Source organism: Saprospira grandis str. Lewin (assembly GCF_000250635.1).
In the GTDB taxonomy this organism is placed as follows: Bacteria; Bacteroidota; Bacteroidia; order Chitinophagales; family Saprospiraceae; genus Saprospira; species Saprospira grandis.
In genome coordinates, this window is record NC_016940.1 from 173,014 (window position 1) to 230,684 (window position 57,671).

The 57,671-nt window shown below is 43.7% G+C and carries 46 protein-coding genes and 1 pseudogene (2 of these 47 only partly in view); 14 read left to right on the forward strand and 33 right to left on the reverse strand.

All coding sequences use genetic code 11. The annotated features are described in order from the left end of the window. The 3 genes from SGRA_RS00775 to SGRA_RS00785 all read left to right on the forward strand — a co-directional run. A protein-coding gene (locus tag SGRA_RS00775) for a PKD domain-containing protein (RefSeq protein ID WP_148268233.1) crosses the window boundary here: on the forward strand, window positions 1–2,689 show its end. The gene continues 2,924 nt to the left of window position 1, outside the view; 2,689 of the gene's 5,613 nt are visible here — the last part of the coding sequence; the start codon falls outside the window, past its left edge; its stop codon occupies window positions 2,687–2,689. 611 nt (window positions 2,690–3,300) lie between these two features. Continuing rightward, window positions 3,301–3,600 carry an IS66 family insertion sequence element accessory protein TnpA gene (gene tnpA / locus SGRA_RS00780; protein ID WP_014373175.1) on the forward strand — a complete coding sequence of 100 codons (300 nt, stop codon included), beginning with the start codon at window positions 3,301–3,303 and terminating at the stop codon, window positions 3,598–3,600. A gap of 220 nt (window positions 3,601–3,820) precedes the next feature. After that, the gene (locus tag SGRA_RS00785) at window positions 3,821–4,408 is read left to right on the forward strand and encodes an integrase core domain-containing protein (protein WP_081477644.1); all 588 of its coding nucleotides are present in this window, start codon (window positions 3,821–3,823) and stop codon (window positions 4,406–4,408) included. 228 nt (window positions 4,409–4,636) lie between these two features. On the opposite strand, the gene SGRA_RS00790 is transcribed toward SGRA_RS00785, so the two are convergent. The 4 genes from SGRA_RS00790 to SGRA_RS00805 form a co-directional block, all read right to left on the reverse strand. Beyond that, the gene (locus tag SGRA_RS00790) at window positions 4,637–5,257 is read right to left on the reverse strand and encodes a hypothetical protein (protein ID WP_014373177.1); all 621 of its coding nucleotides are present in this window, start codon (window positions 5,255–5,257) and stop codon (window positions 4,637–4,639) included. Between the two features lie 70 nt (window positions 5,258–5,327). Next, window positions 5,328–5,762: a hypothetical protein gene (locus tag SGRA_RS00795; RefSeq protein WP_014373178.1), complete on the reverse strand. Its 435-nt coding sequence runs from the start codon at window positions 5,760–5,762 to the stop codon at window positions 5,328–5,330. A 168-nt stretch (window positions 5,763–5,930) separates the two neighbouring features. Further along, window positions 5,931–6,809: a hypothetical protein gene (locus tag SGRA_RS00800; protein ID WP_245538607.1), complete on the reverse strand. Its 879-nt coding sequence runs from the start codon at window positions 6,807–6,809 to the stop codon at window positions 5,931–5,933. A gap of 178 nt (window positions 6,810–6,987) precedes the next feature. Continuing rightward, the gene (locus SGRA_RS00805) at window positions 6,988–7,902 is read right to left on the reverse strand and encodes a hypothetical protein (RefSeq protein ID WP_014373180.1); all 915 of its coding nucleotides are present in this window, start codon (window positions 7,900–7,902) and stop codon (window positions 6,988–6,990) included. Window positions 7,903–8,229: 327 nt separating this feature from the next. Here SGRA_RS00805 and SGRA_RS00815 point away from each other — a divergent pair, with 327 nt between their 5' ends. Both SGRA_RS00815 and SGRA_RS00820 read left to right on the forward strand, forming a co-directional pair. Continuing rightward, entirely contained in the window at window positions 8,230–8,883 is a 654-nt protein-coding gene (locus tag SGRA_RS00815) for a hypothetical protein (protein ID WP_014373182.1), read from the forward strand. Continuing rightward, on the forward strand, window positions 8,877–9,518 hold the full coding sequence (locus tag SGRA_RS00820; protein ID WP_014373183.1) for a hypothetical protein: 642 nt from the start codon (window positions 8,877–8,879) through the stop codon (window positions 9,516–9,518). Before SGRA_RS00815 ends, SGRA_RS00820 begins: the two co-directional genes overlap by 7 nt. Window positions 9,519–9,866: 348 nt before the next feature. On the opposite strand, the gene SGRA_RS00825 is transcribed toward SGRA_RS00820, so the two are convergent. Continuing rightward, complete coding sequence (locus SGRA_RS00825; RefSeq protein ID WP_014373184.1) at window positions 9,867–10,304, reverse strand: hypothetical protein; 438 nt, start codon at window positions 10,302–10,304, stop codon at window positions 9,867–9,869. A gap of 81 nt (window positions 10,305–10,385) precedes the next feature. Continuing rightward, window positions 10,386–10,817: a hypothetical protein gene (locus SGRA_RS00830; RefSeq protein ID WP_014373185.1), complete on the reverse strand. Its 432-nt coding sequence runs from the start codon at window positions 10,815–10,817 to the stop codon at window positions 10,386–10,388. Between the two features lie 257 nt (window positions 10,818–11,074). On the opposite strand from SGRA_RS00830, the gene SGRA_RS00835 reads away from it, so the two are divergent. Then, a complete protein-coding gene (locus SGRA_RS00835; protein ID WP_014373186.1) occupies window positions 11,075–11,776 on the forward strand; it encodes an ATP-binding cassette domain-containing protein in 702 nt (233 codons plus the stop codon). 158 nt (window positions 11,777–11,934) lie between these two features. Here SGRA_RS00835 and SGRA_RS00840 read toward each other — a convergent pair whose 3' ends face one another. The 5 genes from SGRA_RS00840 to SGRA_RS00860 form a co-directional block, all read right to left on the reverse strand. Next, complete coding sequence (locus SGRA_RS00840) at window positions 11,935–13,557, reverse strand: hypothetical protein (protein WP_014373187.1); 1,623 nt, start codon at window positions 13,555–13,557, stop codon at window positions 11,935–11,937. Continuing rightward, the gene (locus SGRA_RS00845; RefSeq protein WP_002660512.1) at window positions 13,550–14,107 is read right to left on the reverse strand and encodes an RNA polymerase sigma factor; all 558 of its coding nucleotides are present in this window, start codon (window positions 14,105–14,107) and stop codon (window positions 13,550–13,552) included. Before SGRA_RS00845 ends, SGRA_RS00840 begins: the two co-directional genes overlap by 8 nt. A 395-nt stretch (window positions 14,108–14,502) precedes the next feature. Next, window positions 14,503–15,759, reverse strand: a complete 1,257-nt coding sequence (locus tag SGRA_RS00850; RefSeq protein ID WP_014373188.1) for a DUF445 domain-containing protein — start codon at window positions 15,757–15,759, stop codon at window positions 14,503–14,505. 97 nt (window positions 15,760–15,856) lie between these two features. Then, window positions 15,857–17,050: a lysylphosphatidylglycerol synthase transmembrane domain-containing protein gene (locus SGRA_RS00855; RefSeq protein WP_014373189.1), complete on the reverse strand. Its 1,194-nt coding sequence runs from the start codon at window positions 17,048–17,050 to the stop codon at window positions 15,857–15,859. 53 nt (window positions 17,051–17,103) lie between these two features. After that, a complete protein-coding gene (locus SGRA_RS00860; protein ID WP_014373190.1) occupies window positions 17,104–17,910 on the reverse strand; it encodes a segregation and condensation protein A in 807 nt (268 codons plus the stop codon). 62 nt (window positions 17,911–17,972) lie between these two features. Between SGRA_RS00860 and SGRA_RS00865 the strand changes: the two genes are divergently transcribed. The 3 genes from SGRA_RS00865 (at window position 17,973) to SGRA_RS00875 (ending at window position 20,094) form a co-directional block, all read left to right on the forward strand. Continuing rightward, window positions 17,973–18,752 (forward strand): undecaprenyl pyrophosphate synthase, encoded by a 780-nt coding sequence (locus tag SGRA_RS00865; protein ID WP_014373191.1) that lies wholly within the window; start codon window positions 17,973–17,975, stop codon window positions 18,750–18,752. 209 nt (window positions 18,753–18,961) lie between these two features. Further along, window positions 18,962–19,477 (forward strand): ribosome maturation factor RimM, encoded by a 516-nt coding sequence (rimM, locus tag SGRA_RS00870; RefSeq protein WP_014373193.1) that lies wholly within the window; start codon window positions 18,962–18,964, stop codon window positions 19,475–19,477. 11 nt (window positions 19,478–19,488) lie between these two features. Further along, window positions 19,489–20,094: a thioredoxin family protein gene (locus tag SGRA_RS00875; protein ID WP_014373194.1), complete on the forward strand. Its 606-nt coding sequence runs from the start codon at window positions 19,489–19,491 to the stop codon at window positions 20,092–20,094. A 78-nt stretch (window positions 20,095–20,172) separates the two neighbouring features. On the opposite strand, the gene SGRA_RS00880 is transcribed toward SGRA_RS00875, so the two are convergent. From SGRA_RS00880 to SGRA_RS00945, 15 genes are all read right to left on the reverse strand, one after another. Further along, entirely contained in the window at window positions 20,173–20,685 is a 513-nt protein-coding gene (locus tag SGRA_RS00880) for a DUF3124 domain-containing protein (protein ID WP_014373195.1), read from the reverse strand. Window positions 20,686–21,342: 657 nt separating this feature from the next. Beyond that, complete coding sequence (locus tag SGRA_RS24230; protein WP_014373196.1) at window positions 21,343–21,471, reverse strand: hypothetical protein; 129 nt, start codon at window positions 21,469–21,471, stop codon at window positions 21,343–21,345. A gap of 50 nt (window positions 21,472–21,521) precedes the next feature. Continuing rightward, window positions 21,522–22,379 carry a hypothetical protein gene (locus tag SGRA_RS00885; RefSeq protein WP_014373197.1) on the reverse strand — a complete coding sequence of 286 codons (858 nt, stop codon included), beginning with the start codon at window positions 22,377–22,379 and terminating at the stop codon, window positions 21,522–21,524. Window positions 22,380–23,008: 629 nt separating this feature from the next. Continuing rightward, window positions 23,009–23,137 (reverse strand): hypothetical protein, encoded by a 129-nt coding sequence (locus SGRA_RS24235; RefSeq protein ID WP_014373196.1) that lies wholly within the window; start codon window positions 23,135–23,137, stop codon window positions 23,009–23,011. Between the two features lie 50 nt (window positions 23,138–23,187). Continuing rightward, the gene (locus SGRA_RS00890) at window positions 23,188–24,036 is read right to left on the reverse strand and encodes a hypothetical protein (RefSeq protein WP_014373199.1); all 849 of its coding nucleotides are present in this window, start codon (window positions 24,034–24,036) and stop codon (window positions 23,188–23,190) included. A 39-nt stretch (window positions 24,037–24,075) separates the two neighbouring features. Beyond that, entirely contained in the window at window positions 24,076–24,534 is a 459-nt protein-coding gene (locus tag SGRA_RS00895; protein ID WP_014373200.1) for a hypothetical protein, read from the reverse strand. A 141-nt stretch (window positions 24,535–24,675) separates the two neighbouring features. Continuing rightward, window positions 24,676–27,516, reverse strand: a complete 2,841-nt coding sequence (locus SGRA_RS00900) for an AAA family ATPase (protein WP_014373201.1) — start codon at window positions 27,514–27,516, stop codon at window positions 24,676–24,678. Window positions 27,517–27,567: 51 nt separating this feature from the next. After that, on the reverse strand, window positions 27,568–28,782 hold the full coding sequence (gene csm5 / locus SGRA_RS00905; RefSeq protein ID WP_014373202.1) for a type III-A CRISPR-associated RAMP protein Csm5: 1,215 nt from the start codon (window positions 28,780–28,782) through the stop codon (window positions 27,568–27,570). Further along, entirely contained in the window at window positions 28,782–29,882 is a 1,101-nt protein-coding gene (gene csm4, locus SGRA_RS00910) for a type III-A CRISPR-associated RAMP protein Csm4 (protein WP_014373203.1), read from the reverse strand. The genes csm5 and csm4 overlap by 1 nt, the downstream gene beginning before the upstream one ends. A 49-nt stretch (window positions 29,883–29,931) precedes the next feature. Further along, window positions 29,932–30,678, reverse strand: a complete 747-nt coding sequence (csm3, locus tag SGRA_RS00915) for a type III-A CRISPR-associated RAMP protein Csm3 (RefSeq protein WP_014373204.1) — start codon at window positions 30,676–30,678, stop codon at window positions 29,932–29,934. Window positions 30,679–30,722: 44 nt separating this feature from the next. Continuing rightward, window positions 30,723–31,193: a type III-A CRISPR-associated protein Csm2 gene (gene csm2 / locus SGRA_RS00920; RefSeq protein WP_014373205.1), complete on the reverse strand. Its 471-nt coding sequence runs from the start codon at window positions 31,191–31,193 to the stop codon at window positions 30,723–30,725. Window positions 31,194–31,206: 13 nt separating this feature from the next. Next, window positions 31,207–33,921, reverse strand: a complete 2,715-nt coding sequence (gene cas10, locus SGRA_RS00925) for a type III-A CRISPR-associated protein Cas10/Csm1 (RefSeq protein ID WP_148268236.1) — start codon at window positions 33,919–33,921, stop codon at window positions 31,207–31,209. A gap of 1,029 nt (window positions 33,922–34,950) precedes the next feature. Further along, window positions 34,951–35,571 carry a CatA-like O-acetyltransferase gene (locus tag SGRA_RS00935; RefSeq protein ID WP_014373209.1) on the reverse strand — a complete coding sequence of 207 codons (621 nt, stop codon included), beginning with the start codon at window positions 35,569–35,571 and terminating at the stop codon, window positions 34,951–34,953. Between the two features lie 54 nt (window positions 35,572–35,625). Continuing rightward, on the reverse strand, window positions 35,626–36,264 hold the full coding sequence (locus SGRA_RS00940; protein ID WP_014373210.1) for an ABC transporter ATP-binding protein: 639 nt from the start codon (window positions 36,262–36,264) through the stop codon (window positions 35,626–35,628). A gap of 1 nt (window position 36,265) precedes the next feature. Beyond that, window positions 36,266–37,639 (reverse strand): TlpA family protein disulfide reductase, encoded by a 1,374-nt coding sequence (locus SGRA_RS00945; protein ID WP_014373211.1) that lies wholly within the window; start codon window positions 37,637–37,639, stop codon window positions 36,266–36,268. A gap of 356 nt (window positions 37,640–37,995) precedes the next feature. Between SGRA_RS00945 and SGRA_RS00955 the strand changes: the two genes are divergently transcribed. Beyond that, on the forward strand, window positions 37,996–38,943 hold the full coding sequence (locus SGRA_RS00955; protein WP_014373213.1) for a magnesium transporter CorA family protein: 948 nt from the start codon (window positions 37,996–37,998) through the stop codon (window positions 38,941–38,943). Window positions 38,944–39,192: 249 nt separating this feature from the next. On the opposite strand, the gene SGRA_RS00960 is transcribed toward SGRA_RS00955, so the two are convergent. Then, window positions 39,193–48,963 carry a T9SS C-terminal target domain-containing protein gene (locus SGRA_RS00960; protein ID WP_014373214.1) on the reverse strand — a complete coding sequence of 3,257 codons (9,771 nt, stop codon included), beginning with the start codon at window positions 48,961–48,963 and terminating at the stop codon, window positions 39,193–39,195. A 130-nt stretch (window positions 48,964–49,093) separates the two neighbouring features. On the opposite strand from SGRA_RS00960, the gene SGRA_RS00965 reads away from it, so the two are divergent. Continuing rightward, window positions 49,094–49,519, forward strand: coding sequence for a hypothetical protein (locus SGRA_RS00965; protein ID WP_014373215.1), 426 nt, complete (start codon window positions 49,094–49,096; stop codon window positions 49,517–49,519). A gap of 262 nt (window positions 49,520–49,781) precedes the next feature. Here SGRA_RS00965 and SGRA_RS00970 read toward each other — a convergent pair whose 3' ends face one another. The 6 genes and pseudogenes from SGRA_RS00970 to SGRA_RS00985 form a co-directional block, all read right to left on the reverse strand. Beyond that, window positions 49,782–50,477: a hypothetical protein gene (locus tag SGRA_RS00970; protein ID WP_041329426.1), complete on the reverse strand. Its 696-nt coding sequence runs from the start codon at window positions 50,475–50,477 to the stop codon at window positions 49,782–49,784. A gap of 510 nt (window positions 50,478–50,987) precedes the next feature. Next, window positions 50,988–51,356 (reverse strand): hypothetical protein, encoded by a 369-nt coding sequence (locus SGRA_RS00975; RefSeq protein ID WP_014373217.1) that lies wholly within the window; start codon window positions 51,354–51,356, stop codon window positions 50,988–50,990. A gap of 3 nt (window positions 51,357–51,359) precedes the next feature. After that, entirely contained in the window at window positions 51,360–51,482 is a 123-nt protein-coding gene (locus tag SGRA_RS24240; RefSeq protein ID WP_281045844.1) for a hypothetical protein, read from the reverse strand. A gap of 87 nt (window positions 51,483–51,569) precedes the next feature. Beyond that, window positions 51,570–51,713, reverse strand: coding sequence for a hypothetical protein (locus SGRA_RS23700; protein WP_014373218.1), 144 nt, complete (start codon window positions 51,711–51,713; stop codon window positions 51,570–51,572). 148 nt (window positions 51,714–51,861) lie between these two features. Beyond that, window positions 51,862–53,058, reverse strand: a pseudogene (locus tag SGRA_RS00980) (IS256 family transposase). A gap of 482 nt (window positions 53,059–53,540) precedes the next feature. Further along, complete coding sequence (locus tag SGRA_RS00985) at window positions 53,541–54,548, reverse strand: long-chain-fatty-acid--protein ligase (RefSeq protein ID WP_014373220.1); 1,008 nt, start codon at window positions 54,546–54,548, stop codon at window positions 53,541–53,543. An 18-nt stretch (window positions 54,549–54,566) separates the two neighbouring features. On the opposite strand from SGRA_RS00985, the gene SGRA_RS00990 reads away from it, so the two are divergent. The 3 genes from SGRA_RS00990 to SGRA_RS01000 all read left to right on the forward strand — a co-directional run. Then, window positions 54,567–55,031: a hypothetical protein gene (locus SGRA_RS00990; protein ID WP_014373221.1), complete on the forward strand. Its 465-nt coding sequence runs from the start codon at window positions 54,567–54,569 to the stop codon at window positions 55,029–55,031. A gap of 9 nt (window positions 55,032–55,040) precedes the next feature. Further along, a complete protein-coding gene (locus SGRA_RS00995) occupies window positions 55,041–55,526 on the forward strand; it encodes a hypothetical protein (protein WP_014373222.1) in 486 nt (161 codons plus the stop codon). Window positions 55,527–55,718: 192 nt separating this feature from the next. After that, window positions 55,719–57,671 carry the 5' portion of a hypothetical protein gene (locus tag SGRA_RS01000; protein ID WP_014373224.1) on the forward strand. 312 nt of this gene lie beyond the right edge of the window, so only the first 1,953 of its 2,265 coding nucleotides appear in the window; it begins with the start codon at window positions 55,719–55,721; its stop codon lies off the right edge, out of view.

A 57,671-nucleotide genomic window follows, 5' to 3' on the forward strand; every position in this document is an offset into this window, starting at 1 on the left:
AACGGGCCTAAGCTATAGTTGGAGCCCCGCCATTGGCTTATCTAACCCCAATAGTGCCAACCCCATCGCCCAACCGCCAAGTTTCCCTTATAGTTATCAGGTACAAATTACGGCCTATAACAGCTGGGATACTTGTAGTCGAACAGAAACGGTGACAGTATCGCAGGGCGCCCCTTTGAGCATTTCGGTGGTGGAGGATACTAGCTTTTGCATTAGTCAGTTTACACTTTCGGCCAATGCCAGTTATAATGTCTCGGATATAGATTGGTCTTTAACGTCCGACTTCAGTTCTATTTTCCTGGCCAATAGTTCGAGTTTTACGCTCAACTACGGCAGCAATCCCTCCAATTTGACCTTTTATGTTCGGGGGCAGGACCAGTTTGGCTGTGCCGTTTATGATACGGCCCAATTGCATTATCAAACGGCCCCCATTCAGGTACAGGCGCAGGCTAGCTATCCAGCTTGTCCCACAGATTCTGTAACAGTGCAGTTTCAGGACTTAACGACAGATACTAGTCAGGCAAGTATAGTCAGTTGGAACTGGCGATTTGGGCCAGGGCAAACGGCTAGCGGACAAAATCCTAGTTTTGTTTATGGTCCGGCCGATAGTACGCATATCTTCCAGCTGGAAGTTACCTTAGAAAATGGCTGTGGGGGAATATTTGTAGATAGTTTGGCCGTTCGGGCCTTGGGTTTGGCCCTGCCCGATAGTTTGGGACTTTGTGGAGATACCTCAGGCTTTGTTTTACAGCCCAATGCCAACCAACAGCTAAATTATCAATGGAGTCCTGCTTTGGGTTTATCGGATCCAAACAGCCCAAGTCCTTATTATACGCCTGCGGGCAATCAGTTGTATACCGTATTGATTAGCGACCCCTCGACGGGCTGCCAGTATACGGACAGCCTCTATATTTTTGCCGACAGTTTGCAATTAAATCTTATTGAGGATCAAGTAATTTGTGGGAATAATGTTTCGCTTTGGGCCTATAGCAATGACAGCAGCAGCCGTTATGATTGGGCCTTAGATCCAAATTTCCAATTGATTTTGGGCCAGTCTAATCCCTTGAACATCAATTTACATCAGGGACGTAGGTTTTATCTTCGGGCGCAAAATAGTCTGGGCTGTAAGGCAATAGACAGTGTCGATTTGGCGGTATTGAACCGTCCGCTAGATTTGCAATGGGCGTTATTGCTAGATAGTTGTGGAGAGAACCTGAGTCTATCTTATTCGGCCCAATCTGCGGATAGCAACTTGCTATCTCCCCTAGTTTGGCAATGGGATTTTGGCAATGGACAATTGAGTAGTTTGGACTCGGGGCAGATCAGTTATGACAGCAGCGGAACCTATCTCTTGCAAGTTCGTCTGCAGGGGCCAGGCAATTGTGCAGCAGAGGATCAAGCGCCTATTCATTTTTTTTTGGCGGGGCAGTCGGCCTTAGACAGCATTTGGGTTTGTTCTGGAGAAGTTGCGGAGCTTTATCCGCTGGCCGATACGGCTTGGAGCTATAGTTGGTCGCCTGCAGCCGCTTTAAGTGATCCTAGTTTGCCCAATCCTAGGACTTTCCTAGCCGGAAACTATCAGTTTTTGGCCCAATCGCCTATTTTATTGGCGGGGCAAACTATAGGAACTTGTGTAGATAGTGGACAGGTCGTTTTGGGCCATCGTCCGCTTCCCGATTTACAGCTTTTGGGAGAAGAGGATTTATGTGCGCCTGCCTTTAGCCTAGTCGCCCGCTCTAATTTGGGCCAGCAGTTTAGCTGGAGCAGCCAGGCTGATTTCTCTCTTATCTTGGGCCAAGATTCTATTTACCAAGATAGCCTTTTTGCCGATAGCCTCTTGCTTTATGCACAAACGCTAACAGAATTTGGCTGCCCGCAAATCGATAGTTTTTGGCTCTACCAAAGAGGAATTAGGGCGCAGCTAGTAGATACCGCCTTGGCTTGCCCCAATGCCCCAGCTCAGTTGGAGGTCCTCGATTTGCAGCAGCAAAGTCTGAGCTATTATTGGTCGCCAGATAGTTTATTATTGGCTGGACAAGGAACGGCTAGGGTCCAAATGTCGCCTAGCCAAGACCAGGAATATCAGGTTTTGCTCACAAATGCCTATGCTTGTACGGATAGCTTATCGGCTTGGGTGCGGGTATCGGGACAACTGCCGAGCATTCAGCTACAAGCTAGTCCAGATACTGTATTTTTGGGCCAAGAAAGCCAGTTGACGGTCTTGGGCCAAGGCGATTATAGCTACCAATGGCAGCCCCAGCCCAGTTTATCGGCTAATGATATTGCTGACCCTTTGGCTCGGCCCGATAGTGCGCAGTTGTATATTGTTTCGGCCCAAGATGCCATGGGTTGCCAGACTACAGACAGCATTTGGGTCTATACCAAAAGCTATATTTGTGGACCGCCCTATGTCTTTTTACCCAATAGTTTTAGCCCGAATGGCGATGGGCATAATGATGTATTTCGCTTGCGCTCCAATGTCGTTCAGGAGTTTGAGCTTTTGGTTTTTGATCGTTGGGGGGAGCAGATTTTCCGCAGCCAATCACAGGATGAGGCCTGGGATGGCCGTTTTCGGAACCAAGAATTGCCCCCAGATGTCTATGGTTATTATTTGCGCTATCGTTGTTTGGGCCAAAGCGAGGAAGATCCCTGGCAGGTCCTCAAAGGCAATTTGTCTTTGATTCGTTAGTTCTTTTTGGATATTCTTTTTTTGGGGCCTGCCGCCTTTGGCGGCCGGGCCCTTGCAGGGCTCGCAGGTCTGCTCGGCCCTGCGGGCTTCGCCCTTGGTCTGCCGCTACGCGGCACCCTTTCAGGCCCCTAGGCCAAGTCGCTTCGCTCCTTTGCGGCGGCTTCGCCGCCTGCTAGCCGTGGCTGCAGGTTAAAACCAGCAGCCATACAACAATCCCATTCTACATCTATAGTGCGGAGAGGATTAAAATCCTCTACCGCTTTGAACAAGGGGTATTTTTTCTTCCGTAGTTTAATTTTGTTTTTTATTCCCCATAAATTTCATAGGAACCCATCCCCTCATTCGAGGGGATTTTCTGTTCCAATAGGCTCCATCAGCAAAGAAGAGCTAAAATGTTTATTTATGGAGGGTTTCAACCCTCCATTGAACACAAAAATGCATTCGTTAATTGGCTGTATGTTTCAACCTACAGGCCCATATAGCAGGCCCCTAGGGCCGCAGGCCTAGCGATGGTAGGCAGTGCGGCAAAGCCGCAGACCAAGTGTAGCCTGCCCAAAAAAGCAACCATTAGTTATAGAAAATAATTATCTTAAAGAACAAAAACTAAAAGGATGCGAAAAAGTAAATTCACGGAAAAGCAGAAGTTATCAATTTTAGCTGAGCACGACAGCGGCCTTAGCGTAGCAGATTTGTGTAGAAAGCACCAAATAAGCCCAGCCACTTTCTATAAATGGAAAAGATCTAAAGAGCAGGAAGTTGACGATAAGGAGCGTTTAATCAAGGAATTAGAGGCCCAAAATGCTCGTTTAAAAAAGATGTATGCAGACTTAAGCATGAATTATGAAATTTTAGAAGAGGGCTATGCAATGGCAAAAAAGTACTTAACCCCAAAAGACAAGAAAGAGTCATAGACGAGCTGTCCAAGAAGTACAGTGTGCGTCGGATTTGTGTCGTTTTGGGGTTTCGTCGTCAAACATATTATAAACGAAAATCAGGTCATCGGCCCGAAGAAGTTGATGATCAAATTGCTAAATTATTGCATGAAGTCACGAAAGAATATTTAGCTTGGGGCTTTTGGAAGGTTTTTCATTACATTAGAAATCAAGGGTGTTACCTTCAACCATTAAGAAGGTGTATAGAATTTGGAAGAGAGAAAAATTAAACTTGAGACAGCGGCCAAAGCGTCAGCGTATTCGCAGAAAATTTGAACCTATCTCTTTGCCCAAGGAGGTAAATAAGGGTTGGTCTATGGATTTTTTAAGCGATTGGGTCATGAGCTCAGATAAGAAATCGGTCCGAATTATCAACATTATGGATGAGACCTCAAGGCGAGCTTTGTGGACAGAAGCCCATCAAAGTATCTCTGCAAAAAAGCTTACTGATGTACTTGATAAAGTACTGGATTACAGAGGAAAACCTGACTATATTCGTTGCGATAATGGGCCAGAATTCATCTCTAAAAAGCTAGCTGCCTGGGCCAAAAAACATGATATTGAATTGAAGTTCATCCAGCCAGGAAAACCTACTCAAAATGCATTTATTGAGCGATTAAATAAAACTTTGAGAACAGAGTGTTTAAATTTATCTTGGTTCCACTCCTTAGAAGAACTAAATGAGGAAATTCAAAACTGGTCTCAGCACTACAATTTTAATCGTCCCCACCAAAGTTTGGGAAATATTAGCCCATATGACTTTGAAAGGACGATGTTAGATGTATAGTATTTTTTGGTTGCACCTTACGGGTAGGCTACACAAGCAAAAACTTGTTTTTTGCGCAGGGCCGAGCGAGCAGCGAGCTGCCGAACGACAACAAGGACTTTAGTCCGCAGTTCGACGACCAACGGGAGTAACCGCCCGCCGAAGGCGGGAGGCCCCTGCTACACATCAATATAGATGGGGCTACTCATGTAAAAGTGAAGTATCTTATCAACATTGACATATAGGTATTTACCACTTCAGTATAAACTTTGAATTTGGCTTATCTCCCTCATTTCTGTAAACAACAGCTATTTCATCTTCATAAAAGATGATATTTTCCAAGCATCTGTCAAAAAAAAGGCAATTTGTTTGCGTTAAATCATACTCAACTAGCGTATCCATTTTTGTCAGTTCAATTACAGTTAAAACATATTCCTCTGGATTCATTCTGTATGTAACTACCCTATTATGAGAACTATCTACAGCCAAGGGATTTAGAAATTTGTAGCTGATTTTAAAATCATCTTGTTTTAGGTAAGCATTAAACGCATTGTCTGTTTCTAGGTAAACAGATCGTATACAAATAAGATCTTCATTTGACCACAATACTTCTATATATCTATCAAGATCTTCATATTTTTCCTGGAAAGGATAACAAAACTCAGCTAGGCTAGTCGTCTTATCATCATAGTGTATCTCGAAACAAAAATTCAAACTGTCTACAGGAGCTGCTTTAATTGTGTACATAGCATTTTGAAATGCTTTTGGTAAGTTGCGAGGAGTACCGCAACCCTCCTTTTTATCTATGCCTTCAGGAGCATTTAAGCAAGATGTTAGCAGTAAAAATAGTAAAAGTAGCCTTGTTCCCATTTTCTAAAAATTTATGTCTTGCCCCTTGTCTTGCGTTTTTTAAATAGAAGCTCGAGCTCAGAGCTGTTCCTTAAGTACTTTCTAAATAAATATTTTGAATAATTCTTTTTCTCAGAGGAGGATAATATACTTTTCTTCTATACTTCTCTCCTCCTACCCTTATGGTAACAGCACAACTATAATCTATACTCACGGAATAATACCCACGATGATCTGTTTGTAAATATAATGTATCAAAGCCCTGACAAGAATCATAATTTTGAGTGCCTCTATCTGACATAAATCGATAACTATAAATGACTACAGCGGTATTAGCCAAGCGCTGATTTGTGTTTTCATCCATAACAATCCCCTCGACTTTTACATTTCTTTGATCCACATTAGAAATAATAGCCAATACTACATAGGCAACAAAAAGCGCCACTGCCAAGCAGGAAAATAGCAGGCTGTATAAGAACCAGCGAATAAATTTGAGGATCTTTTTTTTCTTGGCTGCTGGACTCATAGGGTTTCTTTGCATTTCAATAGGGATAATGCCGCAAGCTAAAAAATTTATTGCAACTATCCGCTTTCTAAGCAAATTGCCAAAGGCAAAACTTTAGTCCATGCTCAAGGCACAAAGGGCATCTAAGCTAGAAAACTCATCATGGAGCAGCTTAGAAGAAGGTTAATTTTAGTTCTGCAATATCTTATTTTTAGAACTACAGGATCTGCCTTTCACTTGACATCCATCTATGTAAAACTTATTCTTAAAAAAAGAAACTTCATCGGCCCATTTATTCACATACATATTATTGTGTGCATATATAACATAATTAAACCTTGAATCAAAATCTAAATCAACCTTAAACTCTCCAAGAAGGTTAAATTTAACTACAAAAGAGTCTTGAGTACTTGCTGCTAATGAATCGATTAAAATATTAAAGACTCCCTCTCTATTCGTCTGATACAGCTTATCATTGATAAACAAATGATTAACCAAAAAAGTGTCTTTTAACTCTAAGTCTAAAATAGTAAAATTTACCTCTCTGCTTTTTTCTCTATCAACTCGCTTTAGGTATGTAATATTCCTTAGCTCATCAATTGATTTAAAAATCAAGCTATCTCCCTTTTCTTTTTCCAGAAAAAAAGGGAGTATAACCAAGCCTCCAATAGGGTACATTTTTTCGATAAAAACCGTATTGGAATCAACCTTCATTAAGGTAAATCCGCCACTATCACTATATATACATTCCGTTGTTTTACAAGCGACTATCAATATCGGCATTAACAATAATAGTAAGCATTTAGTAACCGCATGCTGATATCCTAAAGCGATATTCACTAAAAATAGTGCTGGCAATAAATAATAGCCTAAGAGCTCAATAGCCTCAAAAAGGTCTTTTCCCATAAAAAAATAGGAAATTCCAGCTGCGGCAACTACTGAAAACAATAGAATTATCCCATTTATTGAGAGGACAGTCAATTTGCGCTGCCATAATAATAAAATAGCAACTATTGGAATATAAGCAAAGAGGGCGGCCACTACGCCAAATACCAAAAAGTAGTACAAAACGGCCTGCCATTCTAACTCAAAATTGCTTTCTCGGCAAAAGCATAAGGCATACATTAAACTACTAATACCCCAAGCTAAAAAGCTGATTAGCGAGATCCGCGGCCTACTCAACATAATTGCTATTTCTGAGTTTCAACTTAATTTCCTAAAGTCCCAATCAATAAAAAAGAGAACACTACAAATTCGGCAAGCGCTTCCGAATTTGCTCAATAAATTCTTCATTTTCATGGGCTGCAGAGTCAGCAGATACATCATCTGCAAAGTCTTCATCATCTTTGTCGGTTAGGCCCAATTCTTTAAAGATGAGGCCCGCATGATAAGACTCTTTGCTATCTGCCGAATGAAAGTTGCGCAATAGCTGTTGGGCCACTAACTCTTTGCGATACTCTAGATTTTGATCAATTTCATAGGCCAAATCGAGTTTTGGGTCTTCTTTTGAGCTTTTCCCCTTGGCAAAAATGGCCGCAAAATCTCTTGTGCGATGCATATTAGAGCCCAAAAAGTCTTTGCTTTGGGCGTTCATTTGTAGTTGTAGTTCTTCTTTGCGCAAACGCCGATCGACCAAAATACTATCTTCTGGCAAGCCCAAATCTTCGGCCTCCAAGGGGTCTTCATCCATACTAGGGTCTCGGCCCTCTTCAGGGACTGGGGCCAAGCGGCCTTTGGCCGTGGTTTTTCGACTTTCCTGCTCCTCTTCCAAGGCTTCCGTTAAATGCAAGGGGTCTTCTTCCTGCTCCTCGGCAGCTTCCGCTAATTCTTCGGTCAAATCCTCCTCTGTTTCTAGCTCTTCTTCTTCCTCCAATTCTATTTCTAGGGGTTCCTCCTCTGGCCCTTCAAGCTGTTCTTCTTCTGCCAAGAACTCCTCTTCCTCTTCGGCAACAACTTGCTCGGGCGTTTCGCTCATTTCTTCGCTTTGCTCCTCTTCCTTGGGACTAGGCAAAAGCTGCCGCTCCAATTGAGCCATGGCCCGATTGACAGAAACAAGTTCCTCTTCATCTATCAAGCCTTTTTGACTTTCCTCATTGACCGGACTAAGCTGCTCTTCCTCCTCTTCTTCTTGTTGTATCTTGTTGAATTTTTTCTTATACATCCTCGGCGCTATTTTTTATGTTTGCTCCTTCTAAACTACAGTTTTTAACCCAATTTGCCAACTTTGCCCCTGGCTTTAGCCCCAAGCCCTATAATAAAAGAATAAGCTGGGGCCGCCCCGCCCGGCTGAGGGGCTGGAGCAGGGCCGCCAAAGGCGGCAGACCAAGGAGCGCAGCGACGCAGGGCCGAGCAGACCTGCGAGCTGCGCAATGGCCCGACCCAAGGCCGAAGGCCGCAGGGGCAGCCCCAAAAAATCATCTTAGCGAACTGTTAAAAATTCTTTGCTAAAGGACAAAATAGACCTAACTTAGGGCAAACTACTTAGAACATGCGATCTTTTATACTTTCTTTGGCCCTGCTTCTAACTCTAGGGCAAACCGCCTGGGCCCAATGGCCCGATGAGCGAGACAGCAAGGCGAGTTTTGATAATTCGGCAGCTGGTTTATTGAGTTTGGGCGTGGCGGGACAAACCGCTAGCCTACTGCATCAAGAGGATTATCAAGCGCCAATTGGCGTAGGCGCAAATTTTCGCCTGCAACTGCATAACCGCATCAATACCGAATGGGCCCTGCATTATATGCAAGCCGATTTTGGCGAACAGGCCTTCCGAACAGATATTTTTATCTCGGCCAATGCCCTTTTTTACCCCTTTCCAGGCAATGAAGATTTTGAGGAAAGCTGGCGCCCATTCATCTCTCTGGGCGGCAGTATGAATTATGGCGCCCTAGAGGCCAATGCCAATCCTAGCAATCAGGTAGATCGCTGGAACCCCGCTATAGCCTTGGGTTTGGGGACCCACCTCAACCTAACACCCAAATTTGACCTCAGCTTTTCGACCCAATATATGCTGGAGTTTGGCGAGGAATTGAGCTGGCAAAACAATAATGGCCGCCTCTTGCTCCTCAGCCAGCCTAGCGAAAAAGTAGAGCAGCGCTTCCTCTTTAGCCTTAGCCTTAACTACAAAATTGCAGACCTATGGTAAACCGAATATTTTTTGCGCTGGCCCTGCTCTTTTTGGGGCAAACTACCTTTGCGCAATACGATCAATTGGAGGATTATGAGAAGGATGCGCCCTTTGCATCTACCGAGGGCCTTCTCAAACTGAACCTCGCTTTTGCCTCTGGCTTTATGCCCAATCAAATTATTTATAACCACTATTTGCAAGGCAGTCTGGCCTATTTTCCAGAGAAAAAAGTGGCCCTCCGAGCCGATTTTTCTATGCTTTTGTCTAGCCCCAGCCAAGCCAGTATCCTTAAGCAAAATACGGGCATTTATCTGGGCGGCTTCTGGCATTTTGTCGATAAACCCATCTGGGACCCCTATATTGGCCTGCAAGCGGGCCTGCACATTAGCCAAACCACCTACGAAAAACCCGGTTTTGTCTATGCCCAATATGGCGATTTTCAAGTTTCGCCAGCCATTCAGTTCCAAACTGGTGTCAATTTTTACATCAGCAAATACTTACATTTATCAGCTGGTGCTCAAGCTATTGTGGCCGAACAAAGAGGCGGGAAAGTCCCCGATGATTATTCGCTCACGGAGTTCCGAGCGCATTTGGGCCTGGGTCTTCAATTTGGCCTGATCGATCTGGAAAAGAAGAAAAATAGAGTGTTTTAGTTTTTTCTTTTGGGGCCTCCGCTGCGGCTTTGCCTTGCGGCGGTTACTCCCTTCGGTCGTCGAACTGCGAACTAAAGTTCTTGTTGTCGTTCCGCAGCTCGCTGCTATTTTGGGGCCTCCGCTGCGGCTTCGCCTTGCGGCGCTACGTTTCGCAGCTCGCAGGTCTGCTCGGCCCTGCGGCAGCAAAGCTGCCTGGGTCTGGCCCTTTGGGCCACTGCTGCACATCGCTAGGCCAGAAAAAGCCCGCTAGAATTCTTTTCTAGCGGGCTTTTATTTTGGACCAAAAAAAAGGCTATGCCCTCAGTTTAGGGAATAGCGCTCCTTCTTGGATGATTGCAGTATTTTCATCTAGCGACTAGCCGAAATAGTTTGGCTATCGTTAATTTTTAGGCCTTTGGGCAAATAAAGCACAAACTTAATTTGCTCCTCGCAAACTTCTCCCGCCTTCATTAGGGTAGACAATTCTTTGGCCCAAGCCAACTTGATTTCTTGGCAAGATGCATTATAATTTGCCTTTAGTTTATAGCGGCCCTTTTGGACCAAAAAGCTCAACAACTGCTCGTCAATTTCTGTAACAGAAAGCTCGCCCTCAATAAAAATAGAAGGCCCCTCCGTTTCCCGAACCTCTACAGGAAAATCTCCTAACTCAAGCGCTACCGTAGTGGCCGTTTGTACCGCAAAAGACTGATACAGTTTTTTCTGACTTTGCGCCTTGAGCTGAGCAAAAGAAATAAAGCAAAAAATAACAAATAGTAGTCTATAAATCATAGAATTAGAAATCTGCATTAGTACGTAGGTATTTTTCTTAGTTCAAAAGCGGCTACAAAGGTAAGGCAGCAATTTTAAATACCCAAATCTTATTTAAACTTATTCTGTAGAAAGGTCCTGAATTGTGCTGTTATTGGCAAATTTAACAGCTTCGGGCACATAAAAGATATAAGATAAGGTTTCCATACATTCCTTGCCCTTTACCATCAATACATTATTTGTCTTTTTAGAGGAAACCGTTAGCTCATTGGTCGCCAAATCTATTTCTTTGACCAAATTGTAGCGCCCTTGGTTCACAATAAAATCTAATAGGCGCGGACTAGGGACCGCAATTTCGATTTTGGTTTCAATCATTAGCCGATGCCCCTGCGAGGGCTTAACCTCTACCTTGGCCCCCACTACATTGATATTGATTGTCTGCGCCCCATCCAAAGTCATACTCTGATGAATAATTTTGCTGGCCTGGGCGTGCAATGCCGAGCTAGCGAAAAGACAAAAAACGATCATTAGTTTGTAAAATATTCGCTTCATCAGGGTTAAAATACCTTTTTTAATAACAAGAGAATGCTATATTGGAGATGGATGCCAAAGCGTAAACCCGCCCTTTATTTAAGGTCAAGCTGTTCTGGCTAAAAAACAAAAAATGTGACAGCCAAAACTCAGTCGGCTCTGGTTAAGCTTGACAAAAACCAAGCCTAGCCAATAAAAATAACGCTCAAATAAATAAAATTTTTATTTTATTGGGCATAGCATCCAAAATTATACAAAAAAGACAGGATTTTCAATTTATGTGGAATAAAAAAGACTATGCCATAGAGTTAAGGGGCCTCTTACTAGAACAAAACCAGCAGTTAATCTTAGGGCCTCTAGATTGGCAAATTCCTTTGGGTAGCTTTAATATCTTGTATGGACCGCTGAGCAATGCCAAATCTGTACTTTTGGCTTTTTTGCATGGGCAGTTGCCCGCCACTAAGGGCGAGGGCCGTATTTTAGACTTTGATTTAAGCCATCTAGATGATTTGCAGCGCTCGGCAGTCCGAAGAAGGGTGGCCCTTTTGTCGCTTAAACAGCCGCTTTTGCCTCAGCAAAAAATGCAAGAACAACTCGATTTATTGCTTTTGGCTACGGATTGGAGCAGCAAGAGCCAAAGACAACACCGTATCGACCAATTGCTGCATTTTTTCCAATTGGATGCCCTCCGTTTTAATCCCTTGGGCCAATTGCCGCCTTTCCAGCGCCTGCTCTACCGCTTGGTTCGCGCCCTGCTCAATCATCCACAGGTCCTTTTGTTAGATGAGCCCACCGCCGAGCTCAACGAAATAGATGCCCAGGGGTTCTTTAAGCTCTTGCAGGCCTATGCCAGCAGCCAAGATTGTACGGTTATTTATAGTACTCACCGCCGCCCAGCCAAAACAAAACTCGCATTTGAGCTCTATTACTGTGAGGCGGGCAAAATTGAAAAGCGCTTAGAGTTACCCCCTAACTATTAAAAAAAGAACGACTAGCAAGCAGTTTCGCCAGCTAGTCGTTTTCTTTTGCAGTCTTGGATTTGTAGCAGCAAATCCCCATTTTCATGATTGTTAGGTGGTCATCCTATCGGACATCCAAAAATTAGACGCCAGAAGGGGGGCCAAGGTTGCCTTGGGCACTAAAACTTTTTTCCTAGGCCCAAATAAAGGCCCCAAGCATGGGCATAAGCACGCTGATCTTGTTTGGGGTCTTCCAATAAGGGCCCCAAGCCCAGCCGGCTTTGAAAACCGTACTGCAACTCCCAGTTTCCTTTGAGCTTATGCCGCTGGCCCAAAGCAAATGACAAACCGTACTCCCAATCATTATAGTCTAAAAGAAAATAACCAGAAGACTGTAAACTACGGCTGCTTTTAAATTGCATGAGCTTTCCTGCATAGGCCCCAAGCACTACAAATCCCTGTAGACGGTCCTCCCAAAGGCGATAAAGCGACTGTTCTAGGCCCAGCTCTACTGTCATATAGTTTAGACTGAGCCGCTGCTCGCCAATGCGTCCGCCATAGCTATAATCATAAGTTTTCACCATATTTTTGCTCCACCAAAAGTTAAACTGTAACTGCTGGTTTCGGCTAAATGCATAACGATAGTCTAAGGCCCAGTTAAAACTAGGCTGACTCAAACTATAGGGGTTTTCGGGTTTTTCTGCTGCCAAGAGCAAACTCAAATGCTGATATTCTACTTTCTTTTGCTGAAAATCATTGGTGATGAGTTGCTGCTCTAGGCTGCTCCGCAGCCCCAAGTAATGCTTGCGATAAGGCCGTTTTAATGCTAAAACTGGGGATTTTGGTCCAGTTTCTTCCGCTGCGTTTTCTTCCAAAGCAATGGGCGCTGCCAAAAGAGTGGGCAACAATAGGGGCTTAGCCAATGCTGCTTCTTCAAGCAAAGGAGCAGCAGTTTTAGCCAACTGCTCGATTTCAGGAGCTAGCGACTTTTGCCCAGCCTGCTCCAAAGCAAATGCCTCCTCTTTTTCTACAGTAGCCAAAGTATTCACCTTATTTTTGGGCTGCTCCTCTCCTGCTTTTCCAGCAGGGGTTAAGGGCGAGCTAGGCGGCAATTGTCCAGCTCCAAGCTTTCTTTTTGGTCCATTTTGGCCAGCTTCATTTTCAGCTTGAGGTTTTGCCTTTTGTTCTAATCTAGCCGCATTTTCAGCTTTCTTTTCTGCCGCGGCAGGACCTTCTTTTTGCTCAGCCGAAGAAGTTGGCCCAAGGGCTTTTCCTTGCTCTTTTTTAGGCTGTTCATAGCTCGTTTTTTGCACCAAAGGCGTCTTATTTTCGGGCCAAAAGCCTTCCGTAATTTCTGGTCCACAAGCCTTGCAGAATAGCAAAAGCAGGGCAGCCCAGCTCAGGCGGCGGCCCCATAGCCGCAGCCGATAGCGAAAAGCCAGTTGGTCCAAAGGCTGCTGCATTTTGGTCCAAACAGCCTCCAATTCCAATTGCTGGTCAATGGCCGACCAAAGCTGTGCGGGGGCTTTAGGCATCTTTTTTTCTGCATAAGCCTGCCGTATTTTCTCATCCAAAAGGGCATCTTGGTCCAAGGGTAAATCGGCAGAGATGGCCGACCAAAGCCCTGTGGGTGCTGTTGCTTTTTGCGTAGATAATTTATCTTTTAGTTGCTCATCTAGGGCCAAATCATCTAGTTCTTGGGCCAAATTATCCCAAAGTCCAGCTGGGGCCGAAGCCTGCAAATCCTTGGGTAAATCTCGCAAACGCTGCCCCAAAAGGTCCTTCTCTTCTTCTCTAAACATCTCCCTGAAGTTTGGCCAATAATTCTTTTAATAGGCTGCGGGCTCGACTCAGCTGCGACTTAGAGGTGCCCTCCGAAATCTGCATCTGTTCCGCAATTTCTTTATGCGCATAGCCTTCTATGGCATACAACTTAAGCACCATGCCCGCCTTTTTGGGCAATTGGTTCAATAGTTCGAGTAGTTCTGCCGCATTGATTCTCGACAAAATATCGTCTACTTTGAGCTCTTGCTGCTGCTGATAATTTTCTGAGTGCGCCTTTTCCCTCTTGCGCTTCCGATAATGGTCCAGAGCGGTATTGACCAAAATGCGACGCATCCAAGATTTTAGGGCGGCCTGAAACTTAAAGCGTTCTAAGTTCTTAAATATCTTAATAAAAGACTCTTGCAATACATCCGCCGCATCCTGGTCTGATTTACAATAAATCAAAGCCACGGCATATAAATCATCGGCATAACGACGATACAAGGCCTCTTGATAGCGCCTTTTATGCTTAATACAATGGGCCACTAACTCCTCATCGGTCAATTTTGCAAACTCATCTTTTGGCATGGCGTTCTGGGGATTTTGTTCTCTAATTGTATGCTGCTGTTTTGGGGCCTCCCGCCTAGGGCGGGCGCTACGTTTCGCAGCTCGCAGGTCTGCTCGGCCCTGCGGCGGCTTTGCCGCCTGGGTCTGGCCTGACGGCCACTGCTGCACATCGCTAGGCCGGGCGGGCTGCGCCCGCTTGGGCGTCCTTCTTTGCTAAGACGAAAAAATGGCCTTCTGGGTTGGATTTCTGCGTTCTACAGGGCCGAAGGCCCGCAGGCTGAGGGATGGAAAAGGGGGCGGCGAAGCCGCAGACCAAAGGCTTTTGCAGCGAAGCGAAAAAGCCTGCAGGGCCGAGCAGACCTGCGAGCCCTGGCACAGCCCGACCCAAGCGAAGCGCAGGGGCAGCCCCAAAAAAATTAAACGGTCAGAATTTGTAGAAAACCGGCAATCATACCTAAAATACTGCCCACTAAAAGCAGTTTCCATTCATCTTGTTGGAAAACGGGTCGCAGAAAATCGACAAAGTCCTCTGGGGGGAGGCTACTCATCTTATCGCTGAGCGTATGCTCGATATCTAGGGCCTGTTGGGCATAATCAAAAATCAGGTGGATATGTTCGGGCACCTCGGCCACTAGGCGGCGGCAGGCAATTTCCTTGATGCGGTCATAGCTATTGCTGCCCGAAGTGATGCGAATGAGGGCGCTAGAAAAGCCGGCGGTATGGTCAAAACTCTCATTGACATGTTCCTCGATAATGTGGAGCAGGCGGTCAGAGGCATCGCCTTCAAACATGGCCCGAAAAATATTGGGCATAGTAATAATTTCGTTGGCCACAATATTGGCGTATTCCTTGGCCACTTCTTTTTGGCGTAGGATAAAGAGGCCCTGAATTTTCCAGCCGAATAGTTTATAAGCTTTAGCCGGTTTAAAAATCATATTGAGGGCCAAAACATTGGTCAGGTAACCGACTACCAAGCCGCCTAGGGGGAGTTGCCACCAAGCGCCAAAGGGAATCCAGACTAACATTTGGGCCAGGCCAAACAAAAAGCCAAAATAGAGGCCCGAGTATTCAATAAACTGAAATTCCTTATCGCCCACATCTAAGAACATGCGGTTCATCAATTCCTTATTGTTGCTCAGGTGGTTGATGGTCATTTGTTTGAGGTTAAAGATTTCGGTAATATTATCTTTTACCTCCTGCATAATTTCCTCGGTCACCTTAGGAATTTCTCGGGCAGCTCGTTCAAAAACGGCGGCCTTTTGTTTTTCGGGCAGCAACTTCCAGAGCGGAAGTTCTTCGCGCATGGCCTCATTGATAATCTCTCGGGTAAGATCGAGCATGCGGGGCTCCATTTCTTTGGCGATGACTCTGGGGTTGATGCGGTCGAACTGTTCTTCCACATCAATGAGTTTATCCGTAATCATATCTACGGAAGTATCGGCCATACTCACGCCTTTGGATGGAATAATGCCCTGCCAGCCTAGAATTGGCTGGCCGCTTTTGCTTTTCCAGCCGACAAACTCTAGGGGATAAAAGGTCATCTTGAGGGCCAATTTATTGGTCCCCCAGCCCACCACCGCCGAAATTATGGGGATGAGCAGCACCCACCAACTAAATCGGTCGATATAGTAGACTTGAAAGAAGTCGAGTATAATCTGTATATATTCCATCATAAGGGTCTAAAATTAAGGCATCTCCATGAAAGTTAGATTTTTTGGGGCCTTTATTTTCAAAAAAAAGACCGCCCAAAAGCGGTCTTTTTTTCTGTTCTTATTCTGTGGGCTGAGCGGCTTCGGCCTCTTGTTTATTTCGGTTGATGAGTTTGCGAATCCAGTTAGGGACCACAATCATTCCGATAAAGAGGTAAAGATAATAAGTAAAGAAGCGCCAGAAAATCGTCATGACAAGTAAGAGCGTACCGCCTGCGGGCAGGTAATCGGAGTGGAAGTTTTCGAAAGAAGACTCTGCGGCTCCGGCACCGCCGGGAGTGGGGACGATAGCCATAATCACATACATCGCAATTTGTCGGCCCACAATAAATACCTGTTGGACAAAGAGCGAGAAATCTTGTTGATCGATCAGTACACTATTATAATGTGCTTGCACGGCGGGGTCGGTAGAATTGGCGATAAAGGCCATAATCAGGCAATTGAGGACCATAAAGCGGGAGGCCCAGGCGCCAGCGGTGGCGCCAAACGCCTTGAGGTGGAACTGCCATTTTTGGCGGCGGAGTTCGCCAGAGGCCAGCTGCATATCTTGGCCCATTTTATTGGCTCCTTCTTTAAAGCGGCGCAAAAGGGGAAGACTCGTAATGGCCATGAGTACGCGATGCACAGCTTTGGCATTGATAAAGACCCCATAAAAAAAGAGGCTACCATAAATAGACATAAATAAATAGGCGCCAAAAAAGCCAGCTCCAAAATACTGGTTAATCATTTCGGAAAAGCTAGTTGTGCCGGGCAAAATGATCAGAAAACCAAAAATAGAGAAGAGCAGTAAGAGCGAAGAGAGGTAGAAAAAGGTATCTAATACAATAGTATAAAAGATAATCATGGTGGTTCTACCGGGAGAAATTTTTTCTTGAGATAGGGCCACCAAAGCCACAGCAGAGCCGCCCACAGAAGTGGGGGTAACGGCAGAGCTAAACTCCCAGACAAAAATCATTTCGAAGCATTTTCGCCAGCTAAAAAAGCCCTGCGTAATTGTTCTGAGGCGAAACATATAGGCAAAATGGCGAAGTAGCACAAAGAAAAAGGCGCCGGCGATCCAGTAGAGCGTTTTGGGGTTCCATGAAATTTTCTGAAAATCCTCTAAGCTAAAATCTTGGATAAAAAGATAAACGATAACGATTAGGCCAGCAGCCACGGCAATAGCGATACGGCCGGGGCTGATTGATTTTAGGGCTTCATCTTGTTTATCTTTGGGTGTAGATTGTTCTTCTGTAGAAGAAGGTTGCACAGACATGCTTGGCAAACTTTAAGATGAACTCTTTTGGGGAGTTCGATGATAAAATGAGCTTAATCCTCCTCGGCCCAAAGCATACAAAAATCATTGTATTCTTCGGAGAGGCTTAAGATCTTGATTTTTTCTTGTTGGAGGAGTTCGAGTAAGGCCAAGAAGGTAAAAATGGCCTGCATTTGTCCATCGAGCGGCAAAAAGAGGTCCTCAAAGCGGGCGCGTTCTAGTTTTTGCAACTGCCTTTTGAGGTAATGTCTTTGCCCTTCAATGGTGTAGGGATAATGAACGATTTTATGCACAGGGCGATTTTCTCGTTCTTCTAATTTTTCTAAAAGTTGCTCATAGGTTTTGAGTAAGCGAAAAAGATTAAGATGTTCTAGTTCGGCATCGGCTAGGGCTTGATTGGCTACGGTTTGTAGTTCTAGAACCAAATTTCCCCGAGCTTGTTGTTCTTGCCGTTTGAGTTCTTGCGCTCGGAGGAGGGCAAAAATTTCTTTATAGCTTTTATAAGCGAGCAGACGTTCGACCAATTCTTGGCGGGGGTCAATCTCCTCTCCTTCTTCATTTAATTCTTTGCGGGGCAAAAGCATTTTGGCCTTAATGCGCATCAGGCTAGCGGCCACCAAGATAAACTCGCTGGCTAGGTCAATATTCATCCGCTCGAGCTCTTGCGTATAGGCCAAAAAGTCTTTGGTAATCGAAGAGATCGGGATATCGTAAATATCGAGCTCGTCGCGCTCGATAAAAAAGAGCAAGAGGTCAAAGGGCCCCTCGAATTGTGGAAGCTTGATGGTATAAGTCACGTAGAAAAAGAAAGTTTTTCCTATTTTTGCGCAGGCTAAATTTGCAAGGGGCAAAAGTAACAAAAAAGGCCCGCATCATTGTTTAAACTGTTGTTAAGTTGCAGAAAAGCCAAAAAACTTCCGTTATGACCAACAAAATATCGCCAGAAGCGGCCAGTGCCTTGGCCCAAATTGACAAAAGCCGTTTGCCCAAGCATATTGCTATTATTATGGATGGAAATGGCCGTTGGGCCGAAAAACAGGGAAAGGCCCGTGTTTTTGGCCATCAAAATGGCGTAGAAGCCGTTCGATCGACTACAGAAACGGCGGCCAAATTGGGCATTGAGTATTTAACGCTTTATGCTTTTTCTACTGAAAACTGGAACCGCCCCAAAGAAGAGGTGGCCGCCCTGATGGCCCTTTTGGTCCAAACGATTAAGGGAGAGCTCCCTACTTTGCAAAAAAATAAAATTCGGCTGCAGGCCATTGGCGATTTGGAGAGCTTGCCCCAGGCTACCCGTGACGAACTGCAAGAGGCCATTGATGCCACCGCCCATAATGAACAAATGACCCTAATCTTGGCCCTCAGTTATAGCGCCAAATGGGAAATTGTAGAGGCCGTGAAACGCATTGCCGCCCAAAGCAAAAAAGGCGAACTCGAACTAGAAGATATTGATGAAAAAGTAGTGGCCAATGCCCTAAGTACCACTGGCCTACCCGATCCAGAATTACTCATCAGAACCAGCGGAGAAAGCCGCATTAGCAACTTTTTGCTTTGGCAAATTGCTTATGCCGAGCTGTATTTTACGCCCGTTTTTTGGCCCGACTTCCGAGAGAAAGAACTCTATGCCGCCATTGCCGATTTTCAGTCTAGACAAAGACGATTTGGCAAAACCGCCGCCCAAATTCTATCGGAAGAAGAATAAAGCAAAAAGGCTCGGCCCAATTGGCCCAAAGGGCCAAAACGGCTTAGGGATGGAAAGTGGTGGCCGAAGGCCAGACCAAGCAAAAAACTTGTTTTTTTGCGAAGGGCCGAGCAGACTTGCGAGCCACGACAGAGCCCGACCCAAGGCCGAAGGCCGCAGGGGAAGCCCCCAAAAAAGACCTCAGTTGTTAAATATCCTTAAAATTAAAGATGTCAGCAGGATTTGTAGAATTGGGCAAAACGCTCAAACCACACCATATTAAAGGCGCGCTAAAAGCGCAGCTAGAAGAGGGATATGTCCCTAGTTTAGAGGCTGCTGCAGCCGTTTTTATTGAGCATCAAGGCCAAAAAATTCCGTTTTTTTTAGAAGAATTGGAAAGCGGAAAAACCTGGATTATCAAGCTAGAAGGCATTGATGACCGCGATCAGGCTGAACAATGGAGCCGAAAAACGCTTTACCTCAGAGAAAAAGACCTTTTGGAAGGAGCCGCCCCGATTTCGGGCCTCGCTTTTGACTTTTTGATCGGTTTTCATCTCCTTGATGAGGAATTGGGCGATTTGGGCGAAATTATCGACTTAATTGAGCTGCCTCAGCAAGAAATGGCCGTCTTGAATATTGAAGAAAAAGAGGTGCTCGTCCCCCTTCATGAGGATCTGATTGTAGAAATTTTGGAAGCCCAAAAGCAAATTATCATGCAGCTTCCAGAAGGATTACTGGACCTTTAAAACAACTACTAATGTCTTACGATTTGGCGAAAAAAATAGCTGCCGCAAAAGACTTTGCCGATTATTTGCCTTGGATTGAAGCCGCTTTGGCCCAAGATAAAACCTCAGGCGAAAATCATTCTGAAATGTATCTGCATTTTACAAAAATGAATGTGCAGCGCATGAAGCGTTTGGAAAAAACGACAAAACTTTGGCCCGAACTGCTTGAATTGGCGAAAAACAGCCAGAAAAATTTGCTTTTTTTAGTCCTTACGGAGGCTTGGTGCGGAGATGCCGCGCAAAATTTGCCGCCCATCTATAAATTGGTGGAAACACAGCCCAATTGGCAGATGAAAACGCTTTGGCGAGATGAGCATTTGGATTTGATGGAAGATTATAAAACGGATGGCGGCATTGGGATTCCCAAAGTTTTGCTGATTGATGCTGATACGCAAACTGTTTTGGGCCATTGGGGTCCTCGTCCGGCAGAAGCCCAGCAAAAAGTCCGCGATTATAAAGCCTTGGAAGAAAAACCGCCTTATGCAGAATTTGCAAAAGATATGCAGCTTTGGTATGCCAAGGATAAAACGCAGAGCTTGCAAAAAGAACTGCTCGATTGGTTGAGCGATTTGGTTTAAGCCATTTTTTTTCTTGTTCTAGAGCAAAGAGCGCAAAAACGAATTGTTTTTGCGCTCTTTTTATTTTTCGCTTCTATTTTAATCAATTTGCTCGGCTTGGGTCCGAAAAGACAGCCCTTGTTGGCCCGAAGTAGAAATCATAATGGCTTCAAAAATGGGCCTTGGTCCAGCTTCTTGCGCCCAGTTGATGATAAAACTAGCGCCCGTTCCGCCTTCCTTATCTTTTTCGTTCAAAACTAAAGAAAGGGTTTGCAAAGGGCGCAAAAAAATGGGTTGCTCCAAATAATTTCGCAATAATTCGCCTTCTCCATTATAATAGTCGAGCTGAGAAATGTACAAACTATCTTTGGGCGAGCGGTTGCGCAAACTCAAAGTCACGGTCAATTGATGTTGGCGGCCCTCATGCAGTGAAAAAACGGCGGGATAAACAGAAAGGTAACTTTTTTTCTCCTCTCCTTTGATGGGCGTCAATAATTGCTGGGCGGCCGTTTGCTCCTCCCAAATCGGACTTTTTGTCGAGCTTTCTTCTGTAGACAAAGGCTGGCAGGCCGATAAAAATAGAAGCAAAGAAAATAAAGAGATCCATTTCATAGCGCTTTTTTTGGGAAGATACTACTTTTTCATTTTTCTGACGTTTTTTTTGGGGCTGCCCCTCGCCTTTGGCTCGGGTCGGGCTATGTCGCAGCTCGCAAGTCTGCTCGGCCCTGCGTTTTTTTCGCTACGCTCAAAAAAACTGGCTCTGGCCTGCGGCCACTGCTATCTATCCCTCAGCCGCTCATCTAAATTTTTCAGGCCATTGTTTTTCTTCGGCAGTTTTGGTTTTGGTTTTTTGGACCTGTAGGTTGAAACCTACAGCCATACAACAAAGCTATTCTACAGCTATAGTGCGGGGAGGATTAAAATCCTCCACCGCTTTGAACATGGGCGTTTTTTTTCTTCGGCGGTTGGAGCAGATTATTTTTCTTTAGTATTTCTAGACCAGTGGGTTAAAACCCACAGCAAAAAAGAATGCCGTTCTACTTCCAAAAAAAATGAGCCGATGGTTGAAACCATCGGCCCATAAAAGATAAACTAAAAATCTTTTTCATTTTCAAGCAAACAAGGGCTTCAGCCCGCCAGTTTGCATAGACCCACAACCATGGGCTTCAGCCCATGGCCATAAAACAATTCTACAGAAAATTCAGCGATAAAAAACAACTGCTATTATTTCTGCCCCATAAATTTCACAGGAACCCCAGGGCCAAGGCCCTAGGCTAAGAAAAAAATTGTCATCCCCTCATCCGAGGGGATTTTTCTTGGTGGTTGTGCTTGGGTGCTTGTTGTTTTTCTTGATGGTTTTGGATCCATTAGTTTTTTTTCCAGCACAAAAAATTTCATTGTTTTTTAGCCCAATGGCTAATTGAAAGCCGCTATTTGAAAGGGAGAAACTACTTTCCTTTTTTCATTGCGCGGTGAAAATTATGCAGCCATCTTTTGGTTCCTTTTGTCTCCCGCCAAAGATAGCCCGCATAGCGTATATAAGACATTGCTTCTCGTTGTGGTCCAAGAAGATCTTTTCTTAAGAAATCTTTCAAATCAACCGACATATCATATTCTATAAGATACAAACTGATATATTCATTTAGTTTATCGGCTTCTACTAGCAAACGGTTTGCTTTGGGGTTCCGCCCTCCTTCTTTTCTATACAAATAGAGCGCATGATTAAATAAATGTTCAGCTCTTGATTGCACTCCTTTAGAGCACTCTAATAATTCTTCAAAGGCCTCATACTCCTGCTCTTCTAATAAGGAAGCCCCATAAAATCCTTTTAAATTTAAATGATCTTTGGGATCGAGATCAAATATTTTTTGGTATTCAGGTATCGCCTCTTTTGGGTAGCCTCTTCTTAGTAAAAGTTCTCCGTAGGCAGCCTTGTCTTTTAAAAGTTTGCGCGCACCTTCTTTTTCCCAAATATCTGGCCCCTCCTCTTCTAGGAGAGTTTTGATAATACTTTCGTATTTTGAGTTGGCGATTTTATTCCAAAAAAAGAGCTCAGCTTCACTATTATCCTCATATTCCCCAAGCATTTGATAAACAACTGGGTTATTTGGATCTAAACGCAGGGCTTTTTGGAGCAAAAAAATATTATCCTCAAAGCCATCTTCCAAAAAATCAGGAAGCTGTGCTATTATTCTAACAACTTCTTCTCGATCTTCCTGACTAGCGGCTTCTATTTTCTCCGAGTTAAAAAAACTGCCCTCAATTATTGCTTTCCGAACTTGAATTACGTCTGTGTATAGCTTCATATTTTTTTTTCAAACGTACTATTTTTTTCACAAAAAAGGAAGTCGCTGTCCAGCCTGTCTAGAATATTTTATTTTTTTCTGTTTTTTGGGGGGCTGCCCCTCGCCTTTGGCTCGGGTCGGGCTATGGCGCAGCTCGCTGTTCGCTCGGCCCTGCGTTTTTTTTCGCTGTGCTCAAAAAAAAACTGGGTCTGGCCTGCGGCCACTGCTTTCTATCCCTCAGCCGCTCATCTAAATTTTTCAGGCCATTGTTTTTCTTCGGCAGTTTTGGTTTTGGTTTTTTGGACCTGTAGGTTGAAACCTACAGCCATACAACAAAGCTATTCTACAGCTATAGTGCGGGGAGGATTAAAATCCTCCGCAGCTTTGAACATGGGCGGTTTTTTTCTTCGGCGGTTGGAGCAGATTATTTTTCTTTAGTATTTCTAGACCAGTGGGTTAAAACCCACAGCAAAAAAGCTAATTTTTCCATTTTCAAGCAAACAAGGGCTTCAGCCCGCCAGTTTGCATAGACCCACAACCATGGGCTTCAGCCCATGGCCATAAAACAATTCTACAGAAAATTCAGCGATAAAAAACAACTGCTATTATTTCTGCCCCATAAATTTCATAGCAACCCCAGGGCCAAGGCCCTAGGCTAAGAAAAAAATTGTCATCCCCTCATCCGAGGGGATTTTTCTTGGTGGTTGTGCTTGGGTGCTTGTTGTTTTTCTTGATGGTTTTGGATCCATTAGTTTTTTTTCCAGCACAAAAAATTTCATTGTTTTTTAGGCTTGAGCTTAATTGAAAGCCGCTATTTGAAAGGGGGAAGCTACTTTCCTGTTGTTATTTTGCGGTGAAAATTATGCAGCCATCTTTGGGTTCCTTTTGTCTCCTCCCATAGATATCTTACCGCACTGACATAAGACTGTGCTTCCTCATCCAGAGCAAAAATACCGTTTGCTTCCATATCTTCCCAACTAAGCGATAATTTAGCATTCATTAGATATATAGTAATCAATGGATTCAACTGATCGGCTTTTACTAATAGACTATTTGCTTTTGGACTACGTCCTTTTTCTTTTTTAAACAAATAGAGGGCATGATTAAACAAGAATCCTGCTTCTACCTCTTGTCCTTCATACATCTGCAACAACTCCTCAAAAGCCTCCTCCTCTTCAAATTCCAACAGGAGGATTCCATAAGCAACTTTTAGATTTAAATGATCTTTGGGGTCAAGTTCCAATATTTTTCGATATTCTAATATCGCGGCATCAGTATAGTCTTCCTTTATTAATTCCTTGGCATATTCGGCCTTTGTCTTTAAATAAGCACGTGTATCTTCATCCTCCCAGACATCCTGACCACTCTCTGCTAAATGAGTCTTAATTGCTCTTTCATATTTCGAGTTAGCTAACCTATTCCAATAATAAACTCTTGCTTCGACTCGCTTCTCATATTCTCCAAGCCTTATATAAATATCTGGATTATTTGGATCTAAACGCAAAGCTTTTTGTAGCAGGATCAAGCCCTCTTCCGTTACAGCATCCCCAAGCTGATCTACTATTGCTTTGGCCTCATCTACATCTTCTACACTATCGGCGACTAACTTCTTTGGATTAAAAAAACTGCCATTAAGTAGTGCCTCTCTAATTTGGACGATATCCTTATATATCTTCATATTTTTTTTTGCAAACCTACTATAATTTTCGCTAAAAACTTAAGCCGCCTGTCCCAAAATTATGGGATGCGCTTTTGGGGTTTGCATCAGTTCCCAGCCTTTTAGCAAAACCTGATAATAAAGGGCAATAAAGCGGTTGAGCAAAATTAAGGGGGCCTGCAACAAAGATAAATTTGAAGAAGTAGTCTGCGGGTTCTCCTTTTTTGCTGCTTTCTTCGGCAAATCTTTTTGCGATTGCCCTGCCAACAAGCCCAAGCTAATAAGTTGCTCATAAATTTGCGCCAGCTCTTGCAGCTCCGCATAAATTTGCTCGGGCTGGCCCAAAGCCCGAAAAATAAGGAGGAACTCCCCGAACAAAAATTTTCTTCGGCCAATAAATTCTTCCAAACCCGCAGCACGCAAGCGTTTGCGCAAGGTGGGATAAGAAATGCCGTAAAATGCCTTGAGCATTTTTTTGCTCAGTTTATAATCCTGTAGTTTTTGCTGGAGATGGATCATGGGGCTGTATTTTTTTTTGTTGTTTTTAAAGTTAAGTTTATTTTTTGGGGATTGCAAGCGTAAGTAAAAAAAAACGGCAGAAAAATCATCCAGATTTTTCTGCCGTGCTATTTGAAAGGGGTTATTTGAAAAAGCCGTAGCCTACTGCGGTTTTGGTTTGAGCCCTAACTCTTTTGCAATATGTTCGCAAAGAGGTTTAAATGCGTCTATAAATCCCTCTTTATCTATGTTTTTTACATAAAACTTAGCTGCTTCTTCTTTCCCATCATTACTTACTTTTGCTGTATATATAATCTTAGCTGCTTTTATATCTATCCAATTTAAATTTCCCAATTGCTCCTCTACAAAATCTTTTTTTGTTCTTTTACAAACCTTTATAACTTCATTTATAGTCTTAATATTATGTCCATTCCCATCAAAGCATTTCTCAAATCCCCACTCAGCATCTTCATTATATTCTACTAAACCTTTGCCTATTATAAACATCCAAACGTCCAGAGGATAAAACTCTTCTAATGCAATTGAGCACTGTGGCGTAATTTTCTTTATTGTAGAAACAATAGACTCTGAAGAAGAATAGTCTTTTATGTAAATAAGCTTCACCTTATAGTTATTGCGCTTTGGCTTCTTTTCTTCATATGTTTTTTTTTGCTTAATAGTTTCTTCCTCGTAATCAATTAACCCGACCGCTTTGCTCTTTCTAGTAGAGTATTCCCACTGTAATAGCTGATTTAGCACCTTAGAAGAACCTTTTGAATCTATAACATTTATACATTCATCATCATACCCTAATTTTTTAAATACAGCTTTTAACACTTGTTGATCTGTAGGCCCCTCTACAAATAAAGTGGGCTTATCAATACCACCAATATCATTCATAGATTTTATCCATGCTCTTTGCTCTTTCTTTTTTTCTAATTCTTTCAGCAAATATGTAGATTGGTTATAGAAACTTTCTGGAAGTTCTTTATCTAGATCTCCATTCTCAAAAATACGTATAGAGTCTGTTTTTCCCTGATCAATACTATGAATAAATACATCTTTAGGGTCTAATAACGCCTTTGTTTCATTGTCATTGATGACCATTACCCGCAGCTTATGTATAAAATACTCTGAATGTGTCTCTACTAAAAATTGTACTCCATAGCTAATAGCATCTACCATAAAGTCCACTAATTTAGCTTGAAGGTCAGGATGCAAATGAATTCCAGGCTCTTCGATGATCAGCATTCCTTTTTTTTCAGAAAAAGCATAAATAGCGGTCTGTATTATAAGGGGAACCAACTGAGTGTGCCCAAAACCTCTATCGGCTAAGTTGAGGGCTTCTTCTGGTTTTGCGGGGTTGCCAATTAAGGCTTGAACATAACTTCCCTCTAACTGCTTAACAAAAAATTCTTGACCATTTTCAATTAAATTAAATTTCTTCGCCCATTTTTGAATAAAATCGTATTCATTTGTTACCGACCTTCTATTTTGTCTAGGTCTTTTATATCGTCCAGATCTTTTATTCTGAACTTTTAACATAGACGATAAGGCTTGACCTATATGATATTCATTTTCTTCTGAAGCGAAATATACATGTTGCTGGTAGCCTCTTTTAGAGGAGATATAATCAAGACTTAGCATTGACATTATTTTTTCAAAATAATTTTCGCCATTTACTCTTATTGATTCTGTTATTTCAGGATCAAATCCATGACTATTTACATCTCTCTTTAAGTTCTCAAACTCTAAAACATGCTCATCACTAAGTTCTTCTAATACCTCACCTATATCAAAAACATAGTTTTCATAGTCTTCACCGCTTTTATCCAAAAACAAATCATACTGTTTTTCTATTTTAGAATAAAATGATTTGATCTTATTCCTCCCACTTTTAAGTATGTCACGAATAGTTAATTTTTTAAACGTAGTACTATCCTGTAACTCATTAAGTGCTAAAGCCCAACCATTAGCTCCCTTAGTTTCAAAAAACACAGTGCTTAAAAGTTCGTCATAGTCAATTCCAGTCCCCAACAAATCCTTCCAAAAGGCAAAGCTATCTATTAACTCACCTAAAATATATTGATTCTGATTTATGTTAGATTGACTAAATTGAACTCCTGTCCTTTGAAATGCAGCTTCGCTATAAAATTTTTTTACGGCCTTTAATAATTGAGAGTATACAGCCGATCTCAATGTACTTTCATTGATTGAACTTAATTCTAAAGTTCCATCATCAAGAATTTTATTCCTTAACTCCTCCAAAGAATCTTCTTTATAAAAATCTTTATAATGAGGCCATAAATAATGCTTTTTAAATTCCGTTTGATTTGATGTATCTTTCATCAACATGTCAATAAAAGAAGAATACATCTTATTTACATTCTCCTTATGAGTGTTAACTACTTGTTGCTTTTCCTCTTTAGACAATCCATCCCAAATCGGGTAAACTAGCAATGGAAATTGAAACGATGAATCTTTAAAAATAGAGTCTATGATAAATTTTGGATGCACTTCTAATTTATTAGTGCTTAAACTTCCTTTTATAATATTGTATTTAAATCCATCCGTATCCTTAATACTAAGGTTAAATTCATTTAGGACCCCATTCTTATATTCCTGTCGATTATCTCTCTCCCCTCCATATCCCAAACATAAAGAGACCTCCTCTATTTTTTCTAAAATACTATCTTCTCTTCTTTTTTCATTATTTCTCATTTTACAAAAAAGCAATTCAAAGCGAATGCTATCACTACTACTATCACAATCTCTGTTCAACACAGACTTAAAACTTCCTAAACTATCTATTCCCTCACCAAAAGTAAGCTTGGTCCAGTTATGATATCTTAAGCTATTTTCCAATAAAAGCAAAGCCTTAGAAACAGTACTTTTACCCGAGCTATTCCCTCCAATCAGTAGATTCAGTTTGCTAAAGTCTAATTCAGCTTCCTTATAAAGTCTAAAGTTTTCCAGTTTTAATTTTTGCAGTTGATAAGCCATAAGTCTTTGAATTTGTTCGATTAGAAGTTAGGTTTTCAGACTAATACATATTTATTTTTTCAATTCCCAATTGAGCTCTAAAAAGCCTGTAGGAATTCCATTTTCATTTAATTTTCTAGTTTTTGGAAAGAGTAGTTCATCAGGATATCGACCTCTACGAGAATTCCGCTTAACAGCTATCCAATCTCTTTGAGAAAGCACCTCTTCATCATTTTTAGTATAAGCTGCGGCCCAGCCGCCTGTCATACTTTCCCAACCTGAGCCAGCTCCCACTCTAAGAATACAACTGCTAGCTTTTTGATCAATTAAATCTAAAAGCCTTTGTTCTATTTTTTCTAATGCTGGCATATAGTCGCCAATGGGAAGAGGGTTTCCCTCTGCATCCCAAAAGTCCAGTTCATTCTGAACCAAGCGCAATGTATGTTTATTAATCAGTAGGCATAAGGCCTGATGATCTTCTAGCAACTTTATTTTAGAGGCCTTCATAATAGGAGTCCGCATGTTTTGAATTGCCTTGATTAAAGAACTGGGAATGCGAATTTCCGCACGGGCTCTTGAATCTGTAGGTACTACCTCCCAAAACGAAGACTGACGAAACTTTTCGCCCCACTTATCTCGATATAAGTTGATAATTCGACTTTTAATGACTGTCGTATTCGTTTTAAATATCGCATCTCCTACTTGTAAAAGTCTCAAGAGATCATTGTTAGGATCTTTGCCAAAGATCTTTTTTTGAAGCTGGCGGTCAGACATTCGTCCACGACGATTCTTAAGTAAATCTCCATAAAGGTGAACCTCTTCATTAAGAATAGCTGTAGCAAAAAGCGCTGTACGTAGGCTTCCTTTTAAAGATGATCCTGGTAGTGCCGGAAAAAGCTGACCAAAATGAAGCAAATGCAGCTGTTCTTTTAACTCATTTCTCGATGGCCGATAATCTAAATCCCGAATATTATCGGGCAAATCAATTTGTCGGCTGCAAATACGGCTGGAATCAAAAACATCTCGTTGCTTTAAGAACTGGCTTAAAGCACCTGCCCCTTGATCAATAACATTGACTAAGTCATTTACCTCCGTAATACGGTAAATACCTAGCGCCTCTGCTAACTTATTTAAGTCAACTAGCCCTAATTTTTGCTCTTGAGGAAAATGTATATAATCAAAAGGAGGCTTTAAAAACTGGCCGCTGCCAATATGTAGTGGACTTAAACAGCGAATCTGCAATTCATAAACCTTATTCTTTGCGGCTTGATAGCGATCATTATTCATTAGGCTTCTGTTTTTGATAGAGAAATAGGCAGCATAATAGGATTGGTCGCTCGCCAAACAGGATGAAAAACCTTTGTTTCTTTAGGGTTTAAATTATGTACTTGCCCCTGAGGTTCGACCTCAGTTCGTAAACAAGCAGCAAGTCCAAAAACATATAATCCTGCTTTTCGAAAACCCACAGCATTACTTTCTGCTTCACAATCCGTTACTGTAGAGATATAGCCTCTTAATTTATTCAGCTGATAATAACTATCCTTTAAATCAATTTGATTTAAGTCTTCTTTTGAGGGAGAATAAGTACCTAGGCTAATGTAGTGTTGACTATTAGCGCCTGCTTTTTCAATATTCATTCTTTGCGCCTCTACCTCCGCTTCAAAGTGACCATGCCCAGTGCTTCTGTCAGTACCAATTCCTTGATCCGCTAACAAACGAAAAGCAGCTTTCACCTTTTTTAAACTGTCTTCATTTTCTGTTTGTAAAATAAAAAACAGCCCACCTTCTTCCTCAAAAAAGATCTTATCCATGCTGTAAGGAGTAGCCTGAGCTCCCTGCTCTAAATACACATGATCTACGATATCCGTTTTCTTAATTTTAAGGCCTTTATTCTCTGCCTTTAATTCCTCCAACTTTTTCCTTACCGCCAAAGTGCATTTAGACTTAGAGTACAACAGCTTATAATCAGCAGTTAATGCTAAATCATTTAATTTCTCACCTTTTAACAAAGCAAAAAAGCAACCTTCTTCCAAAAAGCTTATTTTCTTCAGCTCTTTTTCTGTAAGCCCTGATGACTCCTTTAATTTATCTAGCTTGAAGGGCAACTCATAGGGAAAAGAAGCGGGTTTAGGATAAAGCCTAATTTTAGTCCCCTCTTTTTTATCCTCCCAAAAAGGAAAGGCTGAGCTTAGACGAAAACTATTCATAAAAGCTAAACCTCTGGCAGGATCGGCCAACTCATCAAAAAGTTGTAGTGCAGCAGCAAAGAGCGCAGACTGTATGCGATCAGAACTTAAATCTTTTTCTGAACGATCATAGCGATTGGGAATTCCTCTAGAAAGGTGTAAACCGCCCTTAAAATTTTTCAAATAAAATCGGTAGTACATAGAAGTAGTGATCTATCAATTGAAAGGATATTAAAGTAAAATGCTAAGACTAGACTAACTGCTCAAGTACAGCATATTTATTCTTCAAGGCATCAAGGTCTACAGATTCTTCTTCTCCTCCCAAGTAAAATTTTACTGATCGCTTAGTAATACTCTGCAGCTGAATTTTAATCTGGCCGCTTCCTCTTGAGCCATGCCCTCCTAAATAATCATCTTGTAGTAAAGCCATAGCCGCAAATAGGTTAGAAAGTAGTTCGTACTCATGTACACTACTAATTTCATCTCCTTCATGAATATTAAGCACCATTTCAAAATTAAACTTGGCTCCAGCAGGAACTCGTTCTAGTTGTCTTGGCATAGCCGCAGAAGTGATTCGGTCAATTACTACCTCTGTTTTGATTTCAGCAAATAAAGCTTCAGTTTGGTCAAGCTCATCAATAGAATCTTCATCCAAGTAAGCATCCCGAACTAATACACGAGAAGGAATTTGACTCCTCTCCCCATTTGCATTTCCAAATAGCTTTACTGAAATATTCTCAGAATTTTCGGATGGCCCATTTTTCACCTTTCCCATTGACGTATTCCCAATTTGCCCCATTGCTAATTCGAGTAAAGAGCGTAACTTTCCCTTTAATGAGCTTCCTGGAATATAAGGCTGATTATTAACTGGATGGCGAACAACTGAATTATCAACCCCTCCAATAGAAAGACTGTTATTTGTCCCTCCAATATGTAATCCTGTTAGCAAAATAATACTACCTTTTAAAACCTGTTTTTCTTTAATTTTATATGTCATGATTCTTTGTATTAAAAGTGATCCACAATTTTAGATTAAAAAGCTTAAGCTCGGCCTCCACTTGCTTTATGAAATGCCAGAACAGCTTCAAACAAATCACAAAAACGCCAAAATGCCTCTTTAAACTTTTTTGTGTCAAGCACCCCATTATGCTCTCCGTGCTCTACCACTGCTTTGTGCATTTCCTCAAACGCCTCCCTAAAAAGCCTAAGCCCTTTCCATTTCCCGATTTCTCGGTGAGCTGCATAAGCCACCTTAGGACGAAGTAATAGAAAAGATCTATACGCCTTATCTATTTTTTCTTGTTCAACCTTTCCTTTTTTTTCTTTAGCAATCGACTCTCTCAAAGAGACTCCCTTTATTGTAGCCTGAATCCGTTTCACTTCAGAGTACACATTTCGAATTTGAGAAGTTGTCATCTCGTGCTCAACTAAGGCCGCACCTAGTTGCTCTGCATATTTGATCCCCAGACTAGTTAGCTTCCCCTTAATCCAATCTTCATTAAATTTAATCATAACAAATATTTATTTATTGGTTCATTTCTCTAGCATCCTCTGCTCGAGTTTCAAACTCTGCCCAACGAGCAGCCACATTCAATAACTCTAGAAAATGATAATGAGACTTATGCTCAAAATTATCATCTCCATTTACTCCAGTATATTTATTCGTAAATATTCCTGCCTTAATTTTTTCTAGTGCATTTTTAGCCTTTAGTATTTCTTCTTTATTTTCTGGGGCTTCTAGTCCAGAGTCATTATAGCTTTTACTCAAGCGGCCCAAATCATAAGCAGCCATCCATATCCAACGAGGAGATTTTTTTTCTCCATCATATTCCTCCATCATTTTATAGTAGCCCTGAATCCGGCCCAAGATACTTCTGGGTAACTTTCCTTTTTGCTTAGCCAGCTTATCCTCTTCGACTTCCGTTAAATTATTGTAGAGGTGGTATACCAACTTAAACTCTGTATCCCAATGCAAAGGATGCTTTGAAAAAAATGCAATACTATTTTTCTTTCGAAGAGCTTCCTTGCCATCTTCCTCAAACTTATGTTTTTTAGCCTGCTCCTCTAATTTCCCAGCAATTTCAGCAGCCTTCAAAATGGGAAACTTTTCTCGCACAATAGCCAGTCCGCCAGACAAAGTCAAGCGATCTTTTTCTGCTAGTGCACAACCAAAGCGTTCAAAGTCGTCCTTAATCTTTATGGCCATCTCCATTAAGATGTTCCAACGCCCCACAATAAAAAGATCATCACCACCAGCATAAATAATTTGACTGTACTCGCTGATTTTCTCCCCAGACTTTTCATCTGTTTCTTCATCTTCCCAAATGCGATTCAACCAGCCCTTAAAAAACCAATCTAATTGATGTGAAACAGCACTATAATAAGCCAAACTTAAATGGGGCCGTACTGATTTCTGTTCCGCATTGATATAGGGAATATGTTTTTGAAAGGTTGCGCCCAAACCATCTACATCCATACGCAAAACACCTAAGCGGGTAAACAAACCTTCCTCTAGTTTTTCTCTATTCTTATTTTTAAGTTGTTCTTCCTGCTGCTCTGTAAGTAGGTTACTCGCTAATTCTTCAAAAGTTTTTGGTCGAATTTGGTAGGGTCGATTAGGTTTAGGATTAGATGCATCCTTGATTTTTGCAATAGAGTTTCCCCCATAAACAGTAATAAAGTCTACTGTTTTAAGCTCCGCCCCAATAGATGAACTACTTTTTTCATCTACTTTTTTCAAGGCCCAAATAGTTTGCACCCTACTTCTGTCTAATTTATTCCAAAGCTCATTTCCCTTTGTAATAAATACATCTACCGCAGCTAAACCATATTCTTTAGCATAGCGCAAAGGCTGAAGATGTGCAGAAGACTCGCGAGGAGAATACCTAGTTATTCCTCTATCCGTTTTCTTTACAAATAGAACTTCATCCAACTCCTCTATTTTTTCATCTACAGAAAAAACTAAATACTTAGCTTCTCGTAGTCTTCGCCCCGCAATAATCTGCATGGCGCTATCTTCAGACAAAAAACTATCGCCCTCAGCTTCATCAGACTCTAAATTGCTTTCATCTTTTAGAAAATAGCTGGGCTCTATAGTTTCAGTTTCATCTTCTGTTCTGTCCCAAGACCAAATCCTCCTCTCATTCGCTGAAATCATATCCCCCGTCATAACATCATGCCGTTGAGCAGAAATCTCCTCCTCTATTGGGTCAAAAAAATGAGCCGTATTTTTTATATGAAAAGCAAGTTGCCGCTTTTTTGCTCGACCAATTTTTTCTTGAAAAAGCTCCTCTATAGCCTGAGTTAAGCCCTCTGGTTTTGACTGGTTCAAATCGGCTTCCGCTACTGGCTGATAAGCCATTATCACAGATAACTTTTCAGCATACTGCTTAAATAAAGCTTTTTGCAAACGTTGAATAAAACTTCCCTCTCCTTCAAGATCTAAGGTAGCTTGCAACTTTTTTGTATGTGGGAGCAAAAGAAAGAAGTTTCCTCCAGAAGCATAAATTACCTGCCCATCCACAAGTTCTAGTTCTTTCATCAGTAGCTGCAAAACAACATCTCCCAACAACTGAATATAAAAACTCCGCCCTTTTAGGTTTTTAGAGGCATTCTTACTCGCAATTCCATAAATATAATTTTGGATACCTGAAATATCCGCTCGAACTAATGCAAAGGCTTTTTCCTCTTGCTGTTCTTCTTGCTCCAATTGGCAAAGGCTATACACAACAGCAGCACGCAAACGGTTGAAGTCAAAGAAAGAAACATCAGCATGCGCCTGACTCACTGAAGGTAAGCGAGAAGCATAGTGCTCTAATAAGGTATGCAGTTTTATGCTATACCTTTTCAAATCCTTAAGCCCAGTAGTAGGCAGCTCATCCACATCCTTTTTAAAGTCCTTCCACAATTCTGCTTTTGCTGCTTCGGCACCTTTTATTTCCGACTTTTTCAAAGGAAAACCCTTGCTATCTAATTCTTGTACAGACGGAAAAATACCATAAGCTCTTTTTTTCTCTGGATTTTTCAAGCCTTCCATTGGAGACATCAAAACTTCATGCTTTGCATGAACATCTGCTCCAGCAGCAGCCAGTTTACTCGCTCTAGCCAAAAATTGCTGATAAAGTTCTTCCTGTCCTTTTATATATTCAGCCCGTTTCGCTTCCATTCCTGGAATATCTTCTAAAAGTGCTGCTATATATAACTTATACGCCTGCTCCTTATTCATTTGATGCTCCATCATTTTTCTAGTGTATAAACAAAAGAGACCTACAGCAATCAATTTATAATTGCTGTAGGTCTATAGGTCTTTATTTTTAATATAGGTTTCCCACCACGATTTATCTGTTTTGTCTTTAGGTTCCCCCAAATTAACTTTCCAAAGCAAAAAAAGCAAGTTTTGCCTTTATTTTTCACAAAAAAGGAAGTCGCTGTCCAGCCTATCTAGAATATTTTATTTTTTTCTGTTTTTTTTGGGGCTGCCCCTGCGCTTCGCTTGGGTCGGGCTATGGCGCAGCTCGCAGCTCTGCTCGGCCCTGCGTTTTTTTTCGCTGCGCTCAAAAAAACTGGGTCTGGCCTGCGGCCACTGCTTTCTATCCCTCAGCCGTTTGGCCTTCGGCCATAGCTGTAGGTTGAAACCTACAGCCATACAACAAAGCTATTTTACATCTATAGTGCGGGGAGGATTAAAATCCTCCACCGCTTTGAACATGGGCGTTTTTTTTCTTCGGCGGTTGGAGCAGATTATTTTTCTTTAGTATTTCTAGACCAGTGGGTTAAAACCCACAGCAAAAAAGAATGCCATTCTACAGCAAAAAAAATGAGCCGATGGTTAAAACCATCGGCTCATGAAGTGCAGTAGAAAAAACGTGATAAAAAAATCCATTCGTCGCCATTAGGCTAGCTTTTTCCCCAAAGAAATTTTTGGACTTGTTTTTTTATGGAGGTTTTTAAACCTCCATTTAAAATGAAATGCCTTTTTGTTGCCTGGCTGTAGGTTTCAACCTACAGACCACCGCAGTTTTTTTTCCAGTACAAAAAAATTCTATTGTTTTTTGCCCCAATGGCTAATTGAAAGCCGCTAATTGAAAGGGGGAATTGAGGGCCGAAGAAAAAAGAGTAGAGAAAAAAGACAGTTGTGCGGCCCAGCGCTGCGCAGGGGTGGCCGAAGGCCAGACCGAAGGCGGAACGAAGTGAAGCCTGAAGGGCCGAACAGACCTGTGAGCCCCGCAGCATAGCGGCGGCCAGCTTTGCTGGCCGCGGGCCCCAAAAATTACTGATCCAAAAATAATTGAAAGCGCTCTATAAATTGCCCAATATGATAGCCATCGAGCAAAGCATGATTGACGCTGATGGCTAAGGGCATGATCATTTTTTCGCCCCGCGCCAAAATTTTACCAAAAGATAAATGCGGAACACTCATGTCTTTGTCGCCAAAAAAAGGCTCTTTATGCGCCTTGAAATGCACCCAAGGAACAGCAGAACAATAAATGCAGCCCAAACTGCTGCGAGGCGGAAATAAATTTCGCGAATTAAATATCCGCTCTTTTTCTAAACGAAAACGCTCCGAAAAAAGCGCAAAATCCTCCGTATACTCCACATAAGAAAACCCAAAACTGTGATCGGGCCGAGCAATGGTGGCCGAAACATCTATGCGCTCGTAAATTCGGACCCGATCCCCTTCTATCCGATATTTTAAGGGCTCTATTTGGTTGATGGCCCGCAGACAAGCATGCAAATACAATAAAAAAACAGATTGCTTTTCGGCCTTGCTCCGAGCATAGATTTTTGTCAAATCCATCTCTACAGTTAGCGCAAAACTAGGGTCCTGAAATTTCCGAAAATGATCAAAAAGTTCTTTTCGATTCCAGTTTTCTATATCTAAATAGTTCATTTTCTTAGCTTAAAAAAGCGGCAGAAAAACTTTTGTTCTCCTGCCGCTTGGCCCCTAAAGGCGAATGCTTTTATCGTAGTTCAAAAAATAATCGTCGCCCAAACTGGCAATTAAAAAGCTGGCCTTTTCTTCCTCGCAACGGCGCTGAATCAATTGGCAAGCCCGGCGAATATTTTCTTGGTCCAAATGCGCAAAGGGTTCGTCCATCAACAAAAGGGAAAAAGGCTGACTAAGCGCCCGAATGATCGCAATCCGCTGCTTTTGCCCATAAGATAAAAGACCCGTGGGCCGATCCCAATGCTCCATCATGTCCAGTTCTTCAGCAGCAGCTTTGAGTTGGTCCAGATCCATGGCGGGATTCAATTCCTGCTTGAGGATGAGGTTTTCTGCCATGCTCAGCTGGGGAAACAAACGCAAATCCTGAAAAATAATGGCCAATTCCTTTTGCCGCAAAAGCGCCCAATCTTCCGCAGAAAATTGTCGAATATCCTGACCTTTCCAGGAAATTTGACCGCTATAATCCTGACGCAAACCATAGAGCAAATGCTGAAATGTGGTTTTGCCCCGCCCCGATGGGGCCTCCAAAAAATAAGCGGTGCCCTCGACTAAGGCCCAATCACAGCCCCAAACTTCAGAGCTCGATAAATCTTTTTCGGCTAAGGGGAGCGGAATTAAATTTGAAAATTGAAACATCCTATTTTTTTTCAAAAAGTTCGGCCAACTTGGCTTCCAAAGCCGGACCTCTTAAATTTTTGGCCAATACTCGGCCCTCTGCATCCAATAAAAGGGTAAAGGGAATGCCCCGAACGCCATATAGTTTTGCCGGTGCAGAACTCCAGCCCTTCAAATCAGAAACATGGTACCAGTCTAAACCGTCTTTTTCAATGGCCTTCAGCCAACGATCGCGATTGTTATCCAAGGAAACACCCAAAATTTCAAAGCCCTGATCTTTATATTTTTCATAGACTTTGCGCACATTCGGGTTCTCGCGGCGACAAGGCCCACACCAACTGGCCCAAAAATCAACCAACAACACTTTTCCACGCAAATCCGATAGCTTGAGCATTTTGCCCTCTGGCGTGGCCACCTCAAAATCAGGCGCCAAACCACCAATAGGAGCAGCTCCACGAACCTGAATAATCTGCTGCTGAATAAAATTGTCCAATACTTCCGATTTTCCGCCATGAATTTTCTGGTAACGCTCGGCATATTGCACAAATAATTCTTTTTGCTGAGCCGACAACAAGCCAAAGGCCACGCCCAACAAAGCCGATTGATGATGAGGACTCTCCTGCCCCACCGCATCCAAAGTTTTGTCCAAATAAGCCTGCACTTCTTCCGCCGATAAGCCCACCCGACTCACATTCGTCGCATAGCTTTTAATCGCCTCATAAAAGAAGGGAATCCGCTTGAAGGTCCCATCAGAAAGGTCCGTAAACTGAAAATAAGTTTGGGCCAAATAATCGCCCTCTCTTTGCTCCGCCGAACTTTTGTTGTTCTGATAAGACAAATAGGTATACAAGCCCACAATTTTGGCCAATTCGGGCTGCTCTTTCTTCAATTCCAACAAATATGACTTGCGGCGATAATCCAAAGCCTCCAGCTTTTTATCCAAATCCGCTAGCACTTTGGGCTCATTTACATTTTGCTTATAGGCCGAAATTAGGGCAAAAAAACTAGCACTTTGCTCCCGAATACTATCCAACATGGCCACAAAAGCCTGATTCGTCTTCGATTTTTTTATTTCATAGGCGTTAATGTCCTCACAAACGCCCGTCAAAATTACCTTTTTTTCATTGCCCAAATAAAGCGGCCGCATCTGGTTGAGCGAGGTCCCCAAATAATAGTTTCCTTCCTCCAAACTCCCACTATAACTATAGCGTTTTTCCGATTTTGAGCTCGTCAATTCCATCGCACTAAAAGGCTCCACCTGCGTGCCGGTCCACTGAAAGAGCTGCAAATTTTCTAGCTCACAATCAGCGGCTAGCTCCACTTCCAAACTCATTTTTTTTTGTGCGCTCAAACTACCTGCAAGCAGTAGGAGCAAAAACATCCAACTTTTTGACATCTATCTTTTTTTTACTGATTTTTTTTGATTCTTTTTTGGGGCTGCCCCTCGCCTTCGGCTCGGGTCGGGCTGTTTCGCAGCTCGCAGGTCTGCTCGGCCCTGCGCTTTTTTTCGCTACGCTCAAAAAAGCTGGGTCTGGCCTTCGGCCACTGCTGTCCATCCCTCAGCCGAGGCGCTACGCGCCTTGGCGGCGGCTTCGCCGCCTAAGCCAAGAAAACAACTAGCTAAAAGTACAAACTATTCTATGTATTTAAAAATTTGGGCTTTCCCTTAAAACTTGTTTAAAAAGTAATGGATAAATAAGCCCGAGCCTAAAGTTTATCCTTAAGTTTAGGCCTTCTGAAAAAATTGACCAAATGATTCGTTATTACCGCCTAAAAGACCGCAAATTGCAAGAGCTTCCTGAAATGCAGGCGCCTTGCTGGGTCAATATTTCGCCTCCCTTCAATATTGCCAGCATAGAAGCCCTAGCCGAAGAGCTAGAGCTCGATCTCGATTATCTGACCGACCCTTTGGATATTGATGAACGGACCCGTTTCGAGTTTAGCGATGAGGGCAAGCTCATTATCTTAAATACGCCGGTGCTCAATGATCATAGCACCGAAGAGCGCACCCTTTATATTACGGTGCCCATGGGCCTTATCTGGACCCCCGACTATTTTATTACTATTTCTTCTTATGAAAACTCGGTCTTGCAGAGCTTTTTGGGCCAAAAGGTCAAAGACTTTGATCCTAGAGACCCTTCTTTATTTGTTTTGCAAATTTTGGAACAAAACGTCTATGCCTATTTGCGCTGCCTCAAAGATATTAACGTCCGTAGAAATGTAGTGGAGCAAGAGGTCTATGAATCTTCTAAAAATCGGGACCTTAAGAAGTTGCTCAATCTAGAAAAGTCTTTGGTTTATTTTGTCACCGAGCTCACCACCATCAATCAGTTGATGAGTAAGATCCAGCGGACCAATTTTTTGGGCATTCGTGGCGATGAGGAAAAAGAAGACCTCTTTGAGGACATCCTCATTGATAACCGCCAAGCCTTGGAGATGGCCCATATTTACTCCAATATTTTGGGGGGCACCATGGAAGCCCTGGCCTCTATGATTTCTAATAACTTGAATGAAGTCATGAAGCGGCTCACCGTCATTACCATTGTGTTGATGGTGCCCACCTTAGTGGCTAGTTTTTATGGCATGAACGTCAGTTTGCCCATGATGCATCATCCACATGCCTTTTGGGCCTTGATGGGTATTGCCGTGCTTATTTCTATTATTTTGGTCCTCTTCTTTAGGAGCAAAAAACTGTTTTAGGTCCAAAAACTGCGAAGCCTAGAGCCTTGGCCCTAGGCGCCCCTAGGCGGCCTAGCGATGTGCAAGGGTGGCCGAAGGCCAGACCGAAGCGCGCAGCGCTGAAGGGCCGAGCAGACCTGCGAGCCCTGAAACGTAGCGCCCGCAGCTTGCTGCGGGAGGCCCCAAAAAAAATATATCATTAGTCTGTTTTTGGGCATAAAAAAAGACCACTACAAAAGCGTAGCGGTCTTTTTTCTGTTGGCTGTAGGCCTATCGATGAATAATAATATATCCGGTAGAGGGGTCAGTGCCGTCTCCATAATCTAGGACATAGAAATAAGTACCATCGGGTAGGTCGGCGCCCTTGAACTGGCCATTAAAGCCGGTAGGTTCGCCTTCATAGACCATATTGCCCCAACGAGAGTAAATGCGGATTTGCATATTGGGATACTCTTCATCGCAGACGATAAAGATTTCGTCATTGATTCCATCGCCGTTTGGAGAAAGACCATTCGGCATGAGGCAGCGCTCTTCATATTGGATATCGAGGACCACTAGGGCCGTATCACAGATGGTGGGACAAGTGGCGTCACAGACCTCATAAGTGAAAGAATCGATACCAAAATAGAGGCGATCGGGCACATAATCAAAGGTATTATTCGCATTGATTGTAGCGATTCCGTTGAGTGGCGCATTCACCAACTGAACGCTAGCATTTGGTCGAACGGCATCATTGAGCGTCACATCCATTCCCGTGATCGAGTCGCGGAAATTGAGTGTAAAGGCATCATCTAGGGCATCGGGAGCGGGTTCATAGAGCACCTCAATACTATCTAGGCGAGAGGGGCAACCATTTTCCGTTACCGATAAACTATAGAACCCTTCAAGGGCATCGACCACCACCAACTGTCCCATAAAGGTCTGTTGCGTACTGCTATCGGCCAAGAACCAATTATAAACCGCAGTGGGGTTATAGATGGTGCTATCGGTCAATTCTAGGACATCATCCAAGCAAAGCGGCTCATTGAAAGACAAGCTAGGCGTTTGTGGAGTAGGAATAATGCTAGCCGTAACTGAACCAGTAGCGGTACAGCTATTTTGGTCGGTAACCGTAACCACATAGCTACCTGCGGCGGCTAGGCCCGCGGGGCTAATACTAGGTGTACCTAAAGTAGAGCTAAAGCCGTTGGGGCCCGTCCATTGGTAGGTATAAGTAGAAGCGGGATCCGCATTAGCATCTAGATCTAGGGTACTATCTTGGCAAGGCGTGCTTGCCAAAGGCGTAAAGGGTAGAGGAAGCGGATTAACGACTACGGCCAAGGGGGCGGCAGAAGTATCGCGGCAACCATCTACAGTAATAATCATCGTATAATCGCCAGAATTCACTGTATCGATGTTATTGATGATTAGGGTATCGTTATTTGGACCAATAGAAGTTCCATTAAAGAACCACTGATAGTCAAAGTTCGTCCCGCTATAATCGCCAGGATTATCGAGGGTAAACACAGCTTGGCCGGTAGCACAAAGCGGAGCATTTACGGCAATAACGGGAGGTGGCACTACATTCATATCTACAAACACACTATCGGTAGAAGAGCAACCGGGAGCGCCTTGCGGGCTAATCGTTACGATATAGAAGCCTTCATCGGCGGCCTGCATATTACTTCTAGTCGGGTTGGCTAAGGTAGAGCTAAAGCCGTTGGGCCCGGTCCATTGGTAATTGTAGTTAAAGCCAGTAGCTGGCGGGTTGGCAAAGAGCGTTAGGGTTTGGCCCTCACAAAGTGGGTCGTTGCTCGTGGGTTGTGGACCATCGAGGACCACCGTCACATCAGAGATACAAACACTAGACACGCCATTCACATCAATGGCTGTTACCGTAACCGGCACCACCCCAATATCGGCACAAGTAATCACTTGTGGGTTAATGAGTACGGTATCAATACCACAGGCATCATTGGTATTTACGCCTAGCTGTTGAGCCGTTAGGGTATCTACACCAGAAGCCGTGAGGTTAACCAAAATATTGTTACAGTTTACCACAGGAGCGGTTGTATCGACAATAGTCACAGCAGCATAACAAGTATCAGCATTACTGCTAAAGTCGTTAGCGATCACCATGACCGTATCTTGTCCAACATCTGCACAGCTATAGTTCACTCCAGTAGTAGAACCATTTACAGTATAAGAGAAAATGCTACAGTTGTCGCTGCTATTGCTCATATCGATTAGATCGACAGGGCGAACCGTTCCGTTTCCGCCATTATCTAGATAAAGCGTAAAGGCTTGGCAGCTAACCGTGGGGGCCAAATTATCTTCTACCGTAATAGTAGCCTGACAAGTTGAGGCATTCCCATTTGCATCAATGACTTCTAGCTGCACCTGATTGTTTCCGATATTGGTACAGTTGTAAGTAATGGCCGTTTGGCCGTTAATCGTATAGCTCAAAGGACCGCAAGCATCGGAAGAACCGTTATCCACGCTAGTAGCGGGAACCGTTACCGTACCGTTTGCATTCAATTGAACCGTAATATTTTGGCAGATCACCACAGGAGCGATATTGTCTTCTACAGTAATAGTAGCTTGGCAAGAGTCGCGGTTTCCGGCGGGGTCTACCACCGTCAGGGTAGCTACATTTTGGCCAGTATCGGCGCAGTTGAAGCTAACAGAGGGTTGGTTATTGATCAAGTAAGTAGTAATCGAGCAATTATCATTGCTGTTATTGTCAATCTGTACTGCAGCAATATTCACATTGCCGAAGCTATCCAATTGGGCCGTAATATTTCTGCAATTGGCTTGAGGAGCGATTGTATCGAGCACCGTAATTTGGGCCAAGCAGCTGGCAGTATTTCCAGAAGGATCGCTAGCGCGAATAGTATCTTGGAAAGTTTGGCCAATAGCGGAACAATCATATAGTCGTTGTGGCAAGCTATCGATGGTCCAAGAAAGGATACCACAAGCATCGTTTCCAGTAGCAAAATCTGTAGGCAAAACAGAAACATCTCCGTTGAGGTCCAGATAAACATTACCATTTGTACAGCTAATAGTAGGTAGGCTATTATCGACCACCGTCACATTAGATAGACATTGGCTAGAAGTTCCTTGGTCATCTGTTACCGTAAGTGTCACTACATTTACACCAGTATTACTACAATCAAAAGTGGCTTGAGATTGTCCGCTGATTTGGTAACTATTGATTCCACAGTTATCGGTAGAACCATTATCGAGGCTAGTAGCATCTACTGTGCCTTGGCCTGTTGTTGCATTTAGCGTGACCGTTACGTCTTGGCAAATCGCCACAGGAGCAATCGTATCGAGTACATTAACTTCAACAGCACAAATCGCCTGTAGATTAGAGGGATCCCTAACAGTTAGAGTGTCCTCGTTTAGGCCAATATTTTGGCAAGTATAGCTTTGTGCGCTGGTGTTGTTAATCAAATAGGTTTGGATGCCACAGTTATCATAGCTAGCGCTATCAATTGTTGCTGCGGCCACCTGTACAATTCCAGAAGAATCTAGATAGACATCTACTGGAGTAGTGGGACAAATCGCTACGGGAGCGATAGTATCTTGAACATTCACCACAGAAGAACAGCTACTGGGGTTACCACTAGAATCCTGTACCGTTAGGGTCACCAAGGTATTTCCAATATTAGTACAATCAAAAGTGTCCGAGACTTGTCCGTTGATCAGGTAAGTAGTTACTCCACAGTTATCGGTAGAACCATTATCTAGGTCAATTCCCTGAACTACTACCTGTCCGCTTGTATCTAGTTGCACTTGCACATTGAAGTTACATTGTGCATTGGGGCTGGTCACATCATTTACGGTCACTTGGGTGGTACAAATACTAAAGTTACCAGTAGGATCAGTTACTGTCAAGGTAGCCGTATTGTTTCCAATTTCAGAACAGCTATACTGATAAGAAGGCTGTCCATTGATTAGATAACTAAGTGGTGGTGCACAGACATCTGTACTGTTGTTATTGAGTGTACTTGCATTTACAGTAGCCAAACCGTTAATGGCATCTAAGTTAACAGAAAGTGTTGCTCTACAGTTGGCCACAGGCGCCGTTGTATCTCGAACAATAATTTCGGTAGAACAAGTACTAGAGGTTCCAGAGCTATCAGTTACCGTAAGGATTACGTTTTGGTTTGTTCCTGCATCGGTACAATCAAAGGTAAGCGCCGTTTGACCATTTAGCAAATAACTAGAAGGATCTAAGCTACAGTTATCGCTACTTGCGCTATCTGCCTGAGGAGCTTGGACCGTAGCCAAGCCAGTGTTTCCATCTAGGAAGGCCTCAAATGGAGCACGACAAATAGCATCGGGAGCCACCGTATCCAAAACCGTCAATTGTGCCTGACAAGTATCGCTATTACCATAAATATCGGTAGCCGTTAGGATAGCCGTGCGTAGGCCCAAACTATCACAAGTATAAATTTGGTTACTCGCTCCATTGATCGCTAAACTAACAGGACCACAGGCGTCAATAGATCCCCCATCAATCACAGAGGCTGGCACATTAACCAAGCCATTTTGGTCTACATAAACAGTAGCATTTTGACAAATCATAGTGGGCGGCAAAGTATCCTGAACCGCTACGTTGGCCGTACAGCTATTGCTGTTGCCACTAGGATCAAAAACTGTCAGTGTAACTGATACTGGAGCAGCAATATTACTACAGTTAAGTTGAGCAGGAGATACTAGCATACTATCAATACCACAGGCATCACTACTGTTATTATCAATAACAGCTGGATCAATCTGGGCCAATCCATTGGCATCTACATATACTGTCGCCGCCTGACAGCTTGCAATGGGAGCAGTAACATCCTCTACCGTAATGATAGCAGAACAAGTATCGCGATTACCACTAGAATCTATTACAACAATACTTGCCGTATTAGCACCTATTTGACTACAGTCAAAGCTGCGGCTAGCCGTACCATCATCAAAAAGAATAGAGTTGATGCCACAGTTATCAAAAGAACCGCCATCCAAATCGCTAGCGCCTACAGTAACATTACCCGCTGCATCTAATTGCACCGTAATAGGCTGACAAACCGCTACCGGAGGCATAGAGTCAAAAACAGTAACGTTGGCAAAACAACTTGCCTGAATATTAGAAGAGTCATAAACCGTCAAGGTCACAAACTGACTTCCAATAGCCGCACAGTCTAAAATCAAACTGTCTTGGTTGTTCACCTCAAAATAGGCTACTGCACAGTTATCGGTAGAACCATCATCCAATTGCTGAGGATAAAGCACCACCGTACCACTGCTATCCAACAACAACTGTACGTTCTGACAAGAAGCTGTAGGAGCTGTAGCATCCTGAATATTCAAGGTACTACTACAAGAATCTGTATTTCCATTAAAGTCTGTAGCATAAAGCGTAACCGTATTGGCCCCAATATGACTACAGTCAAAAGTATCCTGAGACAGCGCATAGTTCTGAATACCACAGGCATCATTAGAACCATTGTCTAAGGCAAAGTACTGAATCACCAACTCTCCGTTGTTATCCAAGTTGCGGAAGAGCGGCGTACGGCAAACCATTGTGGGCGGAAGAGTATCATGTACAGTTACCGTAGCCTGACAACTATCCTGTAGACCAGCCGCATCTTCTACGACTAAGGTTACTGTATTGCTACCAATCTCTAAGCAAGTATAGTCCACAAAAGAACTGCCGTTAATGAGATAGTTCACAATCGTACAGTTGTCATTAGATCCATTATCAACATCTGAAGGCAATACCCGAGCATCGCCATTGATGTCTAGATAAACATCTATGTTCTGGCAAATAGCAGTTGGGGCAATGGTATCAATAATGGTTACCGTAGCCTGACAAGAATCCTCATTGCCATTTACATCTGTAGCATAAAGCGTAAAGACATTGGGCCCCGCTACTGTACAGGTCACACTCACCGAAGCTTGACGGTTAATAGTCAAACTGAGTAGTCCACAGTTATCTGTTGTTCCATTATCAATATCTGAAGGCAAAATGGTCACACTACCATTCGCATCCAAATAAGCATTGATGTTTTGACACTGCATTGTTGGAGGCGTTAGGTCCTCTACCGTAATAATAGCCTGACAGCTGCTGCTCAAGCCCTGTCCATCTGTTACGCTAAGGGTTACCGTATCTTGGCCCAAACTGCTACAATCATAGCTCAAGCTGTTCTGCCCATTGATTAGGTAACTCAAGGTTCCACAGTTGTCCGTAGATCCAGCATCCACATCTATAGCCTGAACAGTAACTTGTCCAGTTACCGCATCTAGCTGAACACTAATGTTCTGACATTGAGCAACAGGCGCTAGGGTATCCAATACCGTCACCAAAGACTGACAGGTATCCGCATTTCCAGTAGAATCCGTGGCCACCAAAGACAAGAGGTTAGGACTACCCAGGTTGGCACAACTATAAATAACGGTATCCAAACCATTCAAGAAGCTCAAGGTCGGAGTACCACAGTTGTCATCACTACCATTGTCTACATCAGAGGTGCTCACCACCACTTGGCCGTTGTTATCCAAATAAGCCAAAATGTTTCTACAATCTGCAGTAGGAGCCAATTGGTCCGAAACGTTAATTGTCGCTACACAGCTGTCTATATTACCCGCTGCATCACGAACAATCAAGGTCACTGTATTTACCCCAATCTGACTACAGTCAAAGGTCTGAGAGTTGCTTCCCGATAGACTCACAGCCGTTACTCCACAGTTATCAGTAGATCCACCATTCACCTGAGCAGCCGTTACGGTAGCCGTACCACTACTGTTCAAGAAAATATCAATCGGACTATTACAGTTGGCCTGTGGGGCAATCGTGTCTCTTACGGTCACCTGTGCGGTACAGAAACTAACATTTCCAGCAGGATCTTCTACCGATAGCTGAGCATTTACGGTCAAGCCCGCCTGAGCACAAGTATAGGTAAAGCTTGGCTGGTTGTTGATGAGTAGGGTAATAGGACTACAGTTGTCTGAAGACCCCCCATCAATATCTACTGCATTCACCACAGCCTGACCATTCACATCCAAATATACCGTGATGTTCTGACAAAGCGCTGTAGGCAACTGATTGTCCTCTACCGTTACCGTAGCTGTACAAGTATCTCTATTTCCAGAGGCATCTTCTACAATCAATTGAGCACTATTGGTCCCAATATCAGCACAACCATAAGTTACTGAGTTGGCCCCATCAATAAAGTAATTCGTAATCGCACAGTTGTCTGTAGAACCGCCATCAATATCGGTCCCACTCACTACCGCCTGCCCTGTAGCGTTCAAGACCACCGTAATGTTTCTACAAATCGCATTAGGCGCAATAGTATCCAATACCGTAATCTGAGACTGACAGCTAGAAGGATTACCAGCAGCATCCGTGATTTCTAAGGTCGCTAAAGCAGGTACCCCTGTTAAAACCGTTAAGTTACCACAATTATACAACTGACTAGCCGCATTGTTAATGGTGCTATCTACAATTGCACAGTTGTCTCCACTAGCCGGGTCTATAATGTCTATAGGGTATAAGGTGGCTTCCCCATTCTGATCCAAAATAGCCGTGTCGGCCTGACAAAGCGCTAAGGGAAACTGATTATCATTAACGACTACCGTTGCCGTACAAGAATCTGCATTTCCCGCATTATCACTAACCACCAAGTTAACCGTATTTGATCCTAAATCATCACAATCAAAGGTAACTTGACCTGCTCCATTGAGCTGCAAGTTGGTGGTTCCACAGTTGTCTGTACTTGCACTATCTATGGTCGTTGCCAATACAGCAACCTGACCAGAAGGATTCAAACTAACATTTAACGGCTGTGTTTGACAAATCGCTACCGGACTAATCGTGTCTAGCACGGTAATGTCTGCCTGACAAGAATCTAAGTTCCCCGAGGCATCCTCTACCAAATAAGATACTGTTTGTACCGCTCCTACCGCCGAACAATCAAAAGTAAGACTGGCCTGGTTGTTAATGTATTCATTGACAATACCGCAGTTATCCGATGAAGGCGCTCCCGTATTGTTTACATCTGCCGCATTGACAAGGACCTGACCCGAAGCATCTAGATATACCGTAATGTTCTGACAGTTGGCTACAGGAGCTAGCGTATCCAAAACAGTCACCACAGATTGACAAGAGTCAATGTTGCCCGAAGCATCTTCTGCTCTTAAAGTCACTGTATTTCCAGCCCCCAATTGCCCACAACCATAGTTTAAAGTCGCCTGCCCATCAATCAAAAGAGTAGGCGCAGGATCACAAACATCCGAGCTACCATTGTCTACATCTGTCGCAGCCAAACTAGCCTGTCCGTTATTGTCTAGATAAATGGTAGCGGGCTGGCAAATGACCGTGGGTGCTGTAGTATCTCTTACCGTAATCGTAGCCGTACAAGAGTCTAGGTTACCAGAAGGGTCGGCCACAAGAATAGTTACCGTATTGCTCCCAAGGTTACTACAATCATAATTTATTGTAGTTGCCCCCCCAGAATAACTAAAGCTCAAAGGAGAACCACTGTTATCCGTACTCAAAATACCTACGCTATCGGCCAATAAGGTCGCATTACCCGCAGGATCAAGATCTACTGTAAGGTTTCTACAAATGGCCGTAGGCGCTGTAGTATCCAAAACGGTCACCAAAGCCGAACAAGTGGCAGTATTAGTTCCCCCCTGCGCCGCAGACTGTGCCTCTACAACTGTCAAGGTCACATTATTCGGCGAGGCGGCAATATTGCTCGCATTATAGGTTACTGTTGTGGCCCCATCTACCTGATATTGCAACAGATTAGAAGGGGTGCAAATATCATTACTGCCATCATCAATAAAACTACCATCAATGGTTGCATTACCCGTATTATCTAAGTATACAGTAGTATCTTGGCAAAGAGCCGTAGGCGCAATCGTATCAAAAACAACAACTCTGGCCCGGCAACCATTAATCGGCCCAAAGGTCTGTACGTTTCCAGAAGGGTCTGGCGCCTGAAAGAAAATGTTATTGGTCCCTTTGTTCGAACAATCAAAGTTGCGAACTGGCCCAAAGGTAAAAGGAAAGTTCACCTGCTGAGAAACTAATTCATTGCTCACTCCACAAGCATCTGTAGCCACAATGGCCGCAGCCGCATCATAGGCCCCCACTCCCGTATTGTCCAAATAAATGGTGTCCCATACTGCCGGATAAGCCGTACAGGCATCAATAGTCGGTGGCGTAACATCCTGTACCGTTACATCAGTAAAACAAAAATCAGTATTGCCCAGTCGGTCCGTTAAAGTCATCTGTACCGTAACCGGCCCAGCCCCTACATCAGCACAACTAGCCGTAGCCGGAGAGAATACCGCCGACTGCAAATAACAAGTCGTATCCGATCCATTATCTACATCTATAAATTCATAGCTGTGGTTTCCACTAGCATCCAAAGCAACCGAAGCCGTAGCCTGACAAAGTGCCGCCAAACTACCCGGCGTACAAGCCGAAAGCTGAATACAAAGGTTCTCTACACAAACCGGAGAACTCCCCCCCCCATCATGAATGACGTTCAAGCTCCAACTCCCCGCAGGGTTCTCGCCCCAATATGCCGATAAAGGCTGGGCCGCTGCATAGGTTCCAGCAGCAGGAGTCGCCCCCTGTACCGCCCCACCAAAGGCAAAGGTCGTCACTAAGCTATTTACCGCCGTAGTTCCACTATAAGTAGATCCCCCCTGCGCCGCCGTCTGTACCAAACGTACCACGGTCCCCGTAGGAGAAACTAACTCAAAACCTATATCCGACAAATCAACTGTTCCCCCTACCCCACTTCCGCAGGCATTGGGCGCTACCGACCAGGTCAATTCTACTTCCACATCAGCAATCTGCTGACCCGGCGCAAAATCTCCCGGAGAACTAAAAACAACAGCCCCAGAACTAGCCGTTCCAGAAGCTGTTACCGTATTTCCTGTTACACATCGCTGTACCGTTTGCCCCCAAACCGTAAGCGGTATGCTTACAGCAGACAGACAAAAGACCGCAAGAATCATTAACTGTTGTAAAGGTCTGTTACTCATATATTACTTAGGTTGCTTTTTTTAAATGGCATCTTTTCCTACCACTTTGCCGACAAATTTACAATAAATTTGTAGAATCCGCCCAATCTCTTTCGCTTGTTTAATTTATACTTATTTAACGCATCTTAGCATGAGTTTGCCGCCTCTCCCCCTTTTTTTCCTTTTCTTTTTCACCCTCCTCTCGGCCTGCCAAGCGCCCAAAACTACTGATACGAACAAAGCGCTCCTTCAGCTTTTTGAAGCCGAAAAAAATGGTCCCAAACATCAAGCAGACCGACGCCTCCTTCAATTTAAACATCTTTGGCAAAAAAGCGAATTAAATGACTCGCTCTGGCCCCATACTCTCGCTTTTGTGGTCTCCCAATATGGCCCAAAACAACTCTATAAATGGCGCCAACAAGATCCCCTCCTCCTCGCCCTTAAAGATAGCCTCGCCCAGCACCAACTCCTGCCCTACCAAGCTATACAATTAGCCAAAAAGGACTGGCCCTGCCTCCAAAATCTCTCCCCCAAAGAACAAAATTATATCCACCAAGCTCTCTTTAAAACTAATTAAGCCCCTCTGCAAAAAGAGCTTCATGTTCTTTTTTTGGGGGCCTCAGCTGCGGCTTCGCCTTGCGGCGCTACGCTTTGGGGCTCGCAGGTCTGCTCGGCCCTGCGTCGCCTTCGGCTCCTTGGTCTGGCCTGACGGCCACCCCGCCGCATCGCTAGGCCTGCGGCCCTTCGGGCCTGTAGGATGAATATAACTAAAAAGCCCCCGCTTCCATAATAGAAGACAGGGGCTTAGGTTTTCAACTTCCGCAGCTTTTAGACTGCATTTACTGAACCGATGGTTTTACCACAGGAGCAGTGCGAAAGTACTTGAGCTCATAAAAGTCAGCCACTTGCTTAATGTCTCGATAGTAATGAAACTCTAAACGAGCAAAACTTGCAAAAAGCCCCAAAGACAGCTCTTCCCGATGCTGCTCCAGTAAAGTAGAGTTGTTGCTATAGCTGTATTCTAGCCCCTGCTGCTCATCTCGGAGATCTTCTAGTTGCTGGCCATAAGCCGCTACGGTCCTGCCAAGCTGGACCAATTGAGGATCCTGCAATAGATTTCGCCCCAAGGTTTTAACCAACTGAATCCGATCGTCAAACTTAGCTCTGCTAAAAACAGTGCGCCCTTGCGGAAAAAAACTTTTGTACTGACGACTCTTGCTATCATAAATCATCTGAATCTCAGCAGCCCAACGACGAAGCATAGGCCCCGTCACTTCTCCTAGCAACTCCTTAAACTCTGCTGTTTTTGCATGATAAGCCGTACGCCCATCAATAGAACGTTCGTACTGCTCCAAAAAAGTAAGGTAGAAAGGCTCAAAGAAGGTCAAGATATCTTGAATAGCAGGATCTGTAGCCGCTTTGATTCGAAGCTTGCTCAAATGATCCGTAGCTAGCTGATACATTTTTTTGATGGACCCTCTCGTATCCGTATAAAAAAAGTTTCTAAGGGCTATCCAGTTTGGGGTTTGATACATAGGTGTATAATTATGGGGTACAAAAATATCACATCCTAAATATATCTAAATAATACTTCAATAGCAACTATTGGGTGCTGTTTAAAATTTTATACCTGCCCTTTTCTGCGCCTAGGGAGCTGCAGCTTAAAAGCCGCAGCCAATTTCGGAACAATTAAGCTAGATTTTGGCAGCCCCACGGCCTGCAGCTTAAAAGCCGCAGGACCTGAAAACAAAACCTACCCCTAACTCCTAAAAGCAGGGGCTTTTAAGCCGCTGCGGCGAGCAAAATGATGGCCAAACTAGATTGGCTGCGGCCTTTAGGCTGCAGGTACAGAGACTGTTTAAAGTTTTGTGTTTCTCCTCTTTGCTGCCTAGGGACAAGCCCCTAGGCTAGCTTTTTCAGACAGCCCTCTAAAGAGGGCCTTTGGATATGGCCCTTCTCTGCAGCAACTACTTAGCAAAGCCGTATATATCTGTCTTTAAGGCCCTTTAGGGCTGACTCCATTTGATTAGCCTAGGGGCTTGTCCCTAGGCGACTATTGGCCAAATTGCGAATAGCATCCCCCACTTTACAATTGCCGTTTCACAAATTGCGAAGGGCATACCCCACTTTACAATTGCCATTTCACAAATTACGAATAGCATACCCCACTTTACAATTGCCATTTCACAAATTGCGAATAGCATACCCCGCTTTACAATTGCCATTTCACAAATTACGAATAGCATACCCCGCTTTACAATTGCCATTTCACAAATTGCGAATAGCATAGCCCGCTTTACAATTGCCATTTCACAAATTGCGAATAGCGTACCCTGCTTTACAATTGCCATTTCACAAATTGCGAATAGCATAGCCCACTTTACAATTGCCATTTCACAAATTGCGAATAGCATACCTCACTTTACAATTGCCATTTCACAAATTACGAATAGCATACCCCACTTTACAATTGCCATTTCACAAATTGCGAAGGGCATCCCCCACTTTACAATTGCCATTTCACAAATTGCGAATAGCATACCTCACTTTACAATTGCCATTTCACAAATTACGAATAGCATACCCCACTTTACAATTGCCATTTCACAAATTGCGAATAGCATACCTCACTTTACAATTGCCATTTCACAAATTACGAATAGCATACCCCACTTTACAATTGCCATTTCACAAATTACGAATAGCATACCCCACTTTACAATTGCCATTTCACAAATTCCCAATAGCATCCCCCGCTTTACAATTGCCATTTCACAAATTGCGAATAGCTTAGCGCAACTGTAGGATGCCGTTTTGCAGCTGCAGAATAGGGCGTAAAGGTTTTGTTGGGGACTGTTCAGGATTTTGTGTATCAGAATAAAATTTGGTCAATAGAGACTAGGAGGCGAGTGGTAAAATTTAGATGACCCGGTCAGGGAAACAGACACAAAGCTGGCTGAAAACTTTGGTCCAACCAGCTCGTTTGACCTTCCATCGTTTTTGAATTTGCATAGCGGCTAAATAGATAGATTTTATGGCCGCAGCATCATTTGGAAATGAGCGTTTGTTATTGGTATATTTTCTCAGGCCAGCATTAAAGCCTTCAATAATATTTGTGGTATAAATAAGCTTTCTGATTTCTTGAGGATAGTATAAAAAGACAGTGAGATTGTCCCAGTTTTTCTCCCAAGATTTAATGATGTAAGGATAGCGATCACCCCATTTTTCTTCAAAATCTTGAAGCCGATTTCTGGCCTCAGCTTCATTAGGAGCTGTATAAATGAGCTTAATATCTTTGGCCACTTTTCTTCTATTAGAGGCTTCGACAACCTTCATAGAATTGCGAATTTGATGGACCACACAAATTTGATGAGCTGCCTGAGGAAAGACGGCCTCAACGCTTTGGTCCAAGCCAGCTAGATTGTCTGAGCAGATAAATAAAACATCCTTTACCCCTCTTGTTTTAATGTCATTCAAAGTTGTGGCCCAATTTGCAGCAGTCTCTTTTTCAAAGAGATACATGCCAATAATGTCTTGATAGCCTGCTAAATTAACCCCAAGTACAATCATACAAACCTTGCTTTTAATCTGCCCATCCTCTCTAATTTTATAGTGAATCCCATCAATCCAAAGAATCGCATACTTCTCATCAAGAACCCGATTTTGCCACTCTCGAATACTATCTAAGAGGCTATTGGTAATGGTTGTAATTTGACTCTTAGAGTACTGCTGCCCATAAATTTCATCCATATACTCTACTATATCAGACAGGCTCATACCTTTAGCATACAATAGTGTAATCACACTCTCTAGCTTAGCCGTCATCGACTTGTGTTTGGGGACCGTTACAGGGTCAAATTTACCCTCTCAATCTCTTGGTATTTCTATTTGTAATTTGCCACTTTCCGTCTTGATCTTCTTTGAAGAATGGCCATTTCTGCGATTTTCTCCTTGGACTTCTTCGCCACGAGCATACCCTAAATGCGCTGACATTTCTCCTTCTAACAAACTTTGAATTCCTCGTTTTTTGAGGTCATCTGTTAGCTTGTCTAGCTCCTCAATGTTCTTCACATCTCCTAGTAGGCGGTTTAATAACTCTTCTTGTTTCTTGTCCATAGCGGTACTTTTTTTCTAAGTAATTAAATTGATATTAAACCTCCTAATCTTTACCCCTTTTTTAGCCCATACACAAAATTTTAAACAGTCTCTTTTGTTGGGCTATTTGTCCTTCGGCCATGGCGGCTGCGCCGCTATCTGCAGCCTAAAGGCCGCAGCCAAGCTTGTTGGGCCATCATCTTGCTCGCCGCAGGAGCTTAAAAGCCCCTGCTTCCAGGATAGAAGGCAGGGGCTTAGGTTTTTCAGGACCTGCGGCTTTTAAGCTGCAGGCCAAGGGGCAATAAAGAGCTAGCTGATTGGATCCTAATCTGGCTGCGGCTTTTAAGCTGCAGCTATGGCCGAAGGCCAAACGGCCTAGCGATGCGAAAGGGGGCGGCGAAGCCGCAGACCAAGGCCGTCAGGCCGCAGGGCCGAGCAGACCTGCGAGCCCTGAAGCGTAGCGCAGCAAGGCGAAGCCGCAGCTGAGGCCCCAAAACATCCTCCTAGAGTTCTACCAACAGATTGCAACCTCTAAGATCCGACTGATCGAGGCGGCCCAAGACCTCAAAGCGCCCATCGGCATATTTTCGGCCTAGGTCGTCGGTAGCCATGAAGGCGCAGCTATCCAGATTGGCGAGGTCCACAATATTGACGGCCCCATTGCGCTGCGGCTCCCTATATATATGTAGGGGGTCGCTATGCTCACGGATATAAATGCCCATTTGGGCGGGGGGACTAAAAATGCCCTGCCCCAGAGAATAGGCCTGCGATAGAAGCTCGGTCATGCCATATTCCGAATGAATCTGCTTGACGCCAAAGGCTTGGCCCAAAATAGCATGCAGCTCCTCTCGCAAAATCTCCTTGCGGCGGCCCTTCATGCCCCCAGTTTCTAGCACAATATCTTGAGGGCCTAAAGGAAAGCCCCCAGCCTCGGCAAAATCGAGCAGGGCAAAGCTCACGCCCCAAAGCAAAACCTTTTCGCCGGCAGCCTTGGCCGCTTGCATCTGCCTGCGCAGCTCCTCTATATTATAGAGGTAAAAGCCGCTGCCCCTCTTGGCCTGCTTGAGAAAATGTTCGATCATATAGATTAGGGAAGAGCCCTGCCGCTCTAGATAAGAGGGCAAAAGGGCCAGAATGCGGTAATCGGAGAGCGGGCCATATTGTTCTTCAAAACAGCGGACCGATTGCTCTTCATAGCGGCTTAGTTCTCGAACAAAGTGCTGGCTGCGCTGCTGCCCTGTGGTCCCGCTGCTACTAAATACTTCTTCTTCGGCCCAATCCCCTGCCGCAATCCGCTGCGTTTTAAACAAAGAGATGGGCAAAAAGGGAATATCCTCTAATTGCTTTACGTTTTGGGGCTTTCGGCCCAAAAGATCTACCCATTGCCGATAGATCAAATTATGTGTATATTGATAGCGAAAAACCGCCAGGGCTACTTCGGGCAAATCAGGGGCCTGCATCTGCCCAATTGCGGTCCATAACTCCTCTCGCCAAGCATCGGCTGAACTCATAACTATTTCCTATTTTTTATGAAAGGATTTCTATTGCTTATCGCTTTTCTGGCCCTCTTTACGGCCTGCCAAAAGAACGACAACCTGCCTTCGGTGCCAAAAATAGAATTTCTAGGCTTTTCTAAAGAGAGTTTAGTTCAAAATGGCCAAGATTCTATACTACTTCGTTTTGCCTACCAAGATTTGGAAGGAGATTTGGGCTATGAATCAGGCGACAATATTTTTATCTACGACCCCAGAACGGGCCAACGGCTGGCCAGCTATCAGTTTCCGCTAGACCCCAACTCGCCCCAAACGCAGGAGGGCGAGCTGCAACTGATTGTCTACTCGGCTTGTTGTATCTACCAGGATACGGTCCCCAACTGCGGGCCACATCCTAGCGTCTTTAATGAAGACTTTTCTTATGAACTGCAATTGATCGATCAGGCGGGCCAAGCGAGTAATCGCCTGCTTTGCCCCCCCATTCGTTTGCTTTGCCAATAAACTAGCATTATGAATAAATCTGTTTTTGCGCTCTTTAGCCTTGGGCTTTTGCTCAGTCTATTTTGGGCCTGCGAGCCAGCCCCCATTTTTCCAGAAGAACCTCAGATTAGCTGGAACCGTTTTTCGGTAGACACCCTACAACAATTTACTGGGCAGATGAAACTCATCGTCAACTTTACCGATGGCGATGGCGACATTGGGAAATCGGGTAATGATACTACCTACAACATGATTATCATTGACAATCGGACCCAAGACAGCATCTACTACGTCATGCCCTATGTTCCGCAACAAGGGGTGGCCAATGGCATTTCTGGAGAGGTGGAAGTGGATATTAGCACAGTTTGCTGTATGGTTCCGGGCTTCCCTGTCCTTTGTAGCAATATTCCCAATGTCTATGACTCACTAAGCTATACCATTATGATCCGAGACCGAGCGGGTAATTGGAGCAATGAGATCGAGTCAGAACCCTTATATATTCGTTGTTTTGAATAATATTTTGGGGCCCGCGGCCGGCTAGGCTTTGCCTAGCTCGGCCGCCGCTATGCTGCGGGGCTCACAGGCCTGTTCGGCCCTGCAGGCAGGCTTCGCCTGCCTTTGGTCTGGCCTTCGGCCACCCACTCCGCAGCGCTGGGCCAAGCCCGCCGCCAAGGCCACTACTACTCATTATATACATAAAACTATCCCATGCGTTATTTTCTAACCCTATTGTGCTTATTTGGGCTCTATCAACGGCCCCAGCTCTGTTATTTTGATGATGGAGACTATCATTTTCGCTTTTTCGAGCCCAGAGTATCCACTGATTTGGGCGTTCGTTATTTACTAGACTATGAGCCCAGACTTTGGCGGGGCCGCAATGAAAACTTCAATCACAACCTAAGCGACTGGCAGCAGCAAATTGGCCAAGAAGTTACGATTACCGATTTAGAGCAGCTCATCTATCAAACCCCAGTAGAGACCATTTATAAGTATGGCCGAGACCGCAGGAGTTTGGAGCTAGCGGCTGCGGGCAACTCTGTTTTGCAAGCTTGGCAAAAGGACCGACAGCTCAAAAAAGAGATGGCCGACTACCTTTGCTTTGCCAAAGAGGCCGCCTTACATACAGGACAAAAAACCTATAGCTGGGACCTTAATGAGAAAGAGCGCAAAAAGCAAACTCGCCTATTGACTACTGGCGAAGAGGCGGCAGATAATGCTCGTCTAGACTTTATTCGTCAGCGCTATGGCTTTCAGCTTGTTCGTTTGGCCTTTTATACCTTAGGACCAAAAAGCTGCGCCGAATACTTTGATCGTTATTTTGCCCAAGGACCAAAAAACTACATCTATTACCGCGCCCTAGAATATAAGGCTGGAGGCGAAGAGGGGGCCAAAGCCAGCCATGGCTTTGCGGCTGTTTTTACGCATTGTGCCGACCGCCGGGCCTCTAGTCTCAATAGCTTTGCGCAAAAGCTGGCCGCCAATTGGGAGGAGGGCTTGGCCCTTTGCGAAACCGAAGAAGAAAAAGCAGCCTTTTATAGCATGCGGGCCTTGGTTCATGGGGGCAATATTAGCAAAGAGCTAGAGCGTGTACTCAAGATCAACCCCAACAGTCCCTTAGCCGAGCTGCTTTTGAGCCGTTTATTTGAGCATTTGGAGGGCAAAGCCTTTAAGTATGGCTACAATGAATACAAGAACTACCCTGAAATGCAGGCCCAGCACCGCCAAGAGCTGGCGAGCTTAGAAAAACAATTGGAACAGCAATTGGCCCAACCCAACTTAGACCGTCCACAGCTTTGGCAATTGGCCATGGCCTATATACAGCTCTTTGGGGGCAACTTTGATGAGGCCATGCGTTTGACCAGCAAAGAAAACTATAGCGACCAAATGCAAGCCGAAGCCGCACGCATTCATTTTGTGGCCCAATTGGCTAGTTTGGAAACCTTAGACATGGGCGCTGCTGCGCAGCTCTGGAAAGAACTAGAGCGCAACCCCTTCTTTAAGGACCAATATCAGTTGAAGCAATTTACCCAAGAGGTCTTTGCTGGAAAATTCTACAAACAAGGCGATTATGCTCGGGCCTTTTTGGTGCAAAACAATTTGCGGGCCGCCAAGGACCAGCTCAGTGCGCCTTTGCTCCGCAGCTTTGAGCAGTTGGTGAACAAGGCCCGTTGGTCCAACTACTTTGACAACTACTTGCTAGAAAAGCGCATTGGGGAAAATGCTGTAGACCAGATTAAGGAAATGCGTGGCGTTTATCACTTGCAGCGCTTTGAATTGGACAAGGCTATTTCGGCCCTGAGTAGTTGTAGTAAAGCCTTTCAGGCCAGCAGCCCTAGCTTTAACTCTAGTTACTTGGATAAGTCTATTTTTAGCAGCAAGATAAATCCTGCCGCCTACTATTTTGATATTGAGCAGCAGAACATCTATCGGATGTATGAGGAGCATGCTTTTTTGGCTCAGGACTACAATTTGCTCAGCTTTGCAAAGACGCTCAAAAAGCTGAAGGAAAAAGCCGAGAGTAATATTCCTCAGCGGGGAGAGTATGCCTATATTTTGGCCCAAGCCCTTTACAATATTGGTCCAGCGGGCTGGCATCGTCCGGCCATTTATTACAGTAGTGATAATGGGGGGCATTCGGCCTGGTACGACTTCGGCAAAGAG

What these genes read in the sequence shown, in the direction of transcription:
- tnpA (WP_014373175.1), top strand. Translation starts at nt 3,301, where the DNA reads ATGCGAAAAAGTAAATTCACGGAAAAGCAGAAGTTATCAATTTTAGCT.
- SGRA_RS00790 (WP_014373177.1), bottom strand. Translation starts at nt 5,257, where the DNA reads ATGGGAACAAGGCTACTTTTACTATTTTTACTGCTAACATCTTGCTTA.
- SGRA_RS00795 (WP_014373178.1), bottom strand. Translation starts at nt 5,762, where the DNA reads ATGAGTCCAGCAGCCAAGAAAAAAAAGATCCTCAAATTTATTCGCTGG.
- SGRA_RS00805 (WP_014373180.1), bottom strand. Translation starts at nt 7,902, where the DNA reads ATGTATAAGAAAAAATTCAACAAGATACAACAAGAAGAAGAGGAGGAA.
- SGRA_RS00815 (WP_014373182.1), top strand. Translation starts at nt 8,230, where the DNA reads ATGCGATCTTTTATACTTTCTTTGGCCCTGCTTCTAACTCTAGGGCAA.
- SGRA_RS00820 (WP_014373183.1), top strand. Translation starts at nt 8,877, where the DNA reads ATGGTAAACCGAATATTTTTTGCGCTGGCCCTGCTCTTTTTGGGGCAA.
- SGRA_RS00825 (WP_014373184.1), bottom strand. Translation starts at nt 10,304, where the DNA reads ATGCAGATTTCTAATTCTATGATTTATAGACTACTATTTGTTATTTTT.
- SGRA_RS00830 (WP_014373185.1), bottom strand. Translation starts at nt 10,817, where the DNA reads ATGAAGCGAATATTTTACAAACTAATGATCGTTTTTTGTCTTTTCGCT.
- SGRA_RS00835 (WP_014373186.1), top strand. Translation starts at nt 11,075, where the DNA reads ATGTGGAATAAAAAAGACTATGCCATAGAGTTAAGGGGCCTCTTACTA.
- SGRA_RS00840 (WP_014373187.1), bottom strand. Translation starts at nt 13,557, where the DNA reads ATGTTTAGAGAAGAAGAGAAGGACCTTTTGGGGCAGCGTTTGCGAGAT.
- SGRA_RS00845 (WP_002660512.1), bottom strand. Translation starts at nt 14,107, where the DNA reads ATGCCAAAAGATGAGTTTGCAAAATTGACCGATGAGGAGTTAGTGGCC.
- SGRA_RS00850 (WP_014373188.1), bottom strand. Translation starts at nt 15,759, where the DNA reads ATGATGGAATATATACAGATTATACTCGACTTCTTTCAAGTCTACTAT.
- SGRA_RS00855 (WP_014373189.1), bottom strand. Translation starts at nt 17,050, where the DNA reads ATGTCTGTGCAACCTTCTTCTACAGAAGAACAATCTACACCCAAAGAT.
- SGRA_RS00865 (WP_014373191.1), top strand. Translation starts at nt 17,973, where the DNA reads ATGACCAACAAAATATCGCCAGAAGCGGCCAGTGCCTTGGCCCAAATT.
- rimM (WP_014373193.1), top strand. Translation starts at nt 18,962, where the DNA reads ATGTCAGCAGGATTTGTAGAATTGGGCAAAACGCTCAAACCACACCAT.
- SGRA_RS00875 (WP_014373194.1), top strand. Translation starts at nt 19,489, where the DNA reads ATGTCTTACGATTTGGCGAAAAAAATAGCTGCCGCAAAAGACTTTGCC.
- SGRA_RS00880 (WP_014373195.1), bottom strand. Translation starts at nt 20,685, where the DNA reads ATGAAATGGATCTCTTTATTTTCTTTGCTTCTATTTTTATCGGCCTGC.
- SGRA_RS24230 (WP_014373196.1), bottom strand. Translation starts at nt 21,471, where the DNA reads ATGAAATTTTTTGTGCTGGAAAAAAAACTAATGGATCCAAAACCATCA.
- SGRA_RS00885 (WP_014373197.1), bottom strand. Translation starts at nt 22,379, where the DNA reads ATGAAGCTATACACAGACGTAATTCAAGTTCGGAAAGCAATAATTGAG.
- SGRA_RS24235 (WP_014373196.1), bottom strand. Translation starts at nt 23,137, where the DNA reads ATGAAATTTTTTGTGCTGGAAAAAAAACTAATGGATCCAAAACCATCA.
- SGRA_RS00890 (WP_014373199.1), bottom strand. Translation starts at nt 24,036, where the DNA reads ATGAAGATATATAAGGATATCGTCCAAATTAGAGAGGCACTACTTAAT.
- SGRA_RS00895 (WP_014373200.1), bottom strand. Translation starts at nt 24,534, where the DNA reads ATGATCCATCTCCAGCAAAAACTACAGGATTATAAACTGAGCAAAAAA.
- SGRA_RS00900 (WP_014373201.1), bottom strand. Translation starts at nt 27,516, where the DNA reads ATGGCTTATCAACTGCAAAAATTAAAACTGGAAAACTTTAGACTTTAT.
- csm5 (WP_014373202.1), bottom strand. Translation starts at nt 28,782, where the DNA reads ATGAATAATGATCGCTATCAAGCCGCAAAGAATAAGGTTTATGAATTG.
- csm4 (WP_014373203.1), bottom strand. Translation starts at nt 29,882, where the DNA reads ATGTACTACCGATTTTATTTGAAAAATTTTAAGGGCGGTTTACACCTT.
- csm3 (WP_014373204.1), bottom strand. Translation starts at nt 30,678, where the DNA reads ATGACATATAAAATTAAAGAAAAACAGGTTTTAAAAGGTAGTATTATT.
- csm2 (WP_014373205.1), bottom strand. Translation starts at nt 31,193, where the DNA reads ATGATTAAATTTAATGAAGATTGGATTAAGGGGAAGCTAACTAGTCTG.
- cas10 (WP_148268236.1), bottom strand. Translation starts at nt 33,921, where the DNA reads ATGATGGAGCATCAAATGAATAAGGAGCAGGCGTATAAGTTATATATA.
- SGRA_RS00935 (WP_014373209.1), bottom strand. Translation starts at nt 35,571, where the DNA reads ATGAACTATTTAGATATAGAAAACTGGAATCGAAAAGAACTTTTTGAT.
- SGRA_RS00940 (WP_014373210.1), bottom strand. Translation starts at nt 36,264, where the DNA reads ATGTTTCAATTTTCAAATTTAATTCCGCTCCCCTTAGCCGAAAAAGAT.
- SGRA_RS00945 (WP_014373211.1), bottom strand. Translation starts at nt 37,639, where the DNA reads ATGTCAAAAAGTTGGATGTTTTTGCTCCTACTGCTTGCAGGTAGTTTG.
- SGRA_RS00955 (WP_014373213.1), top strand. Translation starts at nt 37,996, where the DNA reads ATGATTCGTTATTACCGCCTAAAAGACCGCAAATTGCAAGAGCTTCCT.
- SGRA_RS00960 (WP_014373214.1), bottom strand. Translation starts at nt 48,963, where the DNA reads ATGAGTAACAGACCTTTACAACAGTTAATGATTCTTGCGGTCTTTTGT.
- SGRA_RS00965 (WP_014373215.1), top strand. Translation starts at nt 49,094, where the DNA reads ATGAGTTTGCCGCCTCTCCCCCTTTTTTTCCTTTTCTTTTTCACCCTC.
- SGRA_RS00970 (WP_041329426.1), bottom strand. Translation starts at nt 50,477, where the DNA reads ATGTATCAAACCCCAAACTGGATAGCCCTTAGAAACTTTTTTTATACG.
- SGRA_RS00975 (WP_014373217.1), bottom strand. Translation starts at nt 51,356, where the DNA reads ATGCTATTCGCAATTTGTGAAATGGCAATTGTAAAGTGGGCTATGCTA.
- SGRA_RS24240 (WP_281045844.1), bottom strand. Translation starts at nt 51,482, where the DNA reads ATGCTATTCGCAATTTGTGAAATGGCAATTGTAAAGTGGGGGATGCCC.
- SGRA_RS23700 (WP_014373218.1), bottom strand. Translation starts at nt 51,713, where the DNA reads ATGGCAATTGTAAAGCGGGGGATGCTATTGGGAATTTGTGAAATGGCA.
- SGRA_RS00985 (WP_014373220.1), bottom strand. Translation starts at nt 54,548, where the DNA reads ATGAGTTCAGCCGATGCTTGGCGAGAGGAGTTATGGACCGCAATTGGG.
- SGRA_RS00990 (WP_014373221.1), top strand. Translation starts at nt 54,567, where the DNA reads ATGAAAGGATTTCTATTGCTTATCGCTTTTCTGGCCCTCTTTACGGCC.
- SGRA_RS00995 (WP_014373222.1), top strand. Translation starts at nt 55,041, where the DNA reads ATGAATAAATCTGTTTTTGCGCTCTTTAGCCTTGGGCTTTTGCTCAGT.